The 57,671-nt window shown below is 59.0% G+C and carries 48 protein-coding genes (2 of these 48 cut by a window edge); 30 read left to right on the top strand and 18 right to left on the bottom strand.

Translation table 11 applies throughout. The features are described 5' to 3' along the window. Both AC50YL_RS12075 and spoVM read left to right on the top strand, forming a co-directional pair. Nucleotides 1–53 carry the end of a hypothetical protein gene (locus AC50YL_RS12075; RefSeq protein WP_494832173.1) on the top strand. It extends 214 nt beyond the left edge of the window, so 53 of the gene's 267 nt are visible here — the last part of the coding sequence; the start codon falls outside the window, past its left edge; it ends in the stop codon at nt 51–53. 219 nt (nt 54–272) lie between these two features. Next, nucleotides 273–353 carry a stage V sporulation protein SpoVM gene (gene spoVM / locus AC50YL_RS12070; protein WP_040711006.1) on the top strand — a complete coding sequence of 27 codons (81 nt, stop codon included), beginning with the start codon at nt 273–275 and terminating at the stop codon, nt 351–353. Nucleotides 354–506: 153 nt separating this feature from the next. Here the strand turns inward: spoVM and rpmB are convergent, their stop codons facing one another. Continuing rightward, nucleotides 507–695, bottom strand: coding sequence for a 50S ribosomal protein L28 (gene rpmB, locus AC50YL_RS12065; protein WP_161745238.1), 189 nt, complete (start codon nt 693–695; stop codon nt 507–509). 220 nt (nt 696–915) lie between these two features. On the opposite strand from rpmB, the gene AC50YL_RS12060 reads away from it, so the two are divergent. From AC50YL_RS12060 to AC50YL_RS12040, 5 genes are all read left to right on the top strand, one after another. Beyond that, a complete protein-coding gene (locus tag AC50YL_RS12060) occupies nt 916–1,275 on the top strand; it encodes an Asp23/Gls24 family envelope stress response protein (RefSeq protein ID WP_161745239.1) in 360 nt (119 codons plus the stop codon). A gap of 55 nt (nt 1,276–1,330) precedes the next feature. Further along, on the top strand, nt 1,331–3,136 hold the full coding sequence (locus tag AC50YL_RS12055; RefSeq protein WP_494832564.1) for a DAK2 domain-containing protein: 1,806 nt from the start codon (nt 1,331–1,333) through the stop codon (nt 3,134–3,136). Nucleotides 3,137–3,147: 11 nt separating this feature from the next. After that, a complete protein-coding gene (locus AC50YL_RS12050; protein WP_494832171.1) occupies nt 3,148–4,002 on the top strand; it encodes a DegV family protein in 855 nt (284 codons plus the stop codon). A gap of 10 nt (nt 4,003–4,012) precedes the next feature. Beyond that, nucleotides 4,013–6,061 carry an ATP-dependent DNA helicase RecG gene (gene recG / locus AC50YL_RS12045; RefSeq protein ID WP_494832170.1) on the top strand — a complete coding sequence of 683 codons (2,049 nt, stop codon included), beginning with the start codon at nt 4,013–4,015 and terminating at the stop codon, nt 6,059–6,061. Nucleotides 6,062–6,172: 111 nt separating this feature from the next. Further along, a complete protein-coding gene (locus tag AC50YL_RS12040; RefSeq protein WP_494832168.1) occupies nt 6,173–6,460 on the top strand; it encodes a stage VI sporulation protein F in 288 nt (95 codons plus the stop codon). Between the two features lie 30 nt (nt 6,461–6,490). Here the strand turns inward: AC50YL_RS12040 and AC50YL_RS12035 are convergent, their stop codons facing one another. Continuing rightward, nucleotides 6,491–7,171 carry an SOS response-associated peptidase gene (locus AC50YL_RS12035; protein WP_494832562.1) on the bottom strand — a complete coding sequence of 227 codons (681 nt, stop codon included), beginning with the start codon at nt 7,169–7,171 and terminating at the stop codon, nt 6,491–6,493. 135 nt (nt 7,172–7,306) lie between these two features. On the opposite strand from AC50YL_RS12035, the gene AC50YL_RS12030 reads away from it, so the two are divergent. Then, nucleotides 7,307–8,635, top strand: coding sequence for a DUF2515 family protein (locus AC50YL_RS12030; RefSeq protein WP_494832167.1), 1,329 nt, complete (start codon nt 7,307–7,309; stop codon nt 8,633–8,635). 58 nt (nt 8,636–8,693) lie between these two features. Here AC50YL_RS12030 and mtnB read toward each other — a convergent pair whose 3' ends face one another. The 8 genes from mtnB to AC50YL_RS11990 form a co-directional block, all read right to left on the bottom strand. Next, nucleotides 8,694–9,338, bottom strand: coding sequence for a methylthioribulose 1-phosphate dehydratase (gene mtnB, locus AC50YL_RS12025; RefSeq protein ID WP_494832166.1), 645 nt, complete (start codon nt 9,336–9,338; stop codon nt 8,694–8,696). After that, nucleotides 9,335–10,006 carry a 2-hydroxy-3-keto-5-methylthiopentenyl-1-phosphate phosphatase gene (locus AC50YL_RS12020; protein ID WP_494832560.1) on the bottom strand — a complete coding sequence of 224 codons (672 nt, stop codon included), beginning with the start codon at nt 10,004–10,006 and terminating at the stop codon, nt 9,335–9,337. Before AC50YL_RS12020 ends, mtnB begins: the two co-directional genes overlap by 4 nt. A gap of 23 nt (nt 10,007–10,029) precedes the next feature. Beyond that, on the bottom strand, nt 10,030–11,259 hold the full coding sequence (locus tag AC50YL_RS12015; protein WP_494832165.1) for a 2,3-diketo-5-methylthiopentyl-1-phosphate enolase: 1,230 nt from the start codon (nt 11,257–11,259) through the stop codon (nt 10,030–10,032). Beyond that, nucleotides 11,256–12,137: a pyrroline-5-carboxylate reductase gene (gene proC, locus AC50YL_RS12010; RefSeq protein WP_494832163.1), complete on the bottom strand. Its 882-nt coding sequence runs from the start codon at nt 12,135–12,137 to the stop codon at nt 11,256–11,258. The genes AC50YL_RS12015 and proC overlap by 4 nt, the downstream gene beginning before the upstream one ends. A gap of 75 nt (nt 12,138–12,212) precedes the next feature. Beyond that, on the bottom strand, nt 12,213–13,460 hold the full coding sequence (locus AC50YL_RS12005; RefSeq protein WP_494832162.1) for a glutamate-5-semialdehyde dehydrogenase: 1,248 nt from the start codon (nt 13,458–13,460) through the stop codon (nt 12,213–12,215). A 24-nt stretch (nt 13,461–13,484) separates the two neighbouring features. Continuing rightward, complete coding sequence (gene proB, locus AC50YL_RS12000; RefSeq protein WP_494832161.1) at nt 13,485–14,600, bottom strand: glutamate 5-kinase; 1,116 nt, start codon at nt 14,598–14,600, stop codon at nt 13,485–13,487. Between the two features lie 400 nt (nt 14,601–15,000). After that, on the bottom strand, nt 15,001–16,191 hold the full coding sequence (locus AC50YL_RS11995; protein WP_494832159.1) for a pyridoxal phosphate-dependent aminotransferase: 1,191 nt from the start codon (nt 16,189–16,191) through the stop codon (nt 15,001–15,003). An 84-nt stretch (nt 16,192–16,275) separates the two neighbouring features. Beyond that, a complete protein-coding gene (locus tag AC50YL_RS11990) occupies nt 16,276–16,725 on the bottom strand; it encodes a hypothetical protein (RefSeq protein WP_494832157.1) in 450 nt (149 codons plus the stop codon). A gap of 156 nt (nt 16,726–16,881) precedes the next feature. On the opposite strand from AC50YL_RS11990, the gene AC50YL_RS11985 reads away from it, so the two are divergent. Continuing rightward, on the top strand, nt 16,882–17,679 hold the full coding sequence (locus AC50YL_RS11985; RefSeq protein WP_494832155.1) for a carbon-nitrogen family hydrolase: 798 nt from the start codon (nt 16,882–16,884) through the stop codon (nt 17,677–17,679). Between the two features lie 12 nt (nt 17,680–17,691). Here the strand turns inward: AC50YL_RS11985 and AC50YL_RS11980 are convergent, their stop codons facing one another. Further along, nucleotides 17,692–18,597 (bottom strand): LysR family transcriptional regulator, encoded by a 906-nt coding sequence (locus AC50YL_RS11980; protein ID WP_494832153.1) that lies wholly within the window; start codon nt 18,595–18,597, stop codon nt 17,692–17,694. Between the two features lie 159 nt (nt 18,598–18,756). On the opposite strand from AC50YL_RS11980, the gene leuC reads away from it, so the two are divergent. The 18 genes from leuC (at nt 18,757) to gyrA (ending at nt 47,871) form a co-directional block, all read left to right on the top strand. Continuing rightward, on the top strand, nt 18,757–20,178 hold the full coding sequence (gene leuC, locus AC50YL_RS11975; RefSeq protein WP_494832152.1) for a 3-isopropylmalate dehydratase large subunit: 1,422 nt from the start codon (nt 18,757–18,759) through the stop codon (nt 20,176–20,178). 28 nt (nt 20,179–20,206) lie between these two features. Further along, a complete protein-coding gene (gene leuD, locus AC50YL_RS11970; RefSeq protein WP_494832150.1) occupies nt 20,207–20,800 on the top strand; it encodes a 3-isopropylmalate dehydratase small subunit in 594 nt (197 codons plus the stop codon). 156 nt (nt 20,801–20,956) lie between these two features. Beyond that, complete coding sequence (locus AC50YL_RS11965) at nt 20,957–22,183, top strand: multidrug effflux MFS transporter (RefSeq protein WP_494832148.1); 1,227 nt, start codon at nt 20,957–20,959, stop codon at nt 22,181–22,183. Nucleotides 22,184–22,477: 294 nt separating this feature from the next. Next, complete coding sequence (gene helD, locus AC50YL_RS11960; protein WP_494832558.1) at nt 22,478–24,910, top strand: RNA polymerase recycling motor HelD; 2,433 nt, start codon at nt 22,478–22,480, stop codon at nt 24,908–24,910. Between the two features lie 170 nt (nt 24,911–25,080). Then, nucleotides 25,081–26,580 carry an N-acetylmuramoyl-L-alanine amidase gene (locus tag AC50YL_RS11955; protein ID WP_494832147.1) on the top strand — a complete coding sequence of 500 codons (1,500 nt, stop codon included), beginning with the start codon at nt 25,081–25,083 and terminating at the stop codon, nt 26,578–26,580. Between the two features lie 10 nt (nt 26,581–26,590). Then, entirely contained in the window at nt 26,591–27,274 is a 684-nt protein-coding gene (locus tag AC50YL_RS11950) for a GerMN domain-containing protein (protein ID WP_494832146.1), read from the top strand. Between the two features lie 17 nt (nt 27,275–27,291). Continuing rightward, nucleotides 27,292–30,006, top strand: a complete 2,715-nt coding sequence (locus AC50YL_RS11945; RefSeq protein ID WP_494832144.1) for an S-layer homology domain-containing protein — start codon at nt 27,292–27,294, stop codon at nt 30,004–30,006. Nucleotides 30,007–30,173: 167 nt separating this feature from the next. After that, nucleotides 30,174–30,878 carry an endonuclease III gene (nth, locus tag AC50YL_RS11940; RefSeq protein WP_494832143.1) on the top strand — a complete coding sequence of 235 codons (705 nt, stop codon included), beginning with the start codon at nt 30,174–30,176 and terminating at the stop codon, nt 30,876–30,878. A 3-nt stretch (nt 30,879–30,881) separates the two neighbouring features. After that, nucleotides 30,882–31,148 carry an NAD/NADP transhydrogenase alpha subunit gene (locus AC50YL_RS11935; protein ID WP_494832142.1) on the top strand — a complete coding sequence of 89 codons (267 nt, stop codon included), beginning with the start codon at nt 30,882–30,884 and terminating at the stop codon, nt 31,146–31,148. Between the two features lie 57 nt (nt 31,149–31,205). Next, on the top strand, nt 31,206–34,877 hold the full coding sequence (locus AC50YL_RS11930; protein ID WP_494832141.1) for a dynamin family protein: 3,672 nt from the start codon (nt 31,206–31,208) through the stop codon (nt 34,875–34,877). A gap of 425 nt (nt 34,878–35,302) precedes the next feature. Beyond that, on the top strand, nt 35,303–37,084 hold the full coding sequence (locus tag AC50YL_RS11925) for an ABC transporter ATP-binding protein (RefSeq protein WP_494832140.1): 1,782 nt from the start codon (nt 35,303–35,305) through the stop codon (nt 37,082–37,084). Continuing rightward, nucleotides 37,081–38,916: an ABC transporter ATP-binding protein gene (locus AC50YL_RS11920; protein ID WP_494832138.1), complete on the top strand. Its 1,836-nt coding sequence runs from the start codon at nt 37,081–37,083 to the stop codon at nt 38,914–38,916. Before AC50YL_RS11925 ends, AC50YL_RS11920 begins: the two co-directional genes overlap by 4 nt. A 118-nt stretch (nt 38,917–39,034) precedes the next feature. Then, nucleotides 39,035–40,216 (top strand): formate-dependent phosphoribosylglycinamide formyltransferase, encoded by a 1,182-nt coding sequence (purT, locus tag AC50YL_RS11915; protein ID WP_494832137.1) that lies wholly within the window; start codon nt 39,035–39,037, stop codon nt 40,214–40,216. Nucleotides 40,217–40,423: 207 nt separating this feature from the next. Next, on the top strand, nt 40,424–41,251 hold the full coding sequence (locus AC50YL_RS11910) for a GDSL-type esterase/lipase family protein (RefSeq protein WP_494832136.1): 828 nt from the start codon (nt 40,424–40,426) through the stop codon (nt 41,249–41,251). An 11-nt stretch (nt 41,252–41,262) separates the two neighbouring features. Next, a complete protein-coding gene (locus tag AC50YL_RS11905; RefSeq protein ID WP_494832135.1) occupies nt 41,263–42,231 on the top strand; it encodes an ABC transporter ATP-binding protein in 969 nt (322 codons plus the stop codon). Beyond that, entirely contained in the window at nt 42,224–43,210 is a 987-nt protein-coding gene (locus AC50YL_RS11900; protein WP_494832556.1) for an ABC transporter permease, read from the top strand. The genes AC50YL_RS11905 and AC50YL_RS11900 overlap by 8 nt, the downstream gene beginning before the upstream one ends. Before the next feature lie 209 nt (nt 43,211–43,419). Continuing rightward, nucleotides 43,420–45,393, top strand: a complete 1,974-nt coding sequence (gene parE, locus AC50YL_RS11895; protein ID WP_494832134.1) for a DNA topoisomerase IV subunit B — start codon at nt 43,420–43,422, stop codon at nt 45,391–45,393. 21 nt (nt 45,394–45,414) lie between these two features. Further along, complete coding sequence (gene gyrA, locus AC50YL_RS11890; protein ID WP_494832132.1) at nt 45,415–47,871, top strand: DNA gyrase subunit A; 2,457 nt, start codon at nt 45,415–45,417, stop codon at nt 47,869–47,871. On the opposite strand, the gene AC50YL_RS11885 is transcribed toward gyrA, so the two are convergent. After that, complete coding sequence (locus AC50YL_RS11885; RefSeq protein ID WP_201755634.1) at nt 47,868–48,035, bottom strand: hypothetical protein; 168 nt, start codon at nt 48,033–48,035, stop codon at nt 47,868–47,870. The two genes, gyrA and AC50YL_RS11885, sit on opposite strands and share 4 nt — an antisense overlap. Nucleotides 48,036–48,231: 196 nt before the next feature. On the opposite strand from AC50YL_RS11885, the gene AC50YL_RS11880 reads away from it, so the two are divergent. Beyond that, nucleotides 48,232–48,639 (top strand): MarR family winged helix-turn-helix transcriptional regulator, encoded by a 408-nt coding sequence (locus AC50YL_RS11880; protein ID WP_494832554.1) that lies wholly within the window; start codon nt 48,232–48,234, stop codon nt 48,637–48,639. Nucleotides 48,640–48,700: 61 nt separating this feature from the next. On the opposite strand, the gene AC50YL_RS11875 is transcribed toward AC50YL_RS11880, so the two are convergent. Genes AC50YL_RS11875 through AC50YL_RS11860 form a run of 4 tightly spaced genes read right to left on the bottom strand, consistent with a single transcriptional unit; the run spans nt 48,701 to nt 52,469 of the window. After that, nucleotides 48,701–50,128, bottom strand: coding sequence for a CapA family protein (locus tag AC50YL_RS11875; protein WP_494832131.1), 1,428 nt, complete (start codon nt 50,126–50,128; stop codon nt 48,701–48,703). After that, on the bottom strand, nt 50,125–50,883 hold the full coding sequence (locus AC50YL_RS11870) for an RluA family pseudouridine synthase (RefSeq protein WP_494832130.1): 759 nt from the start codon (nt 50,881–50,883) through the stop codon (nt 50,125–50,127). The genes AC50YL_RS11875 and AC50YL_RS11870 overlap by 4 nt, the downstream gene beginning before the upstream one ends. Nucleotide 50,884: 1 nt before the next feature. Further along, complete coding sequence (locus AC50YL_RS11865; RefSeq protein WP_494832128.1) at nt 50,885–51,751, bottom strand: class I SAM-dependent methyltransferase; 867 nt, start codon at nt 51,749–51,751, stop codon at nt 50,885–50,887. Further along, nucleotides 51,738–52,469: a response regulator gene (locus AC50YL_RS11860; RefSeq protein WP_161746852.1), complete on the bottom strand. Its 732-nt coding sequence runs from the start codon at nt 52,467–52,469 to the stop codon at nt 51,738–51,740. Before AC50YL_RS11860 ends, AC50YL_RS11865 begins: the two co-directional genes overlap by 14 nt. Nucleotides 52,470–52,518: 49 nt before the next feature. On the opposite strand from AC50YL_RS11860, the gene AC50YL_RS11855 reads away from it, so the two are divergent. Beyond that, nucleotides 52,519–54,663, top strand: a complete 2,145-nt coding sequence (locus AC50YL_RS11855) for a sensor histidine kinase (RefSeq protein ID WP_494832125.1) — start codon at nt 52,519–52,521, stop codon at nt 54,661–54,663. Here AC50YL_RS11855 and AC50YL_RS11850 read toward each other — a convergent pair. After that, nucleotides 54,647–54,970, bottom strand: a complete 324-nt coding sequence (locus AC50YL_RS11850) for a helix-turn-helix domain-containing protein (protein WP_494832124.1) — start codon at nt 54,968–54,970, stop codon at nt 54,647–54,649. The two genes, AC50YL_RS11855 and AC50YL_RS11850, sit on opposite strands and share 17 nt — an antisense overlap. Before the next feature lie 373 nt (nt 54,971–55,343). Between AC50YL_RS11850 and araA the strand changes: the two genes are divergently transcribed. Beyond that, nucleotides 55,344–56,837 carry an L-arabinose isomerase gene (gene araA / locus AC50YL_RS11845; protein ID WP_494832122.1) on the top strand — a complete coding sequence of 498 codons (1,494 nt, stop codon included), beginning with the start codon at nt 55,344–55,346 and terminating at the stop codon, nt 56,835–56,837. 179 nt (nt 56,838–57,016) lie between these two features. Here the strand turns inward: araA and shc are convergent, their stop codons facing one another. After that, nucleotides 57,017–57,671: the 3' portion of a squalene--hopene cyclase gene (shc, locus tag AC50YL_RS11840; RefSeq protein ID WP_494832120.1), read on the bottom strand. It continues 1,256 nt past the right edge of the window; only the last 655 of its 1,911 coding nucleotides appear in the window; its start codon lies off the right edge, out of view — the gene reads right to left on this strand; its stop codon occupies nt 57,017–57,019.

The raw sequence follows: 57,671 nt of genomic DNA, 5'->3' as shown, positions 1-57,671 counted from the left end.
TGCTGGTGTACGCGGTGATTACGGCCGCGCGGAACGGGACCGTAGGCGCTTAGGCTGCGCCGAGAGAAACGGCGGATGCCCGGCCGTCAGCTCCGGGGTTGGAATAGGACAGTCTTGCGATGCATAGGATGGTTACATGAACGAACGTTCCTGTAGCCTTTTTTTGTGGGCACTTTCGAGGCGCGGAACCGTTACGGATGTTTATGCTTGAGTTTTCTGCCTGCAGAAGCTCTTTCAAAGAAGTACCAGCAAACTCTTAGGAGGGGTGGAGCATGAAATTCTATACGATCAAGCTGCCGAAGTTTTTGGGTGGTTTCGTGAAAGCCATCTTAAATACGTTTCAGAAGAGCTGATAGCAGATTCGAACGTCTGCCCCTGGAACGGCCCCGCGGCATGAAGGTTTCCGAGCACGGAAGAACGCACGAAGGAGCGCTCGTCTTCCGCGCTTCGGCATGCAAAAAAGCACCTGATCACATCAGGTGCTTTTTGTCCATGGCTGAATGCCCTTATACGCGAGTAACGGCTCCGGATTTAAGAGCTTTCGTGCTGACATAGACGCGTTTCGGTTTGCCGTTAACCAGAATTCTTACTTTCTGAACGTTAACGCCCCAAGTGCGGCGGGTTTTGTTGTTAGCGTGCGAAACGTTGTTACCTGTACCGGGACCTTTGCCCGTAATGAAACATTTGCGAGACATGAAATACACCTCCCTTTAAGAATCGCTCCAAACAAACAGACTACAATATAATAGCATATGTCTGGGCATTCATCAAGGGTTTGTCAATCGCCGTTATCGCGGGCTAGCGCTTAAAAAAGGATGAAAATAGTCGGGAATAGGCCTCTGGACTTCAAAATCGTTCAAATTTATAGTACAATGTGCATTAGTCCATAATAAAACGGTGAAGGAGTGGTTTTCCATGCCTCTGCAGATTCAATCCGAATTCGGAAGCGTACATATAACCGATCATGTGATCTCCGTCCTTGCCGGGTCAGCAGCGATGGATTGTTATGGACTGGTAGGAATGGCCACAAGGAAGCAGCTCAAGGACGGCATAGCCGAGCTGCTGGGTCGTGATAATCTGTCGCGCGGTGTCGAAGTCCACCGAGAGAACGATTACTTGCACATCGATTTGTACATCATCGTCAGCTACGGTACGAAAATATCCGAGGTCGCACATAATATCCAGTCAAAAGTGAAATATGTGATGAACGAGGTCGTCGGCGTCAAGGTTGACGTTGTCAATATTTTTGTCCAAGGCGTACGGGTATCTCGGTAGGAAGGGGTAATCTAGCTTGATCAAACGCTTTATAAACGGCCCGGATTTCTCCAGCATGGTCTTGAGCGGAGCGGAAAGCTTGCAGCGAAACGAATCGCGCATCAACGCATTGAATGTATTCCCGGTTCCGGACGGAGACACGGGATCCAATATGAATTTAACGATGACCTCCGGAAAGCGCGAGCTTCAAAAAAACCCGGGTGAAGCAGTGGGCAAAGTTGCGGAAGCGCTTTCTAAAGGCTTGTTGATGGGCGCGCGCGGCAATTCCGGCGTTATTTTGTCGCAGCTGTTCCGCGGATTTTCCAAAAGCATTGCCAACCAGGAGCAGATCGACGCCCAACAATTCGCCGCGGCGCTGCAGCACGGCGTCGACATGGCCTACAAGGCGGTCGTGAAGCCCGTGGAAGGCACGATCCTGACGGTTGCCAAGGATACGGCGAAGCATGCCGTGGCCTTTGCCAAGCGCAACAACGATATCCTTCAGCTCGTGCAGGAGGTGGTTGCCCGGGCGAACGAGTCGCTGGCGCGCACGCCGGATTTGCTGCCGGTGCTCAAGCAGGTCGGCGTCGTGGACTCGGGAGGACAAGGGCTCGTCTGCATCTACGAGGGATTCCTGAGCGCTTTAGCGGATGTGCACGGCAGCGCGGGCGAGAGCCATGTCGGCGCGGAATCGGCTGCGGCTGGCGCCTTTCCGACGACGCCAAGCGCGGCGGCGAGGTTGCCGCAGCGGGCTGCTGCTTTTCAGCCCGTCAGCGCTCAATCCAAGCTCGAGACGGAGCATATCGAGTTTTTGTACGATATGGAGTTCTTCATCAACCGCAAGCAGACCGGACGGGCGGGGCTTCGTTTCGACGAAGCGTTGTTCAAAGGCATGCTGGGCAGGGACGGCGATTCCATCCTCGTGATCGTGGACGACGACATCGTCAAGGTGCACGTGCACACGCGCAAGCCCGGCGATGTGCTCAATTACGCGCTGCCGTACGGCGAACTGACGGAAATCCATATCCTGAACATGCGCGAGCAGCATCGCGAGCTGCTGCAGGAGGAACTGAACGCGGCGATCGGGGGCTCGGTTCCGGTCGGGGCCGCGGAAGAACTGCCGGAGACGGCGGTCGTGGAAGAAGCCGCGCTCGGCCTTGCCGTATCCGAAGTGCTCACGGGGGCGCCGGCGGATGCCTTGTCCGCGGAACATGCGCATGAATGGGCGCCTTTCGGACTGATCGCGGTGGCCATGGGAGAGGGGATTCGGTCGATCTTCCTCGACAACAACGTCGATGTCGTCTTGTCGGGCGGACAGACGATGAATCCGTCGACGGAGGATTTCGTCAATGCGATCGAGACGCTGCCGGCGGAACATATCTTCGTGCTCCCGAATAACAGCAACATTATATTGGCGGCCCAGCAGGCGGCGGAGCTGAGCGGGCGCAGCGTAACGGTCGTCGGCACGCGCAACATTCCGCAGGGCCTCGCAGCCGTTTTGGCTTTCCGGGAAGAAGATTCGGCGGACGTCAACGCGCAGGCCATGAACGAAGCCGTGCTGCAGGTGCGCTCCGGCCAAGTGACGAGCGCGGTGCGCAATACGGCGATCGACGGCATCACCATTCAGGAAGGCGATTATATCGGCATTTTGGAGAAGACGATCGTCACCGCTTCCGCGAGCCTTCAGGAAACCTGCCGGGAGCTGCTCGCGCGGATGCTGGAGGACGGCGGCGAGCTCGTCACCGTGCTGACCGGAGAGCAGGCGAAATCGTCGGACACGGCGGAATTGACGGCTTGGGCCCGGGAAGCGTTTCCCGATGCGGAATTCGAGGTCCATGCGGGCGGTCAGCCGCTGTATCCATATTTAATCGCGGTCGAATAGGGGGTGCGGAGATGAGCGGAGTTAAAATCGTTACGGACAGTACGGCAGATATCCCGAAACGCGTGAGAGAGCAATACGGCATCGAAATGATACCGCTGAAAGTCATGTTCGGGGAAGAATCGTACCTGGACGGCATTTCGCTGACCAATGATCAATTTTACGGCAGGCTGGTATCTTCGGCCGCGCTGCCGACGACTTCGCAGCCTTCGCCGATGGAATTCACGGAAACCTACCAACGCTTGAGCAAGCAATATCCGGATTCGCCCATATTATCCATTCATATCTCATCCGCGCTCAGCGGGACGTACCAATCGGCGGTTCTCGGCTCGACGTTGATGGAGGAGCCGGGCGACGTGACCGTCATCGATTCGAAGACCGTGTCGTACGGCCTCGGGATGCTCGTGGTCAAAGCCGCGGAGATGGCTGCCGCAGGCGCCTCGAAGGAAGAGATCGTCGCGGCCGTCGAAGCAATGGCACGGGATAAGAAGATTTATTTTCTCGTCGATACGCTCGAATACTTGCAGAAGGGCGGACGGATCGGCAAAGCCGCCGCGTTGTTCGGCTCGATTCTGAACATCAAGCCGATTTTGACGATCGACCCCGAGGGCGAGGTATCCGCCATCGACAAGGTACGCGGCACGAAGAAGGCGATGCAGCGCATTATCGACCTGTTGAAGGACGAATACGGCAGCGATCCGCTCGATATGACGGTCGGCTGGACGCGCAAGCGGGAGCTCGCGCTGGAGCTGGCTGCTCTGGCGCAAGGGCAGTTGAACGTGCGCAATATCAGGCAGACGGAGATCGGCGCCGTGATCGGCACGCATGCCGGTCCCGGAGCCGCGGCATTATTTATAACGCGGGTGTGAGGTAATGGCTATGAAGCTGGATCAAATACCGGTCCGGCAAATGAAAGGCGTGAGCGCTCAGAAGGAATTGGAGCTTCACGCCTTTGGCGTTCAAACGATCGCGGATTTGCTGGACTATTTTCCGTTTCGATACGAGGATTATCGCATTCGGACCCTTGGGGAAGCGAAAGACGGCGAGAAGGCGACCGTAGAAGGCAAAATCATGGGCAATCCGCTGCTGCAGCGCTACGGCCGGGCGAAGACGCGCTTGACCTGCAAGGTAGCCGTGGACGGCGTGCTCGTGACGGCCGTCTGGTTCAACCGGCATTTTCTGCAGGAGCAGCTCGTGCCCGGACGGGATATCGTGCTGACCGGCAAATGGGAGCAGCACCGGTTGCAAATCACGGTGTCGGAGTCGGAATTTCCCGATAAAGGGATATCCCGTTCCGGGACCCTCCAGTCCGTCTATTCCGTCGGCGGCAGCGTCACGCAGCCGTGGATGCGCAAGACGATCGCGCAGGCGCTGCTGCAGTACGGGACGATGGTGGAGGAAATTTTGCCGGTCGACCTGATGGATAAGTACGGCTTCATGCTCCGGCGGGAGGCCGTGCGGCACATCCATCAGCCGGAGGACATCGCGCAAGGACAGGCGGCGCGGCGCAGGCTGGTTTACGAAGAATTGTTCCTTTTCCAGCTGAAGCTGCAGGCATACCGTTCGCTCAACCGGAAACGGATGGACGGCATCGCCCACGTCGTGGACGCCGAATCGATTCGCGTCTTCTCGCGGACGCTGCCCTTCGAGTTGACTGATTCGCAGAAGAAGGTCGTCAACGAAATACTGATCGACATGCGATCCCATGCCTGCATGAACCGGCTGCTGCAAGGGGACGTCGGCTCCGGCAAGACGGTCGTGGCCGCCATCGCGCTGTTTGCGACCTTCAAGGCGGGCCACCAGGGCGCGCTGATGGTGCCGACGGAGATACTGGCGGAGCAGCATTACCGGTCGCTGCAGAAGCTCCTGGGCGCGGCAGGCATGCAGGTCGCGCTGCTCACCGGCAGCCTGACCGAGAAGAAGCGCCGCGAGGTGCTGGCCGGCCTGCAGATGGGCGTAATCGATGTCGTGGTCGGCACGCAGGCGATCATTCAAGACGGCGTGTTTTTCCGCAGCCTAGGCCTTGTCGTCACCGACGAGCAGCATCGCTTCGGCGTCAACCAGCGCAGCGTGCTGCGGCGCAAAGGGCTGAACCCGGACGTGCTCACGATGACGGCGACGCCGATACCGCGCACGCTGGCGATCACGGCCTTCGGCGATCTGGACGTGTCCACGCTGAAGGAACGGCCTCATGGACGCAAGCCGATCCAGACGAACTGGGTGAAGCACAATATGCTGGAACGCGTGCTCGGCTTCATCCGCCGCGAGGTGGAAGCGGGCAGGCAGTGCTACTTCATCTGTCCGCTGATCGAAGAATCGGACAAGCTCGACGTGCAAAATGCCATCGATCTGCATATCCAGATGCAGCAGGCGTTCCCGGACTTGCGCGTAGGGTTGCTGCACGGCAGGCTCTCCGCCGCGGAGAAGGACGAGGTCATGCTCGCCTTCGCCGCGAACGAGGTGCACGTGCTCGTTGCGACCACGGTCGTGGAGGTCGGCGTCGACGTGCCGAACGCCACGCTGATGATCATCATGGACGCCGAGCGCTTCGGCTTGTCGCAGCTGCATCAGCTGCGCGGACGCGTGGGCCGCGGCGGCCACCAGTCCTACTGCGTGCTCATCGCCGATCCGAAGTCGGACATCGGCCGGGAGCGGATGCGGATCATGACCGAGACCGATGACGGCTTCGAGGTGTCGCGAAGAGACCTGGAGCTGCGCGGGCCGGGCGATTTCTTCGGCACGAAGCAGAGCGGGGTGCCGGACTTCAAGCTCGCCGACATGGCCGTGGATTTCGCGGTGCTGGAAGAGGCAAGGGACGATGCGGCGGAGATGACGGCCGGCGCGGATTTCTGGAGCGAGGCTTCCTACGCGAGACTGCGGGACATGCTGCGGAAGGAGCAACTTTTTCAAGGGGAGCTTTTGGACTAGTTTTTAAAGCCGAATGCCCGGCATATAGTACATCTAGAGGATGGTTTCGAGGTCAGCCTATCTTCGGATGGCCATGGCCTCTTAAAGCCGGACGGAGGTGCTATAACCGGAATGAGCTACACCAAATTCGGCATTCGGCCCGAGCTGGTCGAGCGCGTCAAAGTGAAAATGAAAAATCCCGTCGTGAAAGACCGGGTCAAAATGCTGCTGAACGGCGTCAATAAATTCGACCTGCAGGATCGCGCGAAGGTTCGAAAGCTCGTCCGCATGTCGGCCGGCATCATGCAGGAGAATTTGACGGAGCAGCAGGAAGAGCAGCTGATCGCGTTCGTCGTCGCGCAAAAGATCGACCCCAACAATACGCTCCACCTCATCCGCCTTTGGGCGATGTTCCGCTGATCCTCCGGGATCGGCATTTTTTTTGCGTGATTAGCCGTTCGCCCGGAGGGGAGCGATGCAGGATTCGTCGTCTTTGGCGACGCTGCCGACATCGCCGGCAACCGGATAGGCTTCGAGCAGCTCGGACGGGAAAGGCTGGAGCAGCCGGTTCAGCCGGGCAGGATCGCGCAGGGAGCGGTCCAGCCACGCCGCTTCGTCTTCGGGCTGCAAGATGACCGGCATCCGGTTGTGGATCGGTTCCATCAGCGCGTTGGGAGCGGTGGTCAGGATCGTGCAGGTGCTGAGCTTGATCCCTTCCGGGGACGTCCACGTATCGTACAGACCCGCCATGCTGAACAGCTTGCGGTCGCGTTTGACGATGCGCATCGGCTGCTTGCGGTTCTCTTCCTGTTGCCACTCATAGAAGCCGTCGGCCGGGACAATGCAGCGCTTGCGGTCGATCAATTTGCGAAAGGCGGGCTTGTCCCACACCGTTTCGGACCGCGCATTGATCATTTTGGCGCCAAGCTTCATCGTCTCCGCCCATGAAGGGACCAGCCCCCATTTGAGCTCGCCCAGCCGGTTTTTCTCGCCGTCGTTGATGACCGCCAGAATCATTTGGCCGGGGGCTACGTTGTATTTGGGCTGCTGGAACGGGACGTTCGTCTCGGCGACCCAATAATGCAGCATCAATTCCTCCAAAGTAACGGTAATCGTATAGCGGCCGCACATGGTGTTCATGCCTCCTTGAGTTCCGAAATCGGGCTAACTTGCATTAGCTATAGTATACTACAGCGGCTAATCGAAGGTAGAGATGACGATACTAATTGACAATGGTTTACTTCGCGATGAAGGAGGGAAACGGACATGTCGCAGCGGCACAACGACCGCGGCAGGCCTTCTTTGCTGGGCTGGCTGCTGCATGCGTTTCGGTTCGTGCGGAATTACGCGATTCATAAAAGGGACGCCAGAAACGCGTCGCATGAGCTGGCCGAACATGCGTTGCCCGCTTCCATGCGCCAAGAACTCGTGCACGAGCTGTTCGCGGCGCTCCAGTCCGAAGAACAAGCCGATTCCGCGCCCGGCGGGGAGGCGTCTGACCGGACCCGGACTGCCGCGGAACACGACGAGCGGGAGCGCGCGCTGATCCACCGCATCCGCCACGAGACGGAGACCGCGAACCGGAACAACGTCACGCGGACGGAGGCTTACCGCGCCGTGTATTACCGGTGTCCGGAGCTGCAGTGGGCGTTGTTGGCCCATCTCGTATCCCGGAACGGCGGTTGGAATATGACGGATTTGCAGGGCGAGCTGCTGCCGGAGCTGATGGACGAGGAGAGCCGCCTGCATGCTTTCATCCTGCTGGAGCGCATTAATGCGCTTATCTTCCATGACGCTTATCCGCAATTGCTGCTCTACGAGGCGTCTCGCAAGGAGGGGAGGGATCTGTCGGCGCTGCTGCCGAGCTTCGGCGTATCTCGCTTCATGCTTCCGGTCTGGTCGCAGTTCTGGCAGCGCCGGGACGCGATTCTGCTGACGACGGCGCTGATCGTGAACGAGCAGCATGTCATCGAGAAGCCGCTCGTGCAGAGCGATTACTTCAAGGCGCATGTGCTGAAGCGAACGCCGTTTCTGCTCCAAATCCCGCTGCAAACGAACACGGTCGTCATGCCGTACGGCGCGCCGCAGGTCAACGGCGGGGATATGATGCTGGCCGGGTTGGTGCTCGAGCATTTCAGCAGCCTGCATGAACGCATCGAATTCGGCAAACGGCTCTACGCGATCCTGCTCCGCGTGCCGGAAGTGTTGGCGGGGGTCACGGCTTTCGTCAAAGGGGTGCATCACACCGGCTCTAGGGCGGATTATGCGCCGCATTTGTTTACGAAGGAACGGGAAGGCGCGGAAGGCGGGAGGATCGCGGCCTACAAGGAGCGGCTCGAAGGCTGCAGCCTGATAGCAGGCGCCAAGAAGCTGCTCAGCCCCGAGCTGTCGGCCGCCTGGGCGGATGTGCCCGCGGAGCTGCCGGCGCGCATCGATTGGCTGGAGGATGCGCCATCCATTCTGCCGTATTTCGAAGCGCTGCCGCTGCCGGACATCTTCGAGATCACGTTCGAGCACTGCATGGCGTTTAACAAGCTGGAGCTTGCCGTTCAGGCGAAGCAGCGCTTCGGCGGGCTCAATGGAAAAAGGCGATAACGCGGACTGATCGCTCAGCCCGGCATATCGCCTTTTATCGTATTCGCGCCGGAGATGATCAGCGTTTCAGCAGCTCCCAGCGGTAAACGTATTCGAACAGGAATTCGAACGCTTCCAGATGGCGCTTCGCCTCGAACGCGTTGGCACCCCAAGCGTAGATGCCGTGCTTGCGGAGCATGATGCCCGGGATCCGCTTGTCCAAGCGTTCCGTCACTTCCGGGACGATGCTCGGGATATGGGCGAAATTGGACACGATCGGAATGTCGATCTGCGCTTCCTCGTCCCAGATGTTGAACGCTTTGATCAGCTCGACGCCGTCCACGGGAATCGATTTGCGTTCCCAGAACAGTTCGGACACCAAGTTGTTGAACACCGTGTGCACGTGGAAAATCGCGCCGCAGCCCGTTTGCTTGTAGATCTCGCAGTGGATCAGCGTCTCGGCGGATGGTTTCAGCATCGTCGGCTCGCTTGGCTTGCCATCTTGGTCGACGAACAGGAAATCCTCCGGCGTGGACAACGACTTGTCCTTGCCGCTCGCCGTGATGGCGAAATGAAAATCGTCCGGTGCGTAATCGCCGACGCGAATGGACAGGTTGCCGCTCGTGCCCTGGAACCAGCCGCGGTTCGCGAAGAGGCGTTTGACGTCCGTGAGCTCCGCGAGCGCCCGTTGTTTATGTTCTAAAGGAATTTGTGCAAAGGTCATCGGGTTGGTTTCGCCTCCTGCAGCTTCAATTGGTGGATGACGTCATGGAACGTCGCGTATTCATGGAACGGCAGCCCGAGCTCCGCGCATTTCAACGTCAGATGCGAGCGGGCGAAGACGACGTCGGCCAGCTTCGCGCCTTCGAAATCCGTCACGCTGTCTCCGATCAGGATCCGTTCGTACCGCTCGGCCGGAAAACGGCGAATGATCGTCGTCTTGCACATGCCGCACTCGGTAAGGCATTCGCCGTCGCAAGGATGCGGCCAGGTGATCGCGATGGACTCGCCCGAGAAATCGCTGCCGTTGCAGTAAATGTGGTCTTCCGGAATGCCGAACGGCGCAAGCAGCGGGAATACGAAAAAGTCGATGCCGCCGCTCGTGACGTAGAATTGGATATCATTGGCCTTGCAATAGTCCAGCAACTCCGGGAAGCCTTCGCGAATGCGGGCATTGGAGATCGCGTAATCGACCACTTCCCGTTTACGGGATGTCGGGAGGAGGCGGAACAGCTCGCCTACGCCTTGCTTGATCGATTTGTGTTGGCTGACGATCGCGTTTACGATGGCTTCCCAGCCGGGCGGGTTAAAATGGCGAATGATCGCGACGATATTGTCGTTCTCGGTAATGGTCCCGTCAAAATCGCAAAAGATGACGCGCTGCTTCTTCATGGATGTCTGTACCTCGTTGTCGGTCATGGTTGTTTGAACCCCCAGCTGTCGATTGCCGTCCGGAGCGCTTCATGCCCCGGCTGCGCGGCCGCGTCCGGGAGGGAAATGCCTTTCAGCGTCGCGTCGATCGCCTGGCGGAACGCTTGTCCGCCGGCGGCCGTGCCCATCGGATGGCCGTGAATGCCGCCGCCCGCGTTGACGACGACGTCCGTGCCGAAGTCGCGCAGGATGAGCGGCACGAGGCCTGGATGAATGCCGGCCGAGGGAACGGAAAAGCTCTGGCGGACCGGCAGGGCAGGATCGATCAAGGCAGCCTGCACGGCCAGGTTCTCTTCGCGCGGCATCACGACGGAGCCGTACGGCGACGGGAAGAGCGCCAGATCCGCGCCGGCCAGCCGCATCAGCTTGCCGAGCAGCAGCGGTGCCGCGATGCCGTAGTGCGGCGACGGATAGAACGCGCCGGCCATGGCGGGGTGCGCGGCGATCGGGATCGCGATCTCTGGATCGCTGCTAAGCTCGTGAAGCGCGTCGAAGCCATACGCCAGCACGTTGAAGAGCAGCGCGTTGGCGCCTGCCGCGATCGCCAGCTTCGCCTGCGAAGCGAGCTTCGAGGTCGGGCCGGTCAGATTGACGGCGTAGAGCAGCTTCTGGCCGGTCTCGGCTTCCGCTTGGCGGGCGGCTTCCATGCAGGCTTCGACGCGCTTCTGCAGCGGCGTGAGCGGATTCTCGAACAGGATCTCGTCGTCTTTGATCAGATCGACGCCCCCGAGGGCCTGCTTGTAGAATTGATCGCGCAGGTTGGGAAGGTCATGCCCGATGACGGATTTGAAAATGCTCATCAGAAGCGGGCGATCCTGGACGCCGAGCAGGCCGCGGATGCCTGCCATGCCGAACTTCGGTCCCGGGAATGCGGACAGGAAGTCCGACGAGAAATCGAGGTCGAGCAGCTTGATCTTGCCGTCCATGGACAGCTTGCCGAACACGGTGACGAGCAGGGCCGGGATGTCGCGGCTGAAATTCACGTCCGGGTAGGCGATCACGATATCCGCGTAACGCGTGCCCGGTTCCGTGCCTTCGTGCACGTCGACGGACACGACGCGTCCCAGATGTTTCTCCATCTCGGCTTTGCGGGCTTCGGGCAGGTCGGTCCAGCTCCCGACGGTCAGGCCGACCGCGATGCCGAGCGCTTTTTTCTGAAAATCGGCTTTATCGTCGTAGCTCCGATAAGTGGCCGTGCATACCGCTTGACTCATGATTTCGCATTCCTTTCGATTTCGGCTCCCATTTCCACGGCGCGTTCGGCGGAGCGCGTGATGGCGCTCAGCACGGCGTCCGTGAATCGGTAAGCGTCGAGTTTCTCGATGGCCGCCTGGGTGGAGCCGTTCGGCGACGTGACTTTGCGTCGGAGCTCGGCCGGATCTTCACCCGTAGCTTTTACCATGTGGGCGGCTCCTAGTACCGTTTGGATCGTCAGCTCGCGCGCGGCGTCCTCGGTCAGCCCGAGCTTGGCGCCCGCGGCGATCATGGCTTCCATCATGTAATAAATATAAGCCGGACCGCTGCCGGACAGGCCGGTCACGACCTCGAGCATCGGTTCCTCGACGATCGTCGTCAAGCCGACGGCTTGGAAAATCGCGTCCGCGAGCAAGCGCCGATCGGCGCTCACGCTTGCCGAGAAGCTGATGCCCGTAACGCCGAGACCGATCGTGCTGGACGTGTTCGGCATCGTGCGCGCGATCGGCATCGGCATGCCGAGCAGCGTTTCCAGCGTGTCGATCGTCATGCCGGCAATGAGCGAGACGATCATTTGGCCGGGGTGCAGCAGATCCCGCACGCGTTTGATCGCGTCCGCGGCGTCCTTCGGTTTCATGGCCAGGAAGACGATATCGGCCTCGCGAAGCATCGTTTCTTTGTCCGCGTCGTTCTGCGCGCCGTTAATGCCGTACCGGCCGGACAGCTCGTGCATGCGCTCCGCGTTCTGGCGGTTCATCATGCCGATCTGTCCCGGCTCCGTCAAGCCGCGGTCGAGCATGCCGCGCACGAGCGCCTCCGCCATGGAACCGGCGCCGTAAAAGCAAATTTTAAGCGAAGCGATTTCCGGCGCTGTGCCGGAAGAGGAAAGGGTAGTCATAATTGCCGTGAGCCTCCTTCAGATGGCGGAATGCTGCATGCGAAGCGCTGGCTTCGCACGCAAACCAATCCGCGTTTAACCGCGGATTTGGCCGTTGCCGAATACGCGGAATTTGGTTGTCGTCAGCGCGGGCAGTCCCATCGGACCGCGCGCGTGAAGCTTTTGGGTGCTGATGCCGATTTCGGCGCCGAAGCCGAATTCGAACCCGTCGGTGAAGCGGGTAGACGCATTGTGGTAGACCGCGGCGGCGTCGATGCGCTGCATGAACGCGGCGGCATTCCAGTCGTCCTCGGTCACGATGCATTCGGAATGCATCGTCCCGTACCGGGCGATATGCTCCAAGGCGTCGTCGAGATGATCTACCACGCGGATGTTCAGAATATAATCGCTGTACTCCGTGGCGTAGTCGGCTTCCGTTACGGCAGCGGCTTCAGGGACGAGCGCACGGGTCCGGTCGCAGCCGCGAAGTTCGACGCTTGCCGCCAGGAAACGGTCCGCCAATGTCCGCAAATGCTTGCCCGCGAACTTTTCGTGAACCAGCAGCGTTTCCATGGAGTTGCAAACCGACGGACGCTGTACCTTCGCGTTGAAGGCGATGTCGGCAGCCATATCGTAGCTTGCGCTTTCGTCCACGAAGGTGTGGCAGATGCCTGCGCCGGTCTCGATGACCGGCACCGTCGCGTTCTCGACGACGTTGCGGATGAGCGAAGCGCCGCCTCGCGGAATGACGACGTCGAGCAAGCCGTTTAATTTCAGCATCTCGTCGACGGATGCGCGCGACGGATCCTCGATCAGCTGCAGCGCATCCGCCGGAAGCGCAGTGCTTGCCAACGTTTCGCGCAGCACCTCGACGATCCGGCGATTGGATTCCAGCGCCGCGGATCCGCCGCGCAGGACGACGGCGTTACCCGTCTTGAGGCAAAGTCCGGCGGCGTCCACCGTGACGTTCGGACGCGCCTCGTAGATCATGCCGATGACGCCGAGCGGCACCGCGATTTTCTCTACGCGCAAGCCGTTCGGGCGCTGGAACGACTCCAGCGTCAAGCCGGTCGGATCCGGCAGCCCTTCCACCTGGCGCAAGCCCTCGGCGATGCCTTGGATCCGCGCCGGCGTCAGCTTCAACCGGTCAAGCAGCGACTCGCTCGTCCCGTTGCTTCTGCCGCGCTCGATATCGAGCGCGTTGGCGGCAATGATCGATTCCTGCTGTTCGATCAGCGCTTCGGCCATGGCGAGCAGGGCTTGATTCTTTTGCTTCGTCGTCATGCGGTTCATGATTTGCGCGGCTTGCTTGGCCAGCGCGGCTTTCTCGCGTACTTCGCCCATCGTTACCCCTTCTTTCTGTATCATTCATGCTTTTAGCGAAACCCATTCGTCCCGGTGTATGACTTCCATGCGGGCGACCTCGACCCGTTTGCGCACTTCCTCCGAGCTGAGTCCCGCCGCCGCTTGCGCCTGCCATGCGGCATAATTGACGACGCCGCGGCCGAGCGTCTGACCTTGCAAATTGCATACCTCCACGACGTCGCCGGGGTGAAAATCGCCCTCGATCGACCGGATGCCGGCGGGGAGGAGGCTTTTGCCGCCCTGCAGCAGCGCCTGCTCCGCGCCTTCGTCGACGATGATGCGGCCCTGCGGCATGGAGTGGAAGCCGAGCCACTGCTTCTTCATGGGCAGGTTATGCAGGCTCGTGTCGAAATAGGTGCCTCTGCCGTCGCCGCGGACGGCGTGCATCAGATCTCCCGGCTCCAGGACTCTGCCGATGAACGCCGGGACGCCGCCTCTCATGGCGATTCGGGCCGCTTCGATCTTGGACCGCATCCCGCCCGTCCCGACCGAGGATCCGGCCCCGCCGGCAATGCTCAGGATATCGTCCGATATTTGATCGACCCGATCGATGCGAAGGGCATGGGGGTTGATACGCGGATCTTCGGTATAGAGCCCGTCCATATCGGTAATGATTACCAGCCGCTTCGCCTTCACCATGTTGCTGACCAGCGCCGACAACGTGTCGTTGTCGCCGAATTTCAATTCGTCCGTCGCTACCGTGTCGTTCTCGTTGATGATCGGCACCATGCGCTGCTTGAGCAGCTCCTCGATGGTCAGCTGCGCGTTTTGGATCCGCTTGCGGTTGGAGAAATCGGCTCGCGTGAGCAGAATCTGCGCGACGCCCACGCCGCCTCGGCTGCCGTAGGCAGCAAATGCCTCTTGGTATGCTTGCATGAGCAGCGCCTGGCCGACAGCGGCTGCTGCTTGCTTCTCGTGCACGATCTTTGGCCGCGACGCATAGCCGATTTTTCGGAAACCGGCCGCAACGGCGCCGGACGTGACGAGCAGCACTTGATGGCCGGACTCGTGCAGGGCCGCCAATTCATCGGCGAAGAAAGCAATGCGTTCGCGGTTCAGTCCGCCTTCTTCCGACGTCAGCGAGCTGCTGCCGATTTTGACTACAATGGTATCTGTCATCTCGCGCTCAACCTTTCCCCTGATTGGACAACGGGCAAATAAAAAAACTTCCGTCCTTGTCATAGAAACAAAGGACGAAAGTTCGACTTCCGCGGTACCACCTTTATTAACGCCATGCCGTGCCAGAGAGAGCTGGACGCATGCCGTTCGGCTTAAAGACCTGATAACAGCAGGCCGCTGTCCGACTCGTCGCCGGCCGTTCAGGGGTGGGTTTCTGCAGCGAACGCGGTAAATTCTCGCAGCGTACGAATTTACTCTCTGGTCGCGTCGCGGATTGCATACTTAGCCCCGTCAAGACGTTGCTCGTGTTCAATTACAGCAAGCATACCATGCTCGGCGCCGCGCTGTAAAGCAAGCGAAGGCCCGCAAAGACGGACTTTGCGGGCCGATAGGGTTCAGGTCACCCGAACAAATGCAGCTTGCCGATGCGGTGGATCGCTTCCTGCAGCCGTTCCTCCGGAGCCAGCAGCCCAAGGCGCACATACCCTTCGCCATGCGTTCCGAAGCCCACGCCCGGTGCCAAGACGACATCCGCATGCTCCAGCACATGATCCGCGAACGATATGGACGTATGTCCTTTCGGCACCGGAAGCCAGCAGAAGAAGGAGCCGCTCGGCTTAGGGCTTTCCCAGCCGATCTCGCCCATCGCGGCGAAGAGCGCGTCGCGGCGGCTCTCGTAAGCGGCCGTCAGCTCCGTGACGCACTCCTGGGGACCGGTCAAAGCCATCGCGGCCGCATCCTGGATGCCGCCGAACAAGCTGCAATAGTAATGGTCCTGAATCAAGTTGATCAGCGACACGACTTCCGGGTTGCCGAGCGCGAAGCCGACGCGCCAGCCGGCCATATTGTACGTTTTGGACAGCGTGTAAAATTCGACGCCGACTTCCTTGGCTCCCGGCGTCTGCAGGAAGCTGACCGGCGCGTTGCCGTCGAAGCCGATCGCGCCGTAGGCGAAATCGCTCGCGACGACGATGCCGTGCTTCGCCGCGAACTCGACCGTTTTCGCGTAAAATTCGGGTCCGGCCGTCGCGCCTGTCGGGTTGTTCGGGTAATTGACGAACATCAGCTTCGCTTTATTCGCGGCATCCGCGGAGACGGCATCGTAGTCGGGCAGGAAGCCGTTGCCTTCTATAAGCGGCATGTATTCCATGACGCCGCCCGCGAGCGCGACGCCGGACCAATAATCCGGATAGCCGGGATCCGGCACGAGGCAGACATCGCCCGGATTCAGCAAGCATTGGCTGATTTCGATCAACCCGGTTTTGCCGCCGAACAAGATCGCGACTTCCTTCTCGGGATCGAGCTCCACGCCGTAATCTTCCTTGTATCTCTGCGCAACGGCCTGCTTCAGAAAAGGAAAGCCGCTAAACGGGGGATACTTGTGGTACAACGGGTTCGGAGCGGCATCCTGCAGCGCTTGGACGATATGGGGCGGCGTCGGCCGATCCGGATTCCCTTGCCCCAAATTGATGACGTCGCGTCCTTTGGCCGCTTGCGCGTTCGCTTTGCGCACGAGGGCGGCGAAAAATTGAGCCGGCAAACCCGTCATGCGGGCCGCCGGTTTGATTTGAAATGATTGTTTGCGTTCCATCGTAAGCCTCCACCCTTATTCTCTGCCTAAATGTAGCATAATGACCGAATAAGTGTCGAGCATTGGCGGGAGCGGCGGTTTGGGCTACAGGTCCATCGCCTTCAGGAACGGTTTGATGTCGGCTTTGAATTTCAGTAAATAAGGTTTGCGGTTTTCGTCGAAAATAAGCAGCAGCTGCGGTTTTTTCGGGCAGTAGAACAAGAACACGTCCTGGGTCATGACCTGCTCGGAACCGGCTTTAACCGCGGTCGGCTGATCGAGCGGAATCCGGAATACGTAGCCGCATTTGTCTTCCGCCTGCAGCTTGGGGGACAAGCCGGTTACGCCCTTGAGCCAAGACTTCGCGTAATCCTGGAATTGCGGGCCGTTGGGAATCGTTTTGACGACTTTGCCTTCGACGACGTCGAAGGCCTGAACCGGCCGCTGATCCGCCTCGTGATGGTCGTTGAGGGCTGCGGCGTTGGCGGACATCGGAATCAACAAATAAAGCAGAAGTGCAAATGCGGCGAGAATATTAATGCTCCGTATTTTCATCTCATGGGCTCCTTTGATGGGAATGGATTCGTTTCGTACTTACGTTGCCCATCTTGACAGCCGAGCATGAGACGTTATGATTAGGTAAAACTGCGCATAACAGGGATACGCGCGCCGTTGCGGCGGTTGCCGTCATGGGAAACGGGAGGCATTGGAATGAGCGGAAATAAATTGCGGTTGGCATTGGTGCAGATGCACGTGGATGCGGGATATCCGGATGCGAATTTCAAACGGCTGGAGGCGCGGCTCGCGGAAGCGGTCGAGGGCGATACGAAGCCGGATCTGATCATGCTGCCGGAAATGTGGAATACGGGCTACGCCCTTGAAGAAATCGAATCGATCGCGGATCCCGAAGGGGAGCGCACGAAAGCGTTATTTTCCGGTTTCGCGCGGAAGCATGGCGTGCAAATCATCGGCGGCTCCATCGCGGAGAAACGGTCGGGCGGGGTTTACAATACGATCTATGCGTTCAACGAGCGCGGGGAATTGACGGACGATTATTCCAAAATTCATCTGTTTCGGCTGATGGACGAAGAGAAATACCTGCAATCCGGGGAAAGGCTCGGGACGTTGACGGCGGGGGGGATCCAAGCAGGCATGATGATCTGCTACGATATCCGGTTTCCAGAGCTGGCCCGCAAGCTTGCCTTGAACGGAGCGCAGGCGATGTTCGTTCCCGCCCAATGGCCGAATCCGCGGATTCACCACTGGCGGACGCTGCTCATGGCCAGGGCGATCGAGAACCAGATGTTCGTGATCGCGTGCAACCGCTGCGGCCAGAGCGGCGAGACGTCGTTCTTCGGGCATTCCATGATCATCGACCCCTGGGGCGAGATCGTCGCCGAAGCGGGCGAACAGGAGACGATCCTGCGAGCGGAAATCGACCTGGCGCTCGTCGAGGCCGTGCGCGCCAAGATCCCCGTGTTCGAGGACCGCAGACCGTCGCTCTATTAGGAAGCCGAAAGTTCAGGAGGAGCCGAAATGCTCCTCCACCGTCCGGTTCATCGTTTCGATAAAGGCTTCGGCCGCTCTCGAGAGATAGCGGCCTTTGCGGCTTGCGACGACGAGCGTTCTCGTCGGCTTCGGGGCCGCGAAGTCCAGGTAGGCCGGCGCCAGTTCGCCGGTAGCCTCCCGCTTGAGCATCCGCGGCACGAATGTGATGCCCATCCCCGCTGCCACGAGCGACTGCACGGTTTCGATGTTGGTGCTTTCGAAGACGATTCGGGGTTCGAAGCCGGCTTCTTCGCAGGTTTCCAGGACGATTTGGCGGAAGCCTTGTCCTTTCTTGAGGACGATGAACGGCTCGGACCGCAGCTCGGCCACGCTGACGGGCTTCGTGCGTTTGGCCAGCGGATGGCCGGGCGGGACGGCAAGCATGATTTCTTCTTCGATAATCGGAAGCCATTCCAGCGAGGGCTCATGCAGCGGCAACGCGAGCAAGCTGAGGTCGGTTTGACCGCTGGCGGTCAGCTGCTCCAGCTTCGATGGCGTGTCCTCGACCAGCAGGACTTCGATCTCGGGGTATTGGCGGCCGAATATCGGGAGCACGATGGGGAGGACATGGGAGCCCGTGATGGACAGGCTGCCGACGACGAGCTTGCCCTTGCGCATATGCGCGAGGTCGTCCAGCTCCTGCTTCAATTGTTCGACGTTGTCGAGAATGCCCTCGGCTTTCTCGACGAAGACGGCGCCGGCATGCGTCAGTTCGACGGAATTGGTCGTGCGCCTGAACAAAAGGACGCCGATTTCTTTTTCCAGCTTGGAGAGCTGCTGGCTGAGCGAAGGCTGCGCGATATGCAGTTTCTCGGCGGCGCGGGAGAAGTTTTTCTCTTTGGCGATTTGGATGACGTACTGCAGCTGGCGAAGTTCCAAGTATATGCACTTCCCTTCGTAGGGGATTTAAGCTAGGATCATCATAGGCCATACCTATTGCTATTATAGATATTATATCTTGGATCAATGAAGAAAGAAATGCTATGATGACTGCATTGGATCAATAGCATGCGCAAACGAACTTATGAGGTGATAATTATGACGAAGAGAACGATGTTTGAGAAGATTTGGGATAACCACGTCATTAATGCCGAAGCCGGAAAACCGAGCATCATTTATATCGACCTGCAGCTCGTGCACGAGGTCACTTCGCCGCAAGCTTTCGAAGGCCTTCGCCTGACGGGCCGCAAAGTCCGCCGTCCCGACCTGACGTTCGCGACGATGGATCACAACGTGCCGACGAAAGACCGCTTCAACATCAGCGATCCGATCTCCAAGCAGCAGATCGACACGCTGACGCAAAACTGCAAGGATTTCGGCGTCAAATTGTTCGATCTTGACAGCATCGACCAAGGCGTCGTTCACGTTATGGGGCCCGAGCTAGGCTTGACGCACCCGGGCAAAACGATCGTTTGCGGCGACAGCCACACGTCCACGCACGGCGCTTTCGGCGCGTTGGCGTTCGGCATCGGCACCTCCGAGGTGGAGCACGTGCTTGCGACGCAATGCTTGCAGCAGTCCAAAGCGAAGACGATGGAAGTTCGCTTTAACGGCAAGCGCAAACCCGGCGTAACGGCGAAAGACATGATTCTCGGCGTCATTGCCCAGTACGGCACCGATTTCGGTACCGGCTACGTCATGGAATTCACGGGCGAAGCGATCAGCAGCCTGTCGATGGAAGAGCGCATGACGGTCTGCAACATGTCGATCGAAGCAGGCGCCCGCGCCGGTCTGATCGCGCCCGACGAAACGACGTTCAACTACTTGCGCGGCCGCGAGTACGCGCCGCAAGGCGAAGCGTTCGACCGCGCGGTTGCTATATGGCAAGAACTCGCGACGGATGAAGGCGCGGCGTTCGACAAAGTCGTCGAATTCGACGTTGATGCCTTGATCCCGCAGGTTACCTGGGGAACGAGCCCCGGCATGGGCACCGACATCACGAAGAGCGTGCCGGTACCGGCCGAACTTCCTACGGAGAACGAGCGCAAAGCCGCCGAGAAGGCGCTTGAATACATGGGTCTCACGCCTGGCACGCCTATGAACGAGATCGAGATCGATTACGTCTTTATCGGTTCCTGCACGAACGGCCGGATCGAAGACTTGCGCGCGGCCGCCGAGATCGCCAAAGGCTACAAGGTCAGCGACCGCGTAACGGCGATCGTCGTGCCGGGCTCCGGACGCGTGAAGATCCAAGCCGAGAAGGAAGGCCTCGATCAAGTATTCACGGAAGCGGGCTTCGAATGGCGCGATGCCGGGTGCTCGATGTGCCTCGCGATGAATCCGGACGTGCTCGAGCCCGGACAACGCTGCGCGTCGACGTCCAACCGTAACTTCGAAGGCCGTCAAGGCCGTGGCGGACGTACGCATCTGGTTTCCCCCGCGATGGCAGCGGCTGCCGCGATCATGGGCAAATTCACGGACGTGCGCGACTGGAAAATCAAGTCCGAAGTGCTGAACTAACACGAAGAAGAGAGAGGAGACAACCAACATGGATGCTTTCAAACAACTGACCGGTCTCGTAGCTCCGGTAGACCGCGTTAACGTAGATACGGACGCGATCATCCCGAAACAATTTTTGAAGCGGATCGAGCGCAGCGGCTTCGGCCAATTCCTGTTCTTCGAATGGCGCTGGGACGAGAAGGGCAACGTCATCGATTCGTTCAGCCTGAACCAACCCCGCTACCAAGGCGCGGAGGTATTGATTTCCCGCGCGAACTTCGGCTGCGGTTCTTCCCGCGAACATGCGCCATGGGCGATTCTGGATTACGGCTTCAAAGTCATCATCGCGCCTTCGTACGCGGATATCTTCTACAATAACTGCTTCAAGAACGGCATCCTGCCGATCAAGCTGAGCGAAGAGCAGGTCGAAGAGCTGTTCCAACGCACGGCGAACACGGAAGGCTACAAGCTGACGGTCGATCTGGAAAACAAAACGATTTCCGACAATGCCGGCCTCAGCATTCCGTTCGATCTCGACGAGCATCGCCGCCAATTCCTGCTGCTCGGGTTGGACGATATCGGACTGACGCTTCAGCACGAAGACAAAATCTCCGCCTACGAAGCAAGCCGCGTCGCGTTCTAATGAAGTTATAAGCATCGGGCTGTCGGGAAAAATTCCGGCAGCCTTTCTATATTCCAAGAAAAAATAGGTTCATTCCATGATTAGACTGTTGTATAATCGTTTGAAGAACGCCACTAAACCATAGAGACAGAGAATCAGGATTGGAGAAACCGACTCGTGCAACAAGTAAAAACAAACAACCGCTGGAGGCTCGTGCTCCTGTTAGGCGCTTTTTCGGCCCTGGGACCGCTCACGATCGATATGTATTTGCCGTCCTTTCCCGAAATCACGGCGGATTTCGGCACGCGCGCGTCGCTGGTGCAGTTAAGTTTGACCGCTTGCTTGATCGGCCTAGGATTGGGGCAGATCATCATGGGCCCGTTAAGCGACGTGCACGGCAGGCGGAAGCCCGTCATCCTGTCGCTGATGCTTTATTTGGTCGCCTCGTTCGTCTGCGCGATCTCGCCGAATATTTATTGCTTCATCGCGGCGCGTTTTATTCAAGGCTTCGCCGCCTCCGCGGGAATCGTCATTTCCCGTGCCGTCGTCCGCGATCTATACAGCGGGCCGGAACTGACGCGCTTCTTTTCGCTTTTGATGTTGGTGAACAATCTGTTTCCGCTCATCGCGCCGGTGGCGGGAAGCGGCGTGATATCGTTTACGACGTGGGTAGGGGTATTCGTCGTTTTAGGTACGGTCGGGATCGTGCTCGTTCTTTGGGCGACCGCCGGCCTGAAAGAAACCCTTCCGCCGGAAAATCGTATGGCCAGCAATTTCAGCCAGCTGTTCAAAGGAGTGCAAACGCTGCTCCGCGACCGTAAGTTCCTCGGATACGCACTGGCCCAAGGCATCATGATCGGCGGCGTCTTCGCTTACGTGTCCGGCACGCCGTTCATCTACCAGAAGATATACGGGGTATCGCCGACGGTGTTTGCGTTATTGTTCGGCTCGAACGGCATCAGCCTGATCATCGGCTCGCAACTGGTGGGCCGTTTGAATCACGTCGTGTCGGAGCGGCGATTCGTGGTGATCGGATTATTGTTGTCCGCCGCGGCCAGCCTCACGGCACTTATGGTCATCTTGCTGCATGGACCGCTCCTCGCGCTGGTCGCGCCGTTATTCTGCTTCGTCGCCTCGATCGGGATCACGTCCACCGCTTCGTTCTCGCTCGCGATGGAATCCCAAAGCCATATGGCGGGAAGCGCGTCGGCCTTGCTCGGCCTGCTGCCGTTTCTGCTTGGCGCGATCACGTCGCCGCTCGTCGGCATCGCGGGCGAGTATTCGGCCGTGCCCATGGGCGTGATCATTCTGTCGACCAGCGTGCTGGCGCTGCTGGCTTACTTCGGGTTAGCGCAATCCCCAAAGCGTCTAAAACTGAACATGCGCGAGGAACTGGGGTCGTAATTCGTTAAGAAGAGTATTGCGGTCGAATTAAATGGGGCATCGATCGAAATGAGCGTTGCAGCAATAGAAAAGAGCCATGGCGGAAAGCCATGGCTCTTTGATGTTTATCTCTTTTTCTATTGCGGGCGGGGAAGCCTTATGCTATGATAAAGTCTCGCTTTGTAAATTATTTTAAATTTCTTCATAGTAAACCCATCTTACTCTACAATTTAATATTACCACAGTAACGCAAGTGTTGTCAAATGTTCTTTTATTCTCCCATCGAGGCCGAAAAGGAGCGTGTTCGCGAGCATGATGCGCGATATGGAATGGAAGCAAGAGGTGGAGCGATTGGATCTGATCAAGGCGAAGTTGAAAAAGAGGCTTGCCGGGCTGGATCCGCAGGAAGCCGGGCTGCACGAACAGGTGAACGAGATTCGCAGGCGGTTCTGGGAGGAAGTTACGGTCAACGCGAGCACGGCCGAGGATTTCGAAGAGACCTTCTATACGATCCGACAGCAGGAAGCGGTATTGGTCGAACGGGAGCGCAGCCACGGACTATTGGTGCAGCAGTGGAAGAATATGAACCGTCTTCTCCCGTCCCCATACTTCGGCCGGATCGATTTTCAAGAGACGGGCACGGATCTTCGCGAACAGGTGTATGTCGGGGTGTCGTCCTTCGCGGATGAAGACGGCATGAATTTCCTCGTGTACGACTGGCGGACGCCTATTGCGAGCCTGTATTACGATTATTCGCCGGGAGAGGTTTCCTTTGCCGCCCCAGGGGGAGACATCGCAGGCACGATGACCCTCAAGCGGCAATATCAAATTCGCGACGGGGAGCTCCAGCATGTGTTCGATTCGAACGTGACGATCGGCGATGAATTGCTGCAGCAGGTGCTCGGCAAAGGGGCGGATGCCCAAATGAAAAGCATCGTGGCCACGATCCAGAAAGATCAAAACGCCATCATTCGCAATGACGCCGACCGGATGGTTATCGTCCAAGGCGCGGCGGGCAGCGGGAAAACCTCGGCCGCCATGCAGCGGATTGCCTATTTGCTGTACAAACACCGCCAGACGCTCAAGGCCGACCAAATCGTGCTGTTTTCGCCGAATCCGATATTCGGCAGCTACGTAGCGACGGTGTTGCCCGAGCTTGGCGAGGAGAACATGCAGCAGACCACCTTCCAGGAATATCTTGCCTATTGGCTCGGTTCCACGTTCACGCTCGAGGATCCGTTCGACCAGATCGAGTATGTATTGACCCGGGAATGCGAGACCGGATACGAAGCAAGGCTGAGCGGAATCGCGTATAAGGCATCGGAAGATTTTCTCCGTGCGCTTCAAAACTATGCGACATGGCTCGGTCGGAAGGGAATGCGATTCGCCGCCATCCGGTTCGAGGATCGCGAGTTGATCTCCGCGGAACGGATGTATACGCAGTTCTACGGCTATGATTCGAGCATTCGCCTGACCAATCGCGTCGAGCTTCTGCAGGAATGGCTGCTGGGCGAATTAACGGCGCTCGAGAACAAGGAGCGCGATGCGCAATGGGTGCAGGAACAGATGAACTACCTCGATAGCGATCAATACGAGCGCGTTCACGAGGAGCTGCTCAAGAGCTATCGGAGAGAGGAAGGCATTTTCGATTTTGCCGAGCAATACGTGAGAGCCCTCGATACGCTGAACAAGAAGGTAAGGCGGGCAGAGGAGGTTTTCGATATTGCCGAGCAGGAGGAAGAACTGCTGCGCCGAATGATCGTAGAGGAACGCTTCAAGCCGATCAGACGGAACGTCAAGCGATTGAAATTCGTGGACGCAAGCGGTTTATACGCGCAATTGTTCGAGGACGAAAGCTCGTATCGCGAAATGACCGGCGAACCGAAGATGCCTGCGCATTGGCCGGAGATTTGCAAACAAACGAAGGCGAAGCTCGACAGGCAAGAATTGGGTTATGAGGACGCAACCCCGTTCCTGCTGATGAAGGAACTCGTCGAAGGCGTTCGTACGAATACGGAAGTCCGGCATCTGGTCATCGACGAGGGTCAGGATTATTCGGTCTTCCAATATGCTTACCTCAAGAAGCTGTTTCCCAGAGCCCATATGACGGTGCTCGGCGATTTCGGTCAAGCGATCTTCACGCAGGCAACGAATCTGAGCGATGCGGAATCGCCGCTCGTCCGACTCTATGGTGAAGACGAGACATGCCGTTACCGCTTGGTCCGCAGTTATCGCTCGACCCGCGAGATCGTGGAATTCACGATGGCGCTGCTGCCGGACGGCGGGGAGATCATTCCTTTCGAGCGAAACGGCCGAAAGCCGCTCATCGTCAGGACGATTGGCGAAGAGGAGCGGACGAGGCGAATCGCGGCGGATATCTCGGCGCTTCTGTCCGAGGGCTTCGGCTCCGTCGCCGTCATCGCGAAGACCGCGGCCGGCAGCCGCGATGCGTACGAGGCTTTGCAGGCTCACGGATGCGAGTCTTTGCGGTTGATCACGAAGGAATCGGTCGCATTCGAATCGGGAACCATGGTCATTCCGGCTTATCTCGCCAAAGGCGTCGAGTTCGACGCGGTGTTGATCTACGATGCTTCCGCGCAAGCTTATTCGCGCGAAGGGGAGCGCAAGCTCTTTTATACGGCCTGTACGCGCGCCATGCACCGGCTTTGCCTTTATGCGGCAACGGATTGGACGCCATTTATTCAGGCCATGGACGCGAACTTATATTCGGAGGAGAAATCCGGTTGATTTTCTTCCCGACCCCGGCATTCGTGCCGGGGTTTTCTTTTTATCATTTTTTTTAGCTACATTTTTCCTATAAACGCAACTTTTTCTGACAAGCAGCGTCTAATTAACGTCTGTAAGCATCGTCTTGTACGAGCTGCTTCAAGGCGAAAAAACAGTCATTGAGGTGAAAGATGAAGAAGTTTGTAACCGCTGTTTTGCTAATGTCGTTTCTGGTCACTTTGTTCCCGGGTCTTGTGGGAGCAGCGGAAGCACCCAAGCTTTATCTGAATGGCAAACAACTGTCAAGCAGCGCGGATCCTAAGATCGTCGGCTCGTCGACGCTCGTGCCGATCCGTACCGTGACGGAAGGACTCGGCTACGACGTCAACTGGACTTCTCCGAACGTAACGATATCCAACGGGGAAACCATCGTCGTGCTGACGATCGGAAGCAAGAAGGCCGTTGTCAACGATCGGGAAGTCGGCCTTGAAGCGCCGGCGGCGATTACGAACGGCGTAACGTTCGTTCCGCTCCGATTCGTAGGCGAGCAGTTCGGTTTAGACGTGTATTGGGACGCAGAAACCCGCGCTGTACATATGTACTCCAAGCTCGTGGATAATCCGCCGCCGGCCGGCGGTTCGGGAGACGGCGGTACGTCCGCCCCCGCCGACGGAAGCGACGGTTCGGACACGGGAAGCACAGATCCGGGGGCCGGGGGCGGTACGACCATCCCTTCCACCGACGAGACGGCGCTTCTGAAGTCCATTACGTATGACGGCCTCGGCAGCATCTATTTGCCGTACGAAGGCGATTTCGGCGATGCCAAGACGCAAGTGCTCCACGATCCGGAGCGCGTCGTGATCGATTTGCCGGCTATGAATTTCGATCCTTATTTCACGCCGGGCTTTATCCCCGCCGGCAACGGCGCCAAAACCGGCGAAATCGTGATCGACTCCCATCCGACGCTCAGCAAAGTCCGGTACTCTTATTATTCGGACAAGCCGTCGACGGTCCGGGTCGTGCTAGATTTGGCTGCCCCGACCAATTACAAGGTCACCGATGAAGACCACGTCATCCGCATCGACGTGCTGGAGCAGACCGGTCCGATCGTGGATCCGCCGGCTACGGATCCGGGCACGACGCCGGACGACGGCATGTTCAAAGTCGTGCTGGACGCGGGTCACGGCGGCAAGGATCCGGGCGCGAGCAGCGTCAACGGCCGTAAGGAGAAGGAATATAACCTGGCCATCACGTTGAAGGTAAAAGCGCTATTGGACAAAGAACCGAAAATCAAACCGTACTTGACTCGCTCGGACGATACGTTCGTCGAGCTGGCCGATCGGGCGAATTATGCCAACAACCTGCCGGCGGATTTATTTATTTCCTTCCACGCGAATATGGCGACGACCGCAACCGCCAGCGGATCCGAAACGTATTACTGGCGTTCGGACAGCCTGGCTTTCGCGAAAGTGATGCATAAGCATCTCGTCGCGGGAACCGGTTTGAACGACCGCGGCGTCAGATCGGGCAATTATCACGTCATCCGGGAAACGACGATGCCGGCGATATTGCTCGAGGCGGGCTACCTTTCCAACAGCAACGACAGCGCCGTGCTGTACAACAGCGCGAAGCAGGACAAAATCGCGCAGGAAATCGTGGCGGGAATCAAAGAATACTTGAAGATCAGCTAGGAGGATGCAGATGAAGCGTCAGATGACGAAAACGGTTATGCTGGTTTCCGTTGCGGCTGCCTTGGTCGTTTCTTTAAGCGCCTGCGGAGCGAAAAAGCAGCCTCTCGAGAACGCGGGGGCGAACAATCAGAACCAATCGGTTTCCGAGAACGGCGACGGAAGTACTGACGCGACGACAAATGCCGGGAATGCGGGAAACGCGAATAACGCGGGGAACGCCGGCAGCACCGGAGCCGCGGGAGGTGCGGGAGGCGCGACCGATCCGGGAAATGTCTCGGAACCCGCGACGACAACGCCCGAGAAGACGAAAGCGTCGATATCCGTCTATTACACCGATGATCAAATGATCGACCTGCATGCGCAAAAAACGGAAATCGAATACGCCGACGCGAGCGAGAAGCTGTCTGCGACGTTCGCGGCGCTACAGAAGGACGGCGACAAGGGCGAAGGCTCATTATGGAAGAACGCGGAGCTTCTCAGCGCCAAGCAGGACGGTGACGCGGTAACGATCGACGTCCATCTGCCCGATGACGCGAGACTGGGAGCGCCCGGAGAACAGCTTGCTATCGCAGCGGTCACGCAGACGTATTTTCAATTCGACGACGTGGCTTCCCTGGACATTCTCGTGGACGGCGAAGCAGTCGAGAGCTTAATGGGTCATGAAGATTTGGAACATCCAATCAAAAAACAATAGAAGGGGAGCTCGCAGACATGCCGCAGCAGAAAAAATGGGTTAAGCTTGTCTCGTCGTTCATGGTATTTTCCTTGCTTGCCGGCTTCGCCGCGGTCGAGGCCGATTCGGTTCACGCGGACGCGGTCGCAGTGACGACGACGAAATTCAGCGACGTGCCGGCAGGACACTGGGCCGAGAAGCACATCGCCAAATTGGCCAGCCAAGGCATCATCAAAGGCACGAACGGCGCATTCAAACCGAACGACAATATTACCCAGCAGGAAGCCGTCGCGCTCGCGATCCGGTTCATCGGCAAGGAAAGCGAAGTCAAGACGGACGATGCAATCGTATTCCCCGAGAACTTCGACGTCAGCACTTATTTCAAACCTTATATCATTCTTGCTTTCGAAGACGGCCTGCTCAGCCGCGACGATGAATTCAAGCTTGCGGACGCGGACCCGGACACGGCATGGGGCACCAAGAAGGCATCGCGGGAATGGATCACGAAGCTGATCGTGAAAGCCATCGGCAAGGAACAAACGGCCGCGGGAATGACGAAGGCTCCGATCTCGTTCAAGGACGGCAATCAGGTAGGAGCGGCGTACACCGGATACGTGAACGCGGCGGTGTCCCTGCAGTTGATCAAGGGCGTAACGGCGGACAAATTCGATCCGAAAGGCAATATTACCCGCGCTGCGATCGCGACGATGCTGAGCCGGGCGGAAACGCAATATCCGATCGCGTACAGCGGACAATTCACCGCGATTTTGACGGGTAAAGACAGCGCGTCCCTTAAGCTATTCCAGGACGATAAGGATACGTCCATCGATCTGAGCGCGGATACTTACGTGTACCGCTTCGATTCCGAGAAAGCGGCTACGCTCGATCAACTGACGCCGAACACGAAAGTGCTGATCGTCGCCAGCGGCAGCAAAGCGCTGTACGTCGAACAGCTCGACGACGAGCAGCAGGTGGAGAAAATAACGGGCACCGTGGACCGCGTGCTCCCGAACGACAGCAAGCTGTGGATTTGGGTAGGCGACGAGCCGGTGGCCGTCAACTATTCCAGCGCTACGACGGCAACGGACGGCAGCGGCAAAGTCATTCCCGTAACCGGCTTGGCTGCCGACAGCAAGGTTGAAATCGCGCGCGATACTTATCGGTCGAAACCGCTCGCGGTATCGATCACGGTTCAATCGGCTCCGGTCAACACGAGCGCGCAAGGTACGGTCAAAGCCGTCCAAACGACGCCGGCGACCCTCACGGTCGATAACGCGGGGGGCACTTCGTCCATGTTCAACGTCTCCCCGCAGGTCGACGTCATATGGCAGGGGCAGATCTTGGACGGCGGATTAGCCCAAATCCGCGTCGGCGACAACATTTCTTACGAAGTGAAGGATTCGGTCGTAACCAAGATCACGATAGTGCAAACTTCCTCCAAGCAAGTGCGCGGCGAGTTTTACTCCGCGAGCAGCGATGGGAACACGATCCAATACATGACGGTCGGCACGTCGCAGCAGGCGCTTGAAGCGAAATTCGTATCGGGCACGGTCGACGTCTCGATCGACGGATTGACGGGCACGACGGTTTCGGATCTGGTCAAAGGCGACGTGCTCGACATCACGCTGGACGACAAGGACCAAGTCGTCGCGATCAAAGTCGTCAACCGTCAAGTGAAAGTACTGCCCGGCGCGACGATCGTTAGCTACGATAACGACATCAAGGCGTTGACGGTCAAGGACGCGAGCAATAATCTGGTCTCCGTTTATTTGAGCGACAAGACGAAGCTCGACATGAACGGCTCGCCGATCCTCTTGAACGCCGTCTCGACCTTTCTGGTAAAAGGCAAGAAGATTACGCTCGGCTATACGGAGAGCAAAGCGGTATTCGTGCAGTTCGTATACAAATATAGCGGCACCGTGACGGCGATCAATACGAATACGAGCCAAATCACGCTGCAGCAAAGCACCGGCTATCCGGTAACCGTACCGCTCGACACGCCGTATTACGTTGAAATCGCCGGCAAGACGTCCGCTGCCCTTAGCGACGTGAAGGTAGGCGATACGGTCACCGCGGTGCTTAACGCCAATCAAGATAAAGTCACGACCTTGCAAGTGCAAACCGCCAAGCCGGTAGACGTGTATTCGGTCGATCTGGTCGGTAAAAAAATCAAGTTCAAGGCCGCCGACGGCACGTTCTCCGATTATTCCTCCGCGTCGCTCGGACTTGCGAACGAGAAGGGCGATACGCTGGCGCTTAGCAGCATCACGGCGGGACAAGCCGGTAATTTGTACTTTACCGGGCAAACGGCGTCTTCCTTTAAAGTATTGAACGTGACGGTCGGCCGCATCGCTTCCGTCGCGACGGACAAGGTGACGGTTACGGATTATAACGGCAATGCGGTGATCGTGCCGCTGAGCGCGAACTATTCCGTCGTCAAGAACGGCGTCGCGGGCAGCTCCGCGTCCGTGTTGGCCGCAGGCGATCGCGTCATCGTCAAGCTTGACGAGAAGGACCGTTTGCTTATTACGGTCAACAGCGGCACAGCGAAGTCATTCTGGAAATACGATGCCGCCTCGCATATTCTGTCGGTGAAGAAAACCAGCCTCAACGAGCTCAATACGTATACCGTGACGTCGGCGACGAAAATCACGCAGAACGGCGCTTCGATCGCGATCAGCCAATTGGCGGACGGCGATTCGATCGTGCTTTACTTCTACCGGGATACGTTAGTCGAGATTGCGAAAGCGTAGCATAGACGGTAGGCAAAATTTGTCTCGGCGTTCGCCGGGACAAATTTTTTTTTCAATTCTGTGAAAAAGAAGGCGAAAATGCCTATTTCATGCCCTTTGGCGGTTGATAAATGCGACAATTTTCGCTACACTTTGAAACGATGGTTCTATTAGGAGTTGAGTGCTAGATGAAGGCAAAAGAGAAAATGACCCATGTGCTGGCGGTAATCGGCGACATGTTTCCTGATGCACATTGCGAGCTCAATCACAGCAACCCTTTCGAGCTGACCATTGCCGTATTGCTTTCGGCGCAATGCACCGACGAGACCGTAAACAAAGTCACGGCGAATTTATTTCAAAAATACCGAACGCCAGCGGATTATTTGGCCGTCCCTTTGGACGAGCTGGAAAATGATATAAAGCGGATCGGGCTCTATCGCAACAAGGCGAAATTCATACAGAATCTGAGCCGCATCCTGATCGACGAATACGGCGGGGAAGTGCCGAGGGAGCATGAAGCGCTGACGAAGCTTCCGGGCGTCGGCCGCAAGACCGCGAACGTCGTCGTGTCCAACGCGTTCGGCGTTCCGGCTATCGCGGTCGATACGCATGTCGATCGGGTATCCAAGCGGCTCGGCTTCGCCAAGGCGGACGACAGCGTGCTGGAAGTCGAGAAGAAGCTGATGAAGCTGGTGCCGCGCGAGCTGTGGACGGAGACTCATCACCGGCTGATCTTCTTCGGGCGCTACCACTGCAAAGCGCAGAACCCGAACTGTCCCGTCTGTCCGCTGCTGGATTGTTGCAAAGAAGGTCAACAACGTATGAAACCGGCGCTAAACCGAAAGGCTATGAATGGAAAGCTATACCACCACTTAAACGAGAAGGATGATTGAACTATGAAATGCATTTCCGTGTACACGAAAGATTTCGCGCTGTTTTCCGATATTTACGAGCAAATCATGGAGGCGCCGCCGGCCGAGAACGAAGAAATCGTCCTGGAAGGCGTGACGGTCAGCGGAGCAGGGGACGTGCCCGATCAATATATTGAACGTATGCGGCTGAAGCCGGAATGCGTCGTCATGAAGGAAAAAGAACGCAACGTGACGATTTTGCAGCATGGCGAAGTATTCGAGATCTGCATGCCTGCGGTTCAATTGGTGTAATAAGCCGTTCGCGGATTATTTTCAGGCAAGAACGGAGAGTAACAGGGAGAGAGAGACATGAGCCATACGATTGAGAAAAACGCGCAAGCCATGGAGAACGCGCTCGCGGAAATGGCGCCGATCATGACTGCGGCCGGAGACGAAGGCGATGCGAAACGGCTGCTGGAGCTGTTGTCCAAATTGGACAACGGCCAGCTGACCGTGGCGTTCTGCGGCCACTTCTCCGCGGGGAAATCAACGCTGGTTAACCGGTTGTGCGGCACGGAGCTGCTGCCGTCGAGTCCGATTCCGACGAGCGCGAACGTCGTCAGCATCCGGAACGGGGAAGCGAAAGCAACCATCGCCAAGCTGGTCGACGGCAGGGAAGCGACGCTGGAAGTTCCGATACAAGACGTAAACGATTATTGCAAAGACGGCGAAACGGTTATTTCCGTTTCCTTGTCTTATCCCATCCCCCGGCTCGGCGGCCATACGGTGCTGCTGGATACGCCGGGCATCGACTCGACGGACGACGCGCACCGGATGGCGACCGAATCGGCGCTTCATTTGGCGGACGTCGTTTTTTACGTCATGGACTATAACCACGTCCAATCGGAGATCAATTTCACGTTCGCGAAGCAGCTGAAGGAATGGGGCAAGCCGCTGTACTTGATCGTGAACCAGATCGACAAGCATCGCGAAAGCGAGCTTTCGTTCGAAGCATACCGGCAAAGCGTAGACGAAGCGTTCGGCAACTGGCATCTGGAGCCGAGCGGCATCGTCTATTTGTCGTTGCGCGAACCGAATCATCCGCATTCGGAATGGGCGGCGCTCTTGGCCTTATTCGAATCGTTGGCGGAGCTGCGCAAACCGTTGGCAGTCGGCAGCGTGGACGCCTCGGCCCGGTATGTGATCCGCATGCACGGCAAAGCGATGGAAGCCGCGACCGAAGACGAGCGCGAACGCTTGCTCGCGCAAGCCGGCGGCGAAGCCGAGGCGGAGCGGGTACGCGAGGAAATTTTCTCGCTGGAGGAGCGTCTGCGACTCGGCGAAGCCGAAGTGAACGGACTTCGCACGCGGCTGCGGCTCGACGTGCAGGCGCTGCTGGACAATGCCAACATTACGCCGGCGGCCACGCGCGATCTGGCGCAGACGTTCCTGGAAAGCCGCAGACCCGGCTTCAAGGCCGGACTGCTCTTCGCGGGCGCGAAAACGGCGGCCGAGCAGGAACGTCGGCTGCAGGCATTCTATCATGACTTCCATGCGCTCGTGCAAGCGGGCATCGAATGGCATCTGCTCGATTTGCTGCGCAAAGCGGCGGATGGCATCGGTTGGCGGGGCGAGTCGCTGGAGCGGGAATTGTCGCCGTTCGTGAACGGTCTATGGGACGCCGATCTGCTGGTGTCGCACGTGAATGCCGGTGCGTCTTTCGGCAACGCGTACACGATGACGTACTGCCGCGAGGTCGCCGAGGCCGTGAAGGGTTTATACCGCAAGCGCGCGCTGGCTTGGATCGACGCGCTCGGGGACCGGGCTGCTGCGGCGGGCGAAGCTGCCGCGGCGCCGCTGCGCGCGCGGCTCGGCGAGCTTGCGGCGCAGGCCGGCGCGCTCGCGGCGTTGGCCGCGCTGGCGGAGCGCGCGGCCGCGCACTTGGCACGGCTGGCGGCGCTGCTGCCGCCCGCGCCGCCGCGCCCTGCGCTGCCGAAGCCGCAGGCGCTCGGCAGCGGGGCGCGAAGCGCCCCGGGCGCCGAGCCGGCGGCGGCCAGCGCCGGCTCCGACGCCGCGGCCGCGGCGATGCCCGCGGCCGAGCCGCGCAGCGGCGGCACTGGCGCGTCTGCGCCCGAGGCGGCGGCCCCCGCCGCCGTGGAAGCCCTCGCGCCCCAGCGCCAAGCGGCGGAGCGGCTGAGCCAAGCCGCGGCCCTGCTGGCGCCGCATCCGTCGCTGGCCGCGGCCGTGGAGGGCATGCGCGATAAAGCGGAGCGTCTGCGCAGCAGCCAGTTCACGATCGCGCTGTTCGGCGCATTCAGCGCGGGCAAATCCTCGCTCGCCAACGCCTTGCTCGGCGAAGCGGTGCTGCCGGTCTCGCCGAATCCGACGACGGCGGCGGTCAACCGGATCGTGCCGCCGACGGCGGAGCGGCCGCACGGCACCGCGGCCGTCTGGATGAAATCGCGCGACGCGATGCTGGGCGACCTGCGCTACTCGCTCGGTTTGCTGGGCGAGGATGCCGCGAAGCTGAGCGACGCCGCGCTGCTGCAGGCGATCCATAAGCTCTCGCCGGACGGCGTGCACGCAGGCGGACGGCCGCATTACAGCTTCCTGAAGGCGGCAGCCAAAGGGTGGGATCAGCACGAAGCGCTGCTCGGGCAGCAGCTCGCCGTCAGCGGGGAGGAATACCGCCGTTACGTCGCAGAGGAGGCGCGCTCCTGTTTCGTGAGCGAGATCGAGCTCTATCACGCCAATCCGCTGACCGCGCAGGGCATCGTGCTCGTCGATACCCCGGGAGCGGATTCCGTCAACGCGCGGCATACGGGCGTAGCGTTCAATTACATCAAGAACGCCGACGCGATCCTGTTCGTCACCTACTACAATCACGCCTTCTCGCAGGCCGACCGTCAGTTCCTGATGCAGCTCGGCCGCGTGAAGGATCAGTTCGAGCTCGATAAGATGTTTTTCATCGTCAATGCCGCCGACCTGGCCGCGAGCCAGGAAGAGTTGGAGGGCGTGCTTGCGCACGTCGAACGCAACCTGCAGCAGCACGGTATCCGCTTCCCTCGGATGTTCCCGGTGTCGAGCCTGCAGGCGCTGGACGGCAAACGCACCGGCGTCAGCCGGCTGATCGCGGAATCGGGCATCGGCGCGTTCGAGGAGGCGTTCCTCGGCTTCACGCGCAACGATCTGGGCATGCTCGCGGTCGCGTCCGCGGAGCAGGAGCTGGAACGCGCCCGCCGCACGATCGCCAATTGGCTGGAAGCCGCATCCGGCGACGAGGCGTCGCGCGAACGCGCCCGCGAAGCCCTCTCGGCCAACGCCGAGCAAGCGCTTCGCCTGGCCGGAGAGCTGGATCAGCCGAAGCAGCACGCGCAGCTGCAGCAGGAGCTGAAGGAGCTGCTGTTCTACGTGCTGCAGCGGGTGCAGTTCCGGTTCGGCGACCATTACCATTTCGCCTTTAATCCGGCCGCGCTGCAGGACGACGGCAGAGATTTGAAGAAAGCGATGTGGACGTCGTGGCTGGAGCTTCAGCGGCTGCTGCAAATCGAGCTTGCCCAAGAGCTGGAGGCGACTTCGCTGCGCGTCGACAATACGCTCAACAGGCTCGCGGCGAAGCAGCATGCGGATACCGCGGAGGAAGCGGCCGGATTGCTGGAGGGCTTCGCGCCGTCCCCGTATAAACCGTTGGCGCTGCCGACGCCGGAGGAACAGCCGGCGTGGACGGCCGCTTCCGTCGACCTCAAGCTGCTCTGGAGCAAATTCAAATCGCCGAAGCATTTCTTCGAAGGCGAGGGGAAAACCGCGCTTCGCGCACTACTGGAGAAAGAGCTCGCCGCGCCGCTGCAGGCGTGGATGCAAGAGGCGGAGCTGGCATGGAGCGGGCGCTACGACAGCCTCATGCAGCAGGCATCCGCTGCCGGCGCCGCCTTGCTGCAGGCCGATATCGAGGCGTTCTGCCAAGGCAAGCTGGCCTCCTTGTCCGGCACGACGGACATGAACGAACTGCGCCGCGTACAAGAGGCGCTGATCGCGCTATAGCAATTCCGGCTAACCGCGCCAAAGAAGCTTATCTGCGCCTTTAAGAGGCGATAGATAAGCTTCTTTTTGCTAGGCGGAGGAAGAGCGGAGCAATAGGCGCCGAAGCGCGTGTCGGAAGGGGGCGCGGCGCTATTCGTTTCCGTGTGAAAATAATCATGCAAAAATGCAGGCAAATGTGCAAAAACGGAGGAATATGGCCTTATATGCCACGATTTCAGACGATATCGAAGAATACCCCCTTACTTTTGAGCAGGATGGAAGCGGAAGCGAATATTGTCAACTATATGCCCCCGCACTCTGTTTGCCGTACCGGACGCAGGCTGTTAATATTCAGTCATATCGCGAAGAACGGCCGACGTCCGGCGCGGCGCGGCAAGTTTCTTCCAGAAAAAATTCGATATCAGCACAGGGAGAGGGTTACCTAATTGGAAGTCTTCAAGCAGCTTAAACCGTATTACTGGGGCGAACGACGAAGTTTGATCGCGTCGATCGCATTCATGATCTGCGCAACCGCGCTCGGACTCGTTTATCCGAACATGCTGCGCGTTCTCATCGACGACGTTATCGTCCCGAAAAACTTTACGTGGGTGCCGGGGATTTCGCTCGCGGTGGTCGGGGTCGTATTCATTAAAGGAAGCATGGCGTTCCTGTCCGGGTTGTACGGCGGACGGTTAGGGAACCGAGTCGCGTACCGGCTGCGCAATGCCTGCTACGAGAAGCTGCAGTCGCTGTCTTTTCAGTATTACGACACCGCCAAGACCGGCGACCTGATGTCCCGGCTGACTGCCGATCTCGAGGCGGTCCGGAACTTCATCGGCTTCGGGTTCACCCAGATGCTGAACATGGTGCTCATGATCGTGTTCGGGGCGGCGATGATGTTCTCGATCCACTGGCAGCTGACGCTGATCACGCTGTGCACCATGCCGTTCCTGGCCTTCACCGCCATGCGGTTCGAGAAGCTGATTCATCCGGCTTTCCGCGAGATGCGGCAGGCGATGAGCAATCTGACGACCGCGGTCCAAGAGAACATTACGGGCGTGCGCACGGTCAAGTCCTTCGCCCGCGAATCGTTCGAAATGGATAAATTCTCGCAGCGGAGCGAGTCGTACAAAAACAACCAAATCGGTGCGTCCGGCCTATGGGGCCGGTACTTCCCGGTGATGGAGCTGCTCGGAAGCCTCTGCGTCGTCATTCTGCTCGTCGCGGGCGGACGGCTCGTCATCAACCACTCCATCACGCTCGGCCAGATGGTCGCTTTCTACAGCATGTTGTGGTACATCATCGGACCGATGTGGAGCATCGGATTTCAAATCAATAACTATACGCAGTCCAAAGCGTCCGGCGAACGCCTGGTCGGCCTGCTGAACGAGTATGTACACGTCAAAGACAACGAGCATCCGATCGTGCCGGACGAAGCGAACGTCAAGGGCCATGTCGAATTCCAAAACGTGACCTTCAACTACGCCGACAAAGCACCCGCGCTGACGAATGTGAGCATCGACGCCAAACCGGGCATGGTCATCGGACTGCTCGGCGGCACCGGTGCCGGCAAATCCACGATCATTCAGCTGCTGATGCGGGCATACAACGTCAAATCGGGCAAAATCCTGGTCGACGGCATCGATATCCGCGACATGTCGCTGGAGAGCCTGCGCGGCCAAATCTCGACTGTCTTCCAAGAAACGTTCCTGTTCTCCAGTTCCATCCGGGATAATATCGGCTACGGCGTCGAAGACATCACGACGGAGCAGATCATCCACGCGTCGAAGCTGGCGAAGGCGCATGATTTCATCATGGAGCTGCCAGAAGGCTACGACACCGTCGTCGGCGAACGCGGCATGGGGCTGTCCGGCGGCCAGAAGCAGCGGATCGCCATCGCGCGGGCGCTGATCAAGAATCCGCGCATCCTCATTCTGGACGACGCGACAAGCGCCGTCGACATGGAGACGGAACACGAGATTCAAGCCGGGTTCAAGGAAGTCATGGCCGGCCGAACCACGTTTATTATCGCGCACCGGATCTCGTCGCTTCGCCACGCCGACGAAATCATCGTGCTGGAGGAAGGCCATGTCGCGCAGCGCGGCACGCACGATCAGCTGGTTAACCTTCCGGGACGTTACCGGGATACGTACGACATTCAATATGCCGACCGTCCTTTGACCGCCGAAGAGATTATCGCACGAGTGGAAAGAGGGGTCGTACAGTGAGCGAGCAAGACGTAAAAAAACCCCGCGGCGCGCATGAACGGTTCATCTACAAGGATGACGACGCGATCGAGAAACCGTTTAACTGGTCGCAGATCAGACGATTGTTTACCTACATGAAGCCTTACCGCAAGCAGCTGCTGCCCGTCATCATCGTCATGATGGTGCTGGGCACGTTGACCCGGCTGGCCATTCCGGCCTTGTTCATCCGGGCAATCGACGAAGCGATCCAGCCGAAGGACGGCGGCGCGCCGAGCCTTCAGAAACTTTACACGTATGCCGGAATGATGCTCGCGCTCTATGTTATTCAATGGGCGGCTAACACGTTCCGGATCAAATTCACGAACATCATCGGCCAACAGGTCATTTACGACCTTCGCCACGATTTGTTCCGGCATATCCAGAAGCTGTCGTTCCGCTTCTTCGACAAGCGCCCGGCGGGCTCCGTGCTCGTCCGGGTCACGAACGACGTCAACGCGCTGCAGGATTTGTTCACGAACGGCGTCGTCAACCTGCTCATGGATATGGTGCAGCTGGTAGGGATCGTCATCATCCTGCTCGTCTGGAACTTCAAGCTCGGACTTGCGATCATGATCACCGTGCCGCTGATGTTCGTCGTCTCGACGGCGCTTCGCAGACGGATTCGGTTCGCCTGGCAGGACGTGCGCATGAAGCAGTCCCGCATCAACGCGCATTTGAACGAAAGCATCCAAGGGATGCGCGTCACGCAGTCGTACACGCAGGAGAAATCCAACTTTCAATTTTTCGAGGGCATCAATCAGACGAACATCAAAGCATGGAACAAAGCGTCGGCGCTCAACCAAGCCTTCGGCCCGATCATCGAGGTAACCTCCGCGGTCGGCACGCTGATCCTGTTCTGGTACGGCTCCCATCTGATCGCGATCGGCGCCATTACCGTCGGCGTGCTCGTCGGCTTCGCCAACTACGTCGGCAACTTCTGGGATCCGATCAACCGCCTCGGCCAGATGTACGCCCAGCTGCTGATCGCGATGGCTTCCTCGGAGCGGATCTTCGAGTTCATCGACGAGAAGCCGACGGTCGGCGAGCTGACCGAAGCCCGTTCGCTTCCGCGGATCTTCGGCGACGTTCATTTCGAGAACATCGTGTTCGAATACGAGAAAGGGCGTCCTGCCCTTAAGGGCATCGACCTGCACGTGAGAGCGGGCGAGACGATCGCGCTCGTCGGCCATACGGGCTCGGGCAAGAGCACGATCATGAACCTGCTGTGCCGGTTCTACGATCCCGTCGAAGGCGCCGTCAAGATCGACGGCATCGACATCCGGACGGTCAGCCTCGAGAGCCTGCGGTCGCAAGTCGGCGTCGTGCTGCAGGATACGTTTATCTTCTCCGGCACCATCCGCGAGAACATCCGGTTCGGCCGGCTGGACGCGACCGACGACGAGATCGTCAAAGCCGCGACCGCGGTCGACGCGCATGATTTCATCATGAACCTGCCGGACGGCTACGATACGGAAGTGCAGGAGCGCGGCAATATCTTGTCCATGGGCCAACGCCAGCTGTTATCCTTCGCCCGGGCGCTGCTCGCCGATCCGCGCGTGCTCATCCTCGACGAAGCCACGGCGAGCATCGATACCGAGACCGAGCTGAAGATCCAGGAAGCGCTCAAGAAGCTGCTCCAGGGCCGGACGTCTTTCATCGTCGCGCACCGGTTGTCGACCATTCGCAACGCCGACCGCATCGTCGTGTTGGATCACGGCCAGATCGTCGAACAGGGCAGCCATGACGAACTGATTCGGCACAAGGGCACGTATAACGGTTTGATCGAAGCGCAGTATCGCTTTTTATCGGCCTGATTCTTGATTTTTCGGCAAGGAACCTCCACAATGGAAGAAAACGCGCGCGACGGCAGGAATTGCGGGAACGATATCCCGGTCCTGCCCGCGCGATCTTCCCAGGAGGTTCTTTTTTTCTATGTATGGATCGCCGCTTTCCGTCAATGCCCGTAAAATCATGCTGCTCGGCTCCGGCGAGCTAGGCAAGGAAGTCGTCATCGAAGCGCAGCGTCTCGGCATCGAGACGATTGCCGTCGACCGGTACGAGAACGCGCCCGCGATGCAGGTCGCTCACCGCTCTTATGTCATCGATATGCTGGATCCCGAAGCGCTTCGGGAGCTGATCCTGAAGGAAACGCCGGATCTGGTCGTGCCGGAGATCGAGGCGATCGCTACGGGCGCCTTGGTAGAGCTGGAGCAGGAGGGCTGGAGCGTCATCCCGACGGCCCGCGCCGCGCTGCTGACGATGGACCGCGAAGGCATACGCCGGCTGGCCGCGGAGACGCTCGGTCTTCCGACGGCGCCGTACAGGTTCGCCGACACCCTCGAAGAACTGAAAACGGCCGTAGCCGAGCTCGGCACGCCGTGCGTGATCAAGCCGATCATGAGCTCTTCCGGCAAAGGCCAAAGCGTCTGCAAAACCGAAGGAGATGCCGAAGCGTGCTGGCAGTACGCCATGGACGGCGGCCGCGCCAAGAAGCAGCGCGTCATCGTCGAGGGTTTCGTTCATTTCGACTCCGAAATTACGCTGCTGACCGTCCGTTCCGCGTCGGGAACCGCGTTCTGCGCGCCGATCGGCCATGTGCAAAAGGACGGCGACTACATCGAATCCTGGCAGCCGCACGAGATGCCGCAGGACCAGATCTTCCAAGCCGAGGAGATCGCCCGCAAGGTAACGGACGAGCTGGGCGGCTACGGCATCTACGGCGTCGAGCTGTTCTTGACGAAGGACGGGGTTTTGTTCAGCGAAGTGTCTCCGCGCCCGCACGATACCGGCATGGTGACCATGGCGACGCAGGATCTGTCGGAGTTCGCGCTGCACGCGCGCGCGATTCTGGGCTTTCCGATCCCGGCGATCCGTCTGCTTACGCCAGGCGCGACGTATACGCTCAAAGCCGACCGCGACGCGGACGCGTTCCGGATCGACGGCCTGCATCGGGCGCTCGCCGTGCCGAACACGCAGGTGCGCGTTTTCGGCAAGCCGGTCACGAAGACGGGGCGCCGGATGGCCGTCGCGCTGAGCACGGCCGGCGACACGGAGCAGGCAAGGGCGCTGGCGAAGCAAGCCGCGCAATCCTTGAAGATTCATTACGACGAATAAGCATGCACGCATTCCGAGCATCCCGATTGCGGCTTTCTCCCCGAACGAAGGAGAAACGCCGCGGGCATGCCCGGTTTTTTTATTTCCCGGCCGAACGGAGTTTCGCTTGAATCTGGATGAATTTGCAAATTGAACCAGAAAGCATTAACTTAAAAAGACTAAGAAATTGTTAAAGCAGTTTGATTTCGAATTGAGGAGAGCACCGAGATGAGAACGTTATCCTCCGCTAACTTGTGGAAATTCATCGGAATCGCGGCCGTATTATGCACCGTGATGCTGCTTGCGGGATTCGGCTACGCCGTGAAGGACATGCTGTATCCCAAGAGCGAAGCGTACTCGGGAAGCGAAAATCTTCCCGCGCTGCCGGCGGGCGGCAATTTGAGCGAAAGCAAGGAAATCGACATCACGGCCATCGGCGATTCGCTGACCAAAGGAACCGGCGATTCGAGCGGAGAGGGCTATGTCAAGCAGGTGATCGCCCTGCTGAAAACAAAATACCCGGACACCGCCGTCCGGCTGAACAATAACCTGGCCGTTAACGGCTTGAAGGCCGACCAGTTGGCTAAGCTGCTGGATACGGACAAAGGCTACCGCTATGCGCTTCGGCAGGCGAATTTGATCGTCTTCACGATCGGCGGCAACGATTTGTTCCAGATCGCGGCGGGCGCGAGTCCGAGCCGGATGACGGGAGAATTGAAACTGGACAAGCTGCGGGAGGAGCTCCCGCAGGGACTTGCTCGTTTGGACGCGATCACGAAGCGGCTGAACGCGATCAACCCGAACGCGCAGATCGTTTATGTCGGCTTGTACAATCCGTTTTACGATATCGCGGACTACCGCGAAGGCTCGCTGCAAATCCAGGAATGGAACGAGCGGGCGTACGCGCTGCTGCACCGGTACCCCAACATGTCGATGGTGCCGACGTTCGATTTGTTCGAGAATACGATCAGCCGCTACCTGTCGTCCGACCATTTTCACCCCAACCATAACGGTTACGCGCAGATTGCCGCCCGAATCGTGCAATCGCTGGAGTAGGAGGAAGCGCCATGCAGAAGACGAACCATTCCGACGTCGTGTTGTCGGTCAGAAACGTCAAGAAACAGATCGGCGGCAAGCCGATTATCAAGAACGTCACGTTCGACGTCTACGGCGGGGAGATTTTCGGCTTTCTCGGTCCGAACGGCGCGGGCAAGACGACGACGATCCGCATGCTCGTCGATTTGATCAAGCCGACCTCCGGCGAAATCACGATCTGCGGCGAGGACATTCAACGGCATCCTGAAGCCGCCCTGCGGAACGTGGGCTGCATCGTCGAGAATCCGGAAGCCTATTCCTACATGACGGGCTGGGATAACCTCGAACACTTCGCGCGCATGCAACGGGGCATCGACGAAGCCCGAATTCGGGAGGTCGTCGCCATCGTCGGCCTTGAAGCCCGCATCCATGACAAGGTGAAAACCTTCTCGCTCGGCATGCGGCAGCGGCTCGGCATCGCGCAGGCGCTGCTCGGCCGTCCGAAGCTGCTCATTCTGGACGAGCCCACGAACGGCCTTGATCCCAAAGGGATCAAGGAGCTGCGGGAATTCGTCCGCATGCTGGCCGATCAGGGCATGAGCTTGTTTATCTCGAGCCACCTGCTGAGCGAGATTCAGCTCATGTGCGACCGCGTCGCGATCATCAGCCGCGGCGAAGTGCTGGCCGTCGGCACGGTGGACGAGCTCATACACGGCACGGACAATTACGTCGTCTGGCAATTCGAGCAGCCCGATGCGGGCAAAAGGCTGCTGGCGGGCGAGCAGGACGTGCGCATCGTGGCCGAGAACGAGCATCGGATCGACGAAAGCGTGCTTGCCGGCATGAAGGACGCGCAGATCACGACGATGAACCAAGACCGGGTCGCGGCGCTGGTCGCGAAAGCCGTGCGCGCGGGGATCGGCGTCGTATCGGTGCAAAGCATCGCGCCGACGCTGGAACAATTATTTTTGCGGATGACGGAGGGTGAAAGCATTGGATAGGCTGCTGCCTCTCATACAAAATGAGACGCTTAAGATATGGAAAAAGAAACGGTTTTTCGTGATCGTCCTCGTGCTGTTGATTCTGATCCCGATCTTTACGTACGCGCAGCTGCGCATCGCCGAGACGAACAAGAAGAACTTCAAAGACTGGCACAATCAGCTGGTTCAGCAAATCAACGAATACCAGAACATGCTCTCGAGCGACCGGATTCCCGACGAGTGGAAACGCTCGCGGCGGATCGCCGTCCAGCAGCTCCAATATTACCTGGATCACAACGTCAACCCGAATTCGCCGGACGGCGTGACGTTCACGCGCAGCTTCATGTCGAACGCGGTGACGCTGTTCTTCCCGCTGCTGGTGCTGGCGATCGCGTCCGATCTCGTGTCGGGCGAACGGACCGCGGGGACGATCAAGATGCTGCTGACAAGACCTGTAAGAAGGTGGAAGATATTGCTCAGCAAACTCGTCGCGCTCACCTTCTATGTTTCTTTGACCGTTGTAGTCAGCGGCGTTCTCTGTTATCTTATATCAGGCGCGGTATTCGGCTATAATGGCTGGAAAATACCTGTATTTACAGGTTTTGTCATTCAAGGCTCTTCCATCGAGAGCAGCTTCGTGCACGCGGTTCCCCAATGGCTCTACCTGTTGATGGAAGCCGGGCTCATCTGGGTTTCTTCCATGACGGTGGCGGTTCTCGCCTTGATGGTATCCGTCCTCGTTCGCAGCACGTCGGCCAGCATCGTCACGATGATGGCGGCCGTTATTTCCGGGACGATCTTGTCCAGCATGTCTTCTTCCTGGCACAGCGCCAAATTCATTTTCTCCGTCAACCTGCAGCTGACGGATTATTTAGCGGGCTCGCCGCCGCCGATCACCGGCATGACGCTCGGGTTTTCCCTGCTCATTTTGGCGTTTTGGGCCGCCGTGTCCTTGGCCGTTTCGTTCTCCGTCTTTACGAAACAGGACATCATGAATTAGAATAGCTTGAAGCAAGCGGCGCGGAACGCGATGAATCGAAGATTGCTTTCGAAGCGCTCCATGCGCGGAGAAGGTTTATAGGCAAGACATAGCGAAATCATTTATCGCCATTGAAGCGCCTTGGGTTGGCGATTGCATCCGGCGCGGGCAATGTCGCGCCAGGAAGGCATGCAAGCAAGGCTATCGAAAAATCTGTTAGGAGGCTCTCTATGACTGATCAGCTGGATCTGTTTGCGGGCGAGAAAAATTCGGCTGCCGGCAACTACGACGCGGACGACATTCAGGTGCTGGAAGGTTTGACCGCCGTTCGCAAACGCCCTGGGATGTATATCGGGAGCACGAGCACCTCGGGGTTGCATCATCTAGTCTGGGAAATCGTCGACAATGCCGTCGACGAGCATCTGGCGAAGCACTGCTCCGCGATCGACGTCACGATCAACGGCGACGGCTCGGTGACGGTCCGCGACAACGGCCGGGGCATTCCGACCGGCATGCACAAGACCGGTATCCCGACGCCGCAGGTCGTTTTCACGATGCTGCACGCGGGCGGCAAATTCGGCGGCGGGGGATACAAGAAATCCGGCGGCCTGCACGGCGTCGGCGCTTCCGTGACGAACGCGTTATCGGAATGGCTCGAGGTTGAAATCTATCGCGACGGGAAGATACATAAACAGCGTTTCGAATATTGGGTCGGCAAGGACGGCAAAGAGCATGTCGGCGAACCGGTAACGGGCCTCGAAGTCATGGGAAACACGAACCGGACCGGCACGAAGATTACGTTTAAGCCGGATGCCCGCGTGTTCCACGGCCATACGTCGATCAATTACGAGACGTTGTCTGAGCGTCTGCAGGAAATCGCCTTTCTGAATTCCGGCTTGAAAGTGACCGTCAAGGACAACCGGAACGGCAAAGAGGATCAATATTACTACGAGGGCGGCGCGAAGCAGTTCGTGCAGTTTCTCAACGAAGACAAGACGGTGCTGCACGACGTCGTTCATTTCACCGGAGAACGGGACGATATCGAGGTCGAAGTGGCGCTGCAATATAACGACGGGTATACGGAAACGATGGCTTCCTTCGTCAACGCCATCCCTACCCGGGGCGGCGGTACGCACGAAACGGGCTTCAAAACGGCCTATACGCGCGTCATGAACGATTATGCCCGCAAAAACGCGCTGCTCAAGGAGAAAGACAAGAACCTGGACGGCAACGATCTGCGCGAAGGCATGATGGCCGTCATCAACATTAAAATGGCGGACGTGGAATTCGTCGGCCAAACGAAGGACCAGCTCGGCAGCTCGTCGGCCAGAAGCGCCGTCGACGCGATCGTGTCGGAGAAAATGCAGGTTTTCCTGGAGGAAAACCCGCAAGTCGCCCAGCTGCTGTTGAAAAAAGCGGTACAGGCCTCGAGAGCCCGCGAAGCGGCGCGCAAGGCGCGCGACGAGATCCGCAGCGGCAGGAAGAAGAGCGAAAGCTCCAACCTGAACGGCAAGCTTTCGCCCGCGCAGTCGAAGGACGTGTCGCGCACGGAGTTGTTCATCGTGGAAGGCGACTCCGCCGGCGGTTCCGCCAAGCAGGGGCGCGATTCCAAATATCAGGCTATTCTTCCGCTCAAAGGCAAGCCGATGAACCCGGAGAAGGCCAAGCTGCTGGATATCCTGAAGAACGACGAATACAAGGCGGTTATCGCGGCCATCGGCGCCGGCATCGGCCCCGAATTCGACGCGGAATCGTGTAATTATAGCAAAATCATCATTATGACGGATGCCGATACGGACGGCGCGCATATCCAAGTGCTGCTGCTGACGTTCTTCTACCGCTACATGAAGCCGCTCATCGACTCCGGACGCGTCTTCATCGCCCAGCCTCCGCTCTACAAGATCACCCGCAAAACCGGCAAGCTGGAGACGGTGCGTTATGCCTGGTCGGACGAGCAGCTTCAGAACTACCTGAAGGAATTCGGGAAGAACTTCGAGCTGCAGCGTTACAAAGGACTCGGCGAGATGAATCCGGAGCAGCTGTGGGAGACGACGATGAACCAGGAAACCCGAACGCTGCTGCAGGTGCAGATCGAGGATGCCGCGAAAGCGGAACGCCGCGTCTCCACGCTGATGGGCGACAAGGTCGATCCGCGCAAGAAGTGGATCGTGGAGAACGTCGACTTCACGGAGTTCGAGGAATAATCAATTGAGGAGAGTATCGGCATGAGTATGCTGGAACAGTTTTTACCGGCGTTTCTGGAGGAGGTCGTCGGCGACCGCTTCGGGCGCTACTCCAAATACATCATTCAAGACCGCGCCATCCCCGACGTTCGCGACGGGCTGAAACCGGTGCAGCGGCGGATTCTGTACGCGATGTACGATGCGGGCAACACCCCGGACAAAGGCTATCGCAAATCCGCGAAAACGGTCGGAGACGTCATGGGCAATTACCATCCCCACGGCGATTCGTCCATCTACGAAGGCATGGTCCGCATGGCGCAGCCTTGGAAAATGGGCCATATGCTGATCGACGGCCACGGCAACTGGGGCTCGATCGACGACGATCCGGCCGCCGCGATGCGGTATACCGAAGCGCGTCTGTCGCCCATCGCCATGGAGCTGCTCCGCGATATCGAGAAGCGGACGGTCTTGTTCAAGGATAACTTCGACAATACGACGAAAGAGCCGGTCGTGCTGCCTTCGCGCTACCCGAACCTGCTGGTTAACGGCGTAAGCGGCATATCGTCGGGCTTTGCCACGGAAATCCCGCCGCATAACCTGCGCGAGGTCATCGACGCCTGCAAGGCGATCATGGATAATCCGGAGATCGAGCTGGAGCAGCTCATGACGATCGTGAAAGGTCCCGATTTTCCGACCGGCGGCATGATCATGGGCGAAGACGGCATCCGCGACGCGTACCAAACCGGCAAAGGACGCATCTATCACCGTTCCAAAACGGAGATCGAGGAGCTGAAGGGCGGGCGCCAGCAAATCGTCATTACCGAGATTCCGTTCCAGGTCGTCAAATCCCGCCTCGTCACCGCCATGGAAAACATCCGGATCGAGAAGCGGGTGGAGGGCATCGCGGAGGTACGCGACGAGAGCGGCCGCAACGGGCTTCGCATCGTCATCGAGCTGAAGAAGGAAGCCGACGCGCAGGGCATTCTGGCGTATCTGCTTAAGAAAACGGACCTGCAGGTCGCGTATAACTTCAACATGGTCGCGATCGTCAACAAAACGCCTCGGCAACTCGGCCTGAAAGCCATTCTCGACGCGTATATCGCGCACCAGAAGGAAGTCGTCACTTTCCGGTCCCGTTACGAACTGGAGAAGGCCGAGGACCGCGCCCACGTGCTCGAGGGCTTGGCGAAGGCGCTGAACCTCCTGGACGAGATCATCGCCACGATCAAGGCGTCGAAGAACCGTCAGGACGCGCAAAATAACTTGGTTGCCCAATTCACGTTCTCCGAGCGCCAAGCGGACGCGATTCTTACCTTGCAATTGTACCGTCTGACGAATTTGGAGATTACGTCGATCGAGAAGGAATTGAAAGACATTCAGAAGCGGATCGCTTACTTGCGCTCCATTCTCGACAGCGAGAAGAAGCTGCTCGGCGTCATCAAGGACGAGCTGACGGAGATTCGCGAGAAGTACGGCATCGACCGCCGCTCCGATATTCGGGGCGAAGTGGAAGAGCTGAAAGTCAATCTCGAAGTCATCGTGGCGGCCGAGGACGTGTTCGTCACGCTCAGTCAGGACGGCTACATCAAACGAACGTCGAAACTCTCGTTCACGCGATCGGGCGGCGAATTGACCAGCGCGGGGGTCAAGGAAGGCGACGTGATCCGCACGCTGCTGGACGTGAATACGATCGATCAGCTGCTGCTCTTCACGCGCAAGGGGCAGTATTACCAGCTGCCGGTCCATCTCATACCGGAGTTCAAGTGGAAAGATACCGGAACCGCGGTCGTGAACGTCGTGCCGATGCCGAAGGACGACAGCATCGTCAGCATCATTCCGATCAAGGATTTCGAGATCCCGGGCCGTTCGCTCGTCTTCGTGACGAAGCGCGGGCAGGTGAAGCGGTCCGAGTTGAAAGATTACAAATCTTCGCGCTCCACCGCCATCGCGGCCGTCAAGCTCGCGGAGGGCGACGACGTGCTGCGCGTCGTGCCGAGCGATAATACGAAGGAGCTGCTCCTCATCACGAAGAGCGGCATGAGCATCCGGTTCGCGGAAAGCGAAGTGAACACGATGGGCCGCGTCGCCGCGGGCGTACGCGGCATCGCGCTTCGCGAGGACGACGAGATCGTCGCCGCGGAAATGGTCAGCGGCGACGAAGGAGAAGTACTTGTCCTCACGGAGCTGGGGTACGGCAAACGCACGCTGCTGCTGGATTATCCGATGCAGGGCAGGGGCGGCAAAGGCATGGCGACCTTCGAGTTCAAGGAAGGCAAGCGCGTCCGTTCCAACGGAGAACATCTCATCGGCGGCCTGCTTTGCAAAGACGAGCGGGAGCTTGTCCTGCTGACGGCTTCGGGCGCGGCGCTCTCGGTATCGACCGAGAAAGCGCCGATCGAGGACCGCAAATCAACCGGACGCGCGCTGTCCGCGATCGATAAGAAGGACGTCCTCGTGGCCATGTTCGTCCGGGCGGATTTGCAGCAGCAATCGGTTTAATCGAACGGTTGATGCGGGGAATCCCGTTGCTCGAGCATCTCCACCAGCAATTCAAGCACGACCCACAATGGCGCCGGTTCATCAAGCCGGTCCAGCCATTGCGGGTCTTTTTGTATTCCGAATCGGGTCAGCTTGCGCAATAATTCCAGCTTGCGATCCTCCATATGCGATCACGCCCCTGTTCGATGATTCGAGCCGGTACAACAGCCTATGTCACCAGTGTATGTCTAAAGCTGTCAAATGGTTCTCTTTTATCGCGATTAAGGGGACAAAATATTAACTGCATTAACCTTAAATTCGACAATGGCCCATGGTATAATGAGGTATAAGCATAAATCGGACAGAAAGCGGGTGATGGTCATCGTTTCTGCGGAATTTGCCCGGCTGTGGATGAAGATGACGAAGGAGTGGAAGACGCATCTGGAGGATGAGCTTGCGCCTCACTTGACGGAAGGCCAGCTGGTGGTGCTGGAATTGCTGCAGCAGCATCAGCCGATGAAGCCGTCGGATTTGCTGACTTATTTGGCCACGACCCCGGCCGCGATCACGACCCTGCTCGACCGAATGGAGCGCGGCGGCCTCGTGGTGCGCAACCGGGACGAGAGCGACCGGCGGATCGTCTGGGTCACCTTGACGGAGAAAGGAACGACGGAAGCCTCGCGCGGCGTCGCCGTCCGCGATGCGTACATCACAGAGGCGCTTGACCGGATATCCCTGCACAATCAGCAGCTGCTCGTGTATTTGCTCGGCAAAGTCGCCAATTCGTAAGACCGATCCCGTCAAAAAATAAACCGTCCAACCGGAAAGAGGGTTGGACGGTTTATTGCGGTTACGGTGCGGCCGTCAGCTGCACCGGCGTGCTGTGCATCGACGCGATCCGTTTCGATACCTGCGCATAGGTGCTCTTCAGCGTCGCATAATCGGCCGCGGTCAGATCAGGCAGCGATTTGGCGGCCAAGACGTCCGCGACCGGAACGACGGCATAGCGGTTGACGCCTTTGACGGACGTGCGATGCACCCAGGTCGGAATCGGCGTGACGTTGCCGATCGTCGCCAGGCCGTGATCCTTATGGATTCGCACCTTGTAGATCACGCCGTAATCTTTGGTGTTTCCGCGTTGGTTGGAGATAAAATTGCCCATGGAATAAATGATGAGGCCTTTTCTGACGGAGCCGTCCGGATTGGTCACCTCGGCAATCTCGTACGGCTGCACGACATGCGGGTGGGAGCCGGCGATGATATCGGCTCCGGCCGCGACAAGCGCGCGCGCCAGCTGTTTCTGGGCGTCGTTCGGCATGGTCTGGTATTCGGTGCCGAAATGCAGGCAGACCGTGATGAAATCCGCGCCTGCCGCCTTCAAACGGCCGATATCCCGAATCATGGCTTGCTCGTCGATCAGGGAGACGGCATACGGTTGCTCCTTCGGGAGAGGGATGCCGTTCGTGCCGTACGTGTACGCCAGCAGGCCCATGGAGATCCCGTTATGCGTCACGATCGTCAGCTTGTCCGCTTCCGCCTTGGAGCGCGCGGTGCCCTTCGTATCGAATCCGAGCGCCTGCAGCTTCGCAAGCGACATGGCGATGCCCTGAACGCCGCGGTCCATGGCATGGTTATTGGCGTTGGTCACCGTCGTAAAGCCCGCGTATTTCAACGCATCGGCCAGCTCCGGCGGCGCGTTGAAGCGGGGATAGCCGGACAACCCGAGCGGCTTGCCCGCGATCGGCGTCTCCAGGTTGGCGAGCGTCCAGTCGCCCTGCTCGAGAATCGGTTTGACGGACGCGAAGAAGGATTTGAAGTTGTACGTCTTCGTGCGTTCGTCGTAGGCGCCGGGAAGCTGCGGCGCGTGCATCATCACGTCGCCGACGGCGATCAGCGTCGCGTCGGACGGTCCTTCATCAGCCGGCGGAGGGACCGAATCTCCTTCGTTTTGGCCGCCGCCTTGTTGATCGTCGCTTTGCTGGCCGCCATTTTGCTGGCCGTCGGCGGTTCCGCCGCCGTCTGCTTGCCCGGCATCCGAAGGCGAATCGTCCGCGGGCGATTGATCGCCGCCAGGCGGCGCAGGTTCGGACGGAACCGCGCCGGGTTCATCCGCGCCCGGCTGGCCTCCAGGCGTTTGTACCGGCGGTTTGCCCGTGTCGGCGGACGGTTCGGGCTTCCCGGGATCGAGCTCGATGCGCGACATGCAGCTGCCGATCAGCACGAGTACGATCAAGCCGAGCAGGATCAAGTTGATGCGATGATGCAGGCGGCGTTTCATCGGGAATCCCTCCCTTCGCGTCCCGGCATGGCCAACGCTTCGGCGAAATCCTCCTCCTCGAAACGAGTCCAAGGCTCGGCCGCGGGCGGCTGCGCGACGATCGTCAGCCATTCCTTCGAGACGGGGTGCGCGACGCCGATGGACGTCGACCATAAGGCGATATCCTGTTCTCCCTGCACGGGAGGCGCGCCGTATTTGCGGTCGTAGACGAGCGGGCAGCCGATAGCCGCCATTTGCGCCCGGATCTGGTGCGACCTCCCGGTCAGCAGCCGGACCGCGATCAACGCGTAAGGGCCTTTGCGGGCGATCACCGCGTAATCCAGGATCGCTTCTTTGGCGTCCTGCACCGGCTTGTCGTGAACGGTTACGACATTGCGCGCGGCATCCTTGCGCAGGTAATGCTTCAGACGCCCGGAAAGGGGCGCTGGAGCGCCGTGCACGACGGCGAGGTATAATTTGTCAAAGCTTCGGCTGCGCACGGACTCCGAGAGCCGTGAGGCCGCCTTCGACGTTTTGGCGAAAAGCATGGCGCCGCCGACGGGACGGTCCAAACGATGGACAAGCCCGACATAGACGTTGCCGGGCTTGTCGTAACGCGTCTTCAGATCTTCCTTGAGGAGCGTCACCATGTCGGGCTCGCCCGTCTCGTCGGCTTGGGAGAGCATGCCTGGCGGCTTCACGACGGCGAGCAGATGGTTATCCTCGTAAAGCACGGGCAGCAGCGGAGCAGGAGCGGGCCTGCCGGCGCCGCTCATCCTACTGGCCCTCCCAGCGGCCCAGTATTCCGCAAGGCAGCGTCAAGCCCGACGCGGTGATCGGAATCCCGATTTCTCCGCAGTGGATGTTGCCCTTGAACTTGCGGTTTACCGTCATTTGCAGCATGTTGTGGAGCACGGTCGGCGACAGCCCCGTCGTATACGAGTTCACCAGCACGAACAGCGGGTTCTCGGAGAGAATCGTCGTGCAGAATTCCAGGAACGGGAACAGATTCTGCTCGAGCTTCCACATTTCGCCGTTCGGGCCGCGCCCGTAGGAAGGCGGGTCCATGATGATCGCGTCGTACCGTTTGCCGCGGCGTTCCTCCCGCTGCACGAATTTGAACACGTCGTCCGTGATATAGCGGATCGGGGCGGAGCCAAGCCCGGACAGCTCGGCGTTTTCCTTTGCCCATTGCACCATGCCCTTGGAGGCGTCGACGTGGCAGACCTCGGCGCCGGCGGCCGCGGCCGCGACCGTCGCGCCGCCCGTGTAGGCGAATAGGTTGAGCACGTTGATCGGCCGGCCGGCATTGCGGATCTTGTCCATCATCCACGTCCAATTGACCGCCTGTTCCGGGAACAATCCGGTATGCTTGAAGCTGGTCGGCTTGATGTGGAATTTCAGCTCGCCGTAGGAGATCGACCAGCGATCCGGCATCTTCGTGCGGAATTCCCATTCGCCGCCGCCCGAGGAGCTGCGGTGATAGTGGCCGTCAGCCGTCTTCCAGCGGCCGGTCTCGCTCGCGATCGGCCAGATGACCTGCGGATCGGGCCTGCGGAGCACGAAGGACCCCCAGCGTTCCAGTTTCTCCCCGTTTCCGGTGTCGAGCAATTCGTAATCTTTCCATAAATCAGCGTTGTACATGCGTGTTTCCTTCCTTGATGTTGAATTTATAGCCTACGCCGCGGACCGTCACGATATAGGTAGGATTGGCGGGGTCGGGCTCGATTTTCTTGCGGAGATTGCTGACGTGCACCATGAGCGTGCGCGTATCGCCCATGCTGTCGTGACCCCAGACGATCGTGTACAGGTCATCCAAGGCGAACGCGCGGTTCGGCGTCTTCGCCAGGCGAACGAGCAGCTCGAACTCTTTGGTCGAGAGGAACACTTCCTTGCCCCTGACATGCACGGTGCGTCCGGGCAAATCGATGACGAGCCCGTCGAAGCGGAGCACTTCGCCCGCGGCGCGGTCGTACGGGCGCTGCCGGTCGTTGACGGACTGACGGCGCAGATGCGCCTTGACGCGCGCGACCAGCTGGCTCGGGCTGAACGGTTTCGTCATGTAATCGTCGCCGCCCACGGTCAGACCATGTATAATATCAGTATCGTCGCTTTTGCAGCTGACAAACAGGATGGGGACGTCCGATACCGCGCGAATTTGCTTGCAGACGTCGAATCCGTCCATCTGCTTCATCTGCACATCCAGAACGATCAAATCCGGCTGAAACGAATCGGCGAACGCCAAGGCATCCTCGCCGTTGTCCGTCGTCTGCACGAGGTAGCCTTCGCGCTCCATATATAAGGAAATCAGCTCGGTAATATCCGCTTCATCATCAACGACCAATATTTTGCTCCCAGACATTTTCCAGCTCCCCCTCTTCCTCGAACTATTATAGCGAATGTGGGGAGGGGTGGGCAATCCACGTTTTCAGGAGGGTTCAGCCATTCGCCGCTTATTCGCGCCATTCATGCTCGTGATCTTCCTTATTCTCCTTCTTTCCGGCTGCGAGGTTCAGTCCGGCGGCAGCAATCCGGCGGCCCTTGGCGGCGTTATCGACCTGAGGCAATGGTCCTTCGAGAGCGACGGGCAGGTCGAGCTGTCGGGACAATGGTCCTTCTACGGCGGGCAGCTGCTCGTCCCGGGCGACCCGCTGCTGCTGCAGGATTTACGCCACGTGATGGTGCCGAGATCCTGGAACAGCTATAAGGGCAAATTCGGCATGCAGAACGGGGAGGGCTACGCCACTTACAAGCTGACGGTGCTGTTGACGCCTCGCGAACGCGTGCTCGCGCTGCGCGTGCCGAACATTTTCAGCAGCTATTCCTTATGGATCAACGGCAAGGAGATGGCGCGCCAGGGCCAAGTGGGGACAAGCCGAGCCTCGTCGGTGCCGCAGCAGTACCCGCGCATCGTTTCCTTCGCATCCGATTCGGACCGGGTCGATATCTTGATCCAGGTATCCAATTTCCAGCACAGGAAAGGGGGCATCTGGGTGCCCATCCTGCTCGGCAACAGCGATACGGTCGTCGACGGGCAGATGAAAACGACGGCCAAGGAAATGCTGATCCTCGGCAGCCTCGTCATCATCGGCGTTTATCACATCGGGCTATACGCGTTTCGCAGGCAGGAGAAGTTCACGATCCACTTCGGCCTGCTGTGCCTGTTCGTGGCCGCCAGGTCGAGCGTCACGGGCGAGAATTACCTGCTGCAGCTGTTTCCCATTCCGTGGGAGGGCGGGCTGAAGATCGAATACATCTCCTTCGCGCTCAGCGCCGTCTCCGGCTATCTGTACGTGTACCGGCTGTTTCCGATGGACGCGTCGAAGAAGGTCATCCGGTACGTCATCGGCATCGGCGTCGCGCTCTGCGTCTTCGTGCTCGTTTGCCCGGCCATCGTATACTCGCGGTTGCTCTCGGTATTCCAACTCTATGTCATCGCGGTCAGCGCGTTCACCCTCGTCGTGCTGGTCACGGCCAAGATTCGCAAACGGATCGGGTCCGCGTTCGTGCTCGCGGGCGTCGCCGTATTCGTCGTTACCGTGCTGAACGACATGCTGTTCTATAACGAATGGCTCGTCTACGCGCAGCTCGTGCCGCTCGGGTTGTTTTTCTTCATGCTGATGCAATCGTTCATCATTTCCAAACGGTTCTCGAGCGCGTTGTATCAAATCGAGCATGTATCGAACGAGCTGCGGGAACTGAACGTGCATCTGGAAGAGCGGATCGAGGAGCGCACGGTGGCGCTGAGCGAAGTGAACGAGTCGCTGGCGCAGACAAATCGCGACTTGCAGCGCTCGGAGACGTCAAGGCGCCAGCTCATGACGAATATCTCGCATGATCTGCGAACGCCGATTACGCTGCTGCAGGGGTATTTGGAAGCTTTTCAGGACGGCCTCGTCCAATCGGAGGAACAGCGGCAGCGCTACATACGCATGATGCTCGGGAAGGTCGGGGGGTTGAATCGGCTGATACGCGATTTGTTCGAGCTGACGAAGCTGGAGGCGGGCCAAGCGCGGTTTGATTTTGCCGAGGTGGCGCTCGGACAGTGGATCCGGCAGCTGCACGACCTGTACGAGATCGACGTCATCAGCAGCGGGCTGCGGTTCAGCTGCGATTACCTCAGTGAAAACGTGCCCCTGGAAGGGCATTCCCATGGGATCGAGCAGCAGAACCGCATCCGGCTGAACCTGGATCTGTCCCGCATGGATCAAGTCATGGCGAACATCATATACAATGCCATCAAGCATACGCCGAGAGGCGGAGAGATAACGCTTTCGTTTTTCTTCGAAGCGTCGACGAACCGCGTGATCGTCACCGTGAGCGATACGGGGACCGGGATCGAGGAGGAGCACCTGCCGTTTATCTTCGACCGGTTCTACAAGATCGAGGCTTCCCGCAACTCCGCCGACGGCGGAAGCGGTCTCGGACTCGCGATCGCGAAAGAGATCGTGGAAGCGCACGGAGGCACGATCGGAGCGGTCAGCGCGCTGGATAAAGGCACCATGATCTGGTTCATGCTGCCATGCACCGTCAAGGAGCTCAATCGGCCTGTTTGAGAACGGCCATCATCCGGTCGATGGACTGCTTGCGCCTTTCCTGATCCATCCCGTTGAGAATGCGGATAATTTCGATCGCTTCGGGAGTCACCGGCGTATCCGGCTTGACGGTTTCTCCGCCGATGATATAATCCAGCGAAACATTGAACAGCACCGCCAGTTTTTTCAAGGTTTCATAGACAGGCTGGCGGTTGTTGATTTCGTAATGACTGTACGCGGACCGGGTAATGCCGATCTGCCTGGCGACTTCTTCTTGAGAAATGTTTTTTCGCAGCCTCAGTTCCCTTAATCGATCTCCCATCGTCATCGTTTATAGCTCCTTACGTCAATCTAGCCATCTAGTACTAGTACAGAAGGTATCCTTCTGGCCGTTCTATTAGTAATTTATGATACAAAGTGTATCAATGTCAAGGGAATTGTAGAAACTATAAGGGATATTATAATTTTCTAACGTTCGGAGAACGGCTGGGGCCATCAAATAAAGGTTGAAATGAAAGCCTTGTCATCGTACAATGAAGGAAGTTTTAGTTGTACGTACAAGTTGGAGCGGGTTCAAGATTACTTTGCTCGCAGGACTGGCAGAATAGTTCGCGGACACTTGCATTGACTGAGCCGGTTTCTTCTAATCATGTGCGTACAAGTGGATGGACGCATGGAACCGATGAAGGAGGAATAATGACATGTTGAGCGCAAAACCTTATCAATTCTGGTTCGTGACCGGCAGCCAGCATTTATACGGACCCGAAACGCTGCTGGAGGTCGCCGATCATTCCCGCATCATCGCCGAGGCGCTGGACCGCGACGAATCCGTCTCTCACGAAGTGGCGTTCAAACCCGTCGTGACGACGCCGGAGGAAATCCGCAAGCTGTGCGCCGCCGCCAACGCGGACGAGAGCTGCGCGGGGATCGTCACGTGGATGCATACGTTTTCTCCGGCCAAAATGTGGATCGCGGGCTTGTCCGAGCTCCGCAAACCGCTGCTGCATCTCCATACGCAGTTCAACCGCGACATTCCGTGGGATGCCATCGACATGGATTTCATGAACCTGAACCAGTCCGCGCACGGCGACCGCGAGTTCGGCTTTATCGGCGCCCGCATGGGCATCGCCCGCAAGATCGTCGTCGGCTATTGGGAGGACGCCGCCGTTCGCGCCCGGATCTCCGGCTGGATGCGCACCGCGGCCGCGTTTACCGAAAGCCGCTCGCTGAAAGTGGCCCGCTTCGGCGACAACATGCGCCAGGTCGCGGTGACCGAAGGCGACAAAGTGGAAGCGCAGGTGAAGTTCGGCTGGGCGATCAACGGGTTCGGTATCGGCGATTTGGCGGAATACGCGTCCAATGTGACGGACGAACAGCTGGACGCGCTGATGGACGAGTACGCATCCAGCTACGACATCGCGCCGGATACGCGGAACGACGCCGCCAAATGGCAGGCGATCCGCGAGCAGGGACGGATCGAACTCGGCATGCGGGCTTTCCTGGAGGAGGGCGGGTTCACGGCGTTCACGACCACGTTCGAAGATTTGCACGGCATGAAGCAGCTGCCCGGTCTCGCCGTGCAGCGGCTGATGGAAGCGGGATACGGCTTCGGCGGGGAGGGCGATTGGAAGACCGCCGCGCTGACCCGGGTCATGAAGATGATCGCGGGCAACAAAGGCACGTCCTTCATGGAAGACTACACGTACCACTTCGAGCCGGGCCGCGAGATGGTGCTCGGCGCGCATATGCTCGAGGTCTGCCCGACGATCGCGGGTGACCGGCCGCGCCTCGAAGTGCATCCGCTCGGCATCGGCGGCAAGGCGGATCCGGCGCGCATGATCTTCAATGGCCGCAGCGGCCAAGCCGTCAACGCCTGCTTGATCGACCTCGGCAATCGCTTTCGCCTCATCGTGAACGTCGTCGACGCGGTCGACGTTCCGCACGACATGCCGAAGCTTCCGGTCGCGCGCGTGCTGTGGAAGCCGCAGCCGTCGCTGAACGAATCGGCCGAGGCGTGGATTCGCGCCGGCGGCGCCCACCATACCGTTTTCTCCTACGAGGTGACGGCCGAGCAGCTGATCGACTGGGCGGAAATGACGGGCATCGAATGCGTCGTCATCGACAACGCGACGAACCCCTACGCGTTCCGGAGCGAGCTGCGCCTGAACGAGATGTACTGGCGCATGCGCCAATAATCGGCGGCCGCACTGATATCGGCGGACTTTCTTTCGGAGAATGTAACGTTCCGAGGCTGCGCGCGCGTATGAGACGAGGATATGCACTGGCCTATTAAATGGATGGAGACTTACCCTGGCGGCGAGCGCCGGCAGGGGGTCTTCTTTTTTTTTGCCTGGCACCGCCGGCCAAGATGCAGCTAGGGGGAATAACCGTTGGCGTATTTTTCCCGGTAATGGGCGAGGGCGAGCAGCGGCCAGACGAGCGAATAGCTGTCGTATCGCGTGTACAGGCAGCCGGGCAGCCCCGCACCGGTCGGATATTCGGCAGCGGGTCCGCCGCTCCGCGCATGGCGGAGCAGGTAATCGCATGCCCGTTCCATCGCGGGCAGGGGCGTATCGTGAACCGCGACGAGCGCGTCGAGCGCCCACGCGGTTTGGGAGAGCGTGCCGTGGCGGAGCGGCACGTATCGCTTCTCCACGTCGCTGGCGCAGGATTCGCCGAAGCCGCCGTCCGGCTGCTGTACGGAGAGCAGCCATTCCACGGCTTTGCGGATCCGAGGATGCTCGGCCGGTTCCCGCACCGCGGCCAAGCCGGTCAAGGCGGCCCACGTGCCGTAGATGTAGCACACGCCCCAGCGTCCGTACCACGAGCCGTCTTTCTCCTGACGGCCGTACAGCCAATCCGTCGCGCGGCGGACATAGGCGTGCCGGGATGTCAAGCCAGCGCCGCGGCCGAGGTATTCCAGCGTCCGGCCGGTCAAGTCCGGCGTGGACGGGTCCGTGGCGGCATCCTCTGCCCCGTCGAGCGGCACCCAGCGGAGGAGCTTGCTGTCGACGTTCCGTTCGAAGGCG

It is taken from the genome of Paenibacillus sp. J22P277 (genome assembly GCF_059383675.1).
Note: the sequence above shows the minus strand (reverse complement) of the source record. Positions and strands in the feature narration are given on the sequence as shown.

Bases quoted from the DNA above. Each gene is read 5' to 3' on its own strand.
- leuD (WP_494832150.1), top strand. From the start codon at position 20,207: ATGGATGCTTTCAAACAACTGACCGGTCTCGTAGCTCCGGTAGACCGC.
- AC50YL_RS11905 (WP_494832135.1), top strand. From the start codon at position 41,263: ATGCAGAAGACGAACCATTCCGACGTCGTGTTGTCGGTCAGAAACGTC.
- AC50YL_RS12050 (WP_494832171.1), top strand. From the start codon at position 3,148: ATGAGCGGAGTTAAAATCGTTACGGACAGTACGGCAGATATCCCGAAA.
- AC50YL_RS12030 (WP_494832167.1), top strand. From the start codon at position 7,307: ATGTCGCAGCGGCACAACGACCGCGGCAGGCCTTCTTTGCTGGGCTGG.
- AC50YL_RS12015 (WP_494832165.1), bottom strand. From the start codon at position 11,259: ATGAGTCAAGCGGTATGCACGGCCACTTATCGGAGCTACGACGATAAA.
- AC50YL_RS11930 (WP_494832141.1), top strand. From the start codon at position 31,206: ATGAGCCATACGATTGAGAAAAACGCGCAAGCCATGGAGAACGCGCTC.
- AC50YL_RS11945 (WP_494832144.1), top strand. From the start codon at position 27,292: ATGCCGCAGCAGAAAAAATGGGTTAAGCTTGTCTCGTCGTTCATGGTA.
- AC50YL_RS11865 (WP_494832128.1), bottom strand. From the start codon at position 51,751: ATGTACAACGCTGATTTATGGAAAGATTACGAATTGCTCGACACCGGA.
- mtnB (WP_494832166.1), bottom strand. From the start codon at position 9,338: ATGACCTTTGCACAAATTCCTTTAGAACATAAACAACGGGCGCTCGCG.
- araA (WP_494832122.1), top strand. From the start codon at position 55,344: ATGTTGAGCGCAAAACCTTATCAATTCTGGTTCGTGACCGGCAGCCAG.
- recG (WP_494832170.1), top strand. From the start codon at position 4,013: ATGAAGCTGGATCAAATACCGGTCCGGCAAATGAAAGGCGTGAGCGCT.
- proB (WP_494832161.1), bottom strand. From the start codon at position 14,600: ATGACAGATACCATTGTAGTCAAAATCGGCAGCAGCTCGCTGACGTCG.
- rpmB (WP_161745238.1), bottom strand. From the start codon at position 695: ATGTCTCGCAAATGTTTCATTACGGGCAAAGGTCCCGGTACAGGTAAC.
- leuC (WP_494832152.1), top strand. From the start codon at position 18,757: ATGACGAAGAGAACGATGTTTGAGAAGATTTGGGATAACCACGTCATT.
- AC50YL_RS12040 (WP_494832168.1), top strand. From the start codon at position 6,173: ATGAGCTACACCAAATTCGGCATTCGGCCCGAGCTGGTCGAGCGCGTC.
- AC50YL_RS11935 (WP_494832142.1), top strand. From the start codon at position 30,882: ATGAAATGCATTTCCGTGTACACGAAAGATTTCGCGCTGTTTTCCGAT.
- AC50YL_RS11860 (WP_161746852.1), bottom strand. From the start codon at position 52,469: ATGTCTGGGAGCAAAATATTGGTCGTTGATGATGAAGCGGATATTACC.
- parE (WP_494832134.1), top strand. From the start codon at position 43,420: ATGACTGATCAGCTGGATCTGTTTGCGGGCGAGAAAAATTCGGCTGCC.
- spoVM (WP_040711006.1), top strand. From the start codon at position 273: ATGAAATTCTATACGATCAAGCTGCCGAAGTTTTTGGGTGGTTTCGTG.
- AC50YL_RS11875 (WP_494832131.1), bottom strand. From the start codon at position 50,128: ATGAAACGCCGCCTGCATCATCGCATCAACTTGATCCTGCTCGGCTTG.
- gyrA (WP_494832132.1), top strand. From the start codon at position 45,415: ATGAGTATGCTGGAACAGTTTTTACCGGCGTTTCTGGAGGAGGTCGTC.
- AC50YL_RS12035 (WP_494832562.1), bottom strand. From the start codon at position 7,171: ATGTGCGGCCGCTATACGATTACCGTTACTTTGGAGGAATTGATGCTG.
- AC50YL_RS11850 (WP_494832124.1), bottom strand. From the start codon at position 54,970: ATGACGATGGGAGATCGATTAAGGGAACTGAGGCTGCGAAAAAACATT.
- AC50YL_RS11985 (WP_494832155.1), top strand. From the start codon at position 16,882: ATGAGCGGAAATAAATTGCGGTTGGCATTGGTGCAGATGCACGTGGAT.
- AC50YL_RS12055 (WP_494832564.1), top strand. From the start codon at position 1,331: ATGGTCTTGAGCGGAGCGGAAAGCTTGCAGCGAAACGAATCGCGCATC.
- AC50YL_RS12020 (WP_494832560.1), bottom strand. From the start codon at position 10,006: ATGAAGAAGCAGCGCGTCATCTTTTGCGATTTTGACGGGACCATTACC.
- AC50YL_RS11910 (WP_494832136.1), top strand. From the start codon at position 40,424: ATGAGAACGTTATCCTCCGCTAACTTGTGGAAATTCATCGGAATCGCG.
- nth (WP_494832143.1), top strand. From the start codon at position 30,174: ATGAAGGCAAAAGAGAAAATGACCCATGTGCTGGCGGTAATCGGCGAC.
- AC50YL_RS11955 (WP_494832147.1), top strand. From the start codon at position 25,081: ATGAAGAAGTTTGTAACCGCTGTTTTGCTAATGTCGTTTCTGGTCACT.
- AC50YL_RS11885 (WP_201755634.1), bottom strand. From the start codon at position 48,035: ATGGAGGATCGCAAGCTGGAATTATTGCGCAAGCTGACCCGATTCGGA.
- AC50YL_RS11995 (WP_494832159.1), bottom strand. From the start codon at position 16,191: ATGGAACGCAAACAATCATTTCAAATCAAACCGGCGGCCCGCATGACG.
- AC50YL_RS12060 (WP_161745239.1), top strand. From the start codon at position 916: ATGCCTCTGCAGATTCAATCCGAATTCGGAAGCGTACATATAACCGAT.
- AC50YL_RS11950 (WP_494832146.1), top strand. From the start codon at position 26,591: ATGAAGCGTCAGATGACGAAAACGGTTATGCTGGTTTCCGTTGCGGCT.
- AC50YL_RS12005 (WP_494832162.1), bottom strand. From the start codon at position 13,460: ATGGGCGAAGTACGCGAGAAAGCCGCGCTGGCCAAGCAAGCCGCGCAA.
- AC50YL_RS11870 (WP_494832130.1), bottom strand. From the start codon at position 50,883: ATGAGCGGCGCCGGCAGGCCCGCTCCTGCTCCGCTGCTGCCCGTGCTT.
- AC50YL_RS11990 (WP_494832157.1), bottom strand. From the start codon at position 16,725: ATGAAAATACGGAGCATTAATATTCTCGCCGCATTTGCACTTCTGCTT.
- proC (WP_494832163.1), bottom strand. From the start codon at position 12,137: ATGACTACCCTTTCCTCTTCCGGCACAGCGCCGGAAATCGCTTCGCTT.
- purT (WP_494832137.1), top strand. From the start codon at position 39,035: ATGTATGGATCGCCGCTTTCCGTCAATGCCCGTAAAATCATGCTGCTC.
- helD (WP_494832558.1), top strand. From the start codon at position 22,478: ATGCGCGATATGGAATGGAAGCAAGAGGTGGAGCGATTGGATCTGATC.